The sequence below is a fragment of the Pseudomonas delhiensis genome, assembly GCF_900187975.1.
Taxonomy (GTDB): Bacteria; Pseudomonadota; Gammaproteobacteria; order Pseudomonadales; family Pseudomonadaceae; genus Pseudomonas; species Pseudomonas delhiensis.
On sequence record NZ_FZPC01000030.1, the window covers coordinates 1 to 57,221 of the forward strand.

Annotated in this window: 46 protein-coding genes (1 of these 46 running past the window's edge); 24 read left to right on the forward strand and 22 right to left on the reverse strand. The window is 69.6% G+C overall.

The window, feature by feature from the left end; genetic code table 11:
* Positions 1–188: 188 nt before the first annotated feature.
* The 4 genes from CHC02_RS23935 to CHC02_RS23950 form a co-directional block, all read right to left on the reverse strand.
* Positions 189–1,196 (reverse strand): alpha/beta fold hydrolase, encoded by a 1,008-nt coding sequence (locus tag CHC02_RS23935; RefSeq protein WP_089393903.1) that lies wholly within the window; start codon positions 1,194–1,196, stop codon positions 189–191.
* A 262-nt stretch (positions 1,197–1,458) separates the two neighbouring features.
* Positions 1,459–2,319 carry a helix-turn-helix transcriptional regulator gene (locus CHC02_RS23940; protein ID WP_089393959.1) on the reverse strand — a complete coding sequence of 287 codons (861 nt, stop codon included), beginning with the start codon at positions 2,317–2,319 and terminating at the stop codon, positions 1,459–1,461.
* Positions 2,320–2,372: 53 nt separating this feature from the next.
* On the reverse strand, positions 2,373–3,791 hold the full coding sequence (locus tag CHC02_RS23945; protein WP_089393904.1) for an aminotransferase: 1,419 nt from the start codon (positions 3,789–3,791) through the stop codon (positions 2,373–2,375).
* A gap of 97 nt (positions 3,792–3,888) precedes the next feature.
* The gene (locus CHC02_RS23950) at positions 3,889–4,992 is read right to left on the reverse strand and encodes a polyamine ABC transporter substrate-binding protein (RefSeq protein ID WP_089393905.1); all 1,104 of its coding nucleotides are present in this window, start codon (positions 4,990–4,992) and stop codon (positions 3,889–3,891) included.
* A gap of 157 nt (positions 4,993–5,149) precedes the next feature.
* Between CHC02_RS23950 and CHC02_RS23955 the strand changes: the two genes are divergently transcribed.
* The 19 genes from CHC02_RS23955 to CHC02_RS24045 all read left to right on the forward strand — a co-directional run bounded on the left by CHC02_RS23955 (position 5,150) and on the right by CHC02_RS24045 (position 28,379).
* Positions 5,150–5,797, forward strand: a complete 648-nt coding sequence (locus CHC02_RS23955; RefSeq protein ID WP_089393906.1) for a TetR family transcriptional regulator C-terminal domain-containing protein — start codon at positions 5,150–5,152, stop codon at positions 5,795–5,797.
* 110 nt (positions 5,798–5,907) lie between these two features.
* Positions 5,908–6,648, forward strand: coding sequence for a response regulator transcription factor (locus tag CHC02_RS23960; protein WP_089393907.1), 741 nt, complete (start codon positions 5,908–5,910; stop codon positions 6,646–6,648).
* A gap of 2 nt (positions 6,649–6,650) precedes the next feature.
* Positions 6,651–7,418, forward strand: a complete 768-nt coding sequence (locus CHC02_RS23965; RefSeq protein ID WP_089393908.1) for a substrate-binding periplasmic protein — start codon at positions 6,651–6,653, stop codon at positions 7,416–7,418.
* Positions 7,415–9,616 carry an ATP-binding protein gene (locus CHC02_RS23970; protein WP_089393909.1) on the forward strand — a complete coding sequence of 734 codons (2,202 nt, stop codon included), beginning with the start codon at positions 7,415–7,417 and terminating at the stop codon, positions 9,614–9,616. Before CHC02_RS23965 ends, CHC02_RS23970 begins: the two co-directional genes overlap by 4 nt.
* A gap of 399 nt (positions 9,617–10,015) precedes the next feature.
* Positions 10,016–11,419 (forward strand): amino acid permease, encoded by a 1,404-nt coding sequence (locus CHC02_RS23975; RefSeq protein WP_089393910.1) that lies wholly within the window; start codon positions 10,016–10,018, stop codon positions 11,417–11,419.
* A 303-nt stretch (positions 11,420–11,722) separates the two neighbouring features.
* Positions 11,723–12,511 carry an enoyl-CoA hydratase/isomerase family protein gene (locus CHC02_RS23980; RefSeq protein ID WP_089393911.1) on the forward strand — a complete coding sequence of 263 codons (789 nt, stop codon included), beginning with the start codon at positions 11,723–11,725 and terminating at the stop codon, positions 12,509–12,511.
* 16 nt (positions 12,512–12,527) lie between these two features.
* The gene (locus tag CHC02_RS23985; protein ID WP_089393912.1) at positions 12,528–13,688 is read left to right on the forward strand and encodes an acyl-CoA dehydrogenase family protein; all 1,161 of its coding nucleotides are present in this window, start codon (positions 12,528–12,530) and stop codon (positions 13,686–13,688) included.
* Between the two features lie 11 nt (positions 13,689–13,699).
* A complete protein-coding gene (locus CHC02_RS23990) occupies positions 13,700–15,793 on the forward strand; it encodes an acetate--CoA ligase family protein (RefSeq protein WP_089393913.1) in 2,094 nt (697 codons plus the stop codon).
* A 204-nt stretch (positions 15,794–15,997) separates the two neighbouring features.
* The gene (locus CHC02_RS23995; protein ID WP_089393914.1) at positions 15,998–17,608 is read left to right on the forward strand and encodes a 5-guanidino-2-oxopentanoate decarboxylase; all 1,611 of its coding nucleotides are present in this window, start codon (positions 15,998–16,000) and stop codon (positions 17,606–17,608) included.
* Between the two features lie 57 nt (positions 17,609–17,665).
* Positions 17,666–18,856, forward strand: a complete 1,191-nt coding sequence (locus CHC02_RS24000) for a pyridoxal phosphate-dependent aminotransferase (protein WP_089393915.1) — start codon at positions 17,666–17,668, stop codon at positions 18,854–18,856.
* Positions 18,849–20,267, forward strand: coding sequence for an aldehyde dehydrogenase family protein (locus tag CHC02_RS24005; protein WP_089393916.1), 1,419 nt, complete (start codon positions 18,849–18,851; stop codon positions 20,265–20,267). The genes CHC02_RS24000 and CHC02_RS24005 overlap by 8 nt, the downstream gene beginning before the upstream one ends.
* Positions 20,268–20,480: 213 nt before the next feature.
* The gene (locus CHC02_RS24010; protein ID WP_089393917.1) at positions 20,481–21,185 is read left to right on the forward strand and encodes an NAD(P)H-dependent oxidoreductase; all 705 of its coding nucleotides are present in this window, start codon (positions 20,481–20,483) and stop codon (positions 21,183–21,185) included.
* 404 nt (positions 21,186–21,589) lie between these two features.
* Positions 21,590–22,525 (forward strand): LysR family transcriptional regulator, encoded by a 936-nt coding sequence (locus tag CHC02_RS24015; RefSeq protein WP_208604359.1) that lies wholly within the window; start codon positions 21,590–21,592, stop codon positions 22,523–22,525.
* 121 nt (positions 22,526–22,646) lie between these two features.
* Positions 22,647–22,847: a hypothetical protein gene (locus CHC02_RS24020; protein ID WP_089393919.1), complete on the forward strand. Its 201-nt coding sequence runs from the start codon at positions 22,647–22,649 to the stop codon at positions 22,845–22,847.
* A gap of 536 nt (positions 22,848–23,383) precedes the next feature.
* Positions 23,384–24,241, forward strand: coding sequence for a MurR/RpiR family transcriptional regulator (locus CHC02_RS24025; protein WP_089393920.1), 858 nt, complete (start codon positions 23,384–23,386; stop codon positions 24,239–24,241).
* Positions 24,242–24,243: 2 nt separating this feature from the next.
* Positions 24,244–24,885, forward strand: coding sequence for a cysteine hydrolase family protein (locus CHC02_RS24030; RefSeq protein WP_089393921.1), 642 nt, complete (start codon positions 24,244–24,246; stop codon positions 24,883–24,885).
* 14 nt (positions 24,886–24,899) lie between these two features.
* Positions 24,900–26,231: a glutamine synthetase family protein gene (locus CHC02_RS24035; protein WP_089393922.1), complete on the forward strand. Its 1,332-nt coding sequence runs from the start codon at positions 24,900–24,902 to the stop codon at positions 26,229–26,231.
* Positions 26,215–26,958, forward strand: a complete 744-nt coding sequence (locus CHC02_RS24040) for an N-formylglutamate amidohydrolase (protein ID WP_089393923.1) — start codon at positions 26,215–26,217, stop codon at positions 26,956–26,958. Before CHC02_RS24035 ends, CHC02_RS24040 begins: the two co-directional genes overlap by 17 nt.
* 77 nt (positions 26,959–27,035) lie before the next feature.
* A complete protein-coding gene (locus CHC02_RS24045; RefSeq protein WP_089393924.1) occupies positions 27,036–28,379 on the forward strand; it encodes an APC family permease in 1,344 nt (447 codons plus the stop codon).
* Between the two features lie 271 nt (positions 28,380–28,650).
* Here CHC02_RS24045 and CHC02_RS24050 read toward each other — a convergent pair whose 3' ends face one another.
* Both CHC02_RS24050 and CHC02_RS24055 read right to left on the reverse strand, forming a co-directional pair.
* A complete protein-coding gene (locus CHC02_RS24050) occupies positions 28,651–29,985 on the reverse strand; it encodes a sigma-54-dependent transcriptional regulator (protein WP_089393925.1) in 1,335 nt (444 codons plus the stop codon).
* Positions 29,982–31,739 (reverse strand): sensor histidine kinase, encoded by a 1,758-nt coding sequence (locus tag CHC02_RS24055; RefSeq protein ID WP_089393926.1) that lies wholly within the window; start codon positions 31,737–31,739, stop codon positions 29,982–29,984. The genes CHC02_RS24050 and CHC02_RS24055 overlap by 4 nt, the downstream gene beginning before the upstream one ends.
* A 103-nt stretch (positions 31,740–31,842) precedes the next feature.
* Here CHC02_RS24055 and CHC02_RS24060 point away from each other — a divergent pair, with 103 nt between their 5' ends.
* Positions 31,843–32,721 (forward strand): alpha/beta fold hydrolase, encoded by an 879-nt coding sequence (locus tag CHC02_RS24060; protein WP_089393927.1) that lies wholly within the window; start codon positions 31,843–31,845, stop codon positions 32,719–32,721.
* On the opposite strand, the gene CHC02_RS24065 is transcribed toward CHC02_RS24060, so the two are convergent.
* A complete protein-coding gene (locus tag CHC02_RS24065; RefSeq protein WP_089393928.1) occupies positions 32,722–33,183 on the reverse strand; it encodes a DUF3301 domain-containing protein in 462 nt (153 codons plus the stop codon).
* A gap of 124 nt (positions 33,184–33,307) precedes the next feature.
* Here CHC02_RS24065 and pdxY point away from each other — a divergent pair, with 124 nt between their 5' ends.
* Entirely contained in the window at positions 33,308–34,177 is an 870-nt protein-coding gene (pdxY, locus tag CHC02_RS24070) for a pyridoxal kinase PdxY (RefSeq protein ID WP_089393929.1), read from the forward strand.
* Between the two features lie 59 nt (positions 34,178–34,236).
* On the opposite strand, the gene ybaL is transcribed toward pdxY, so the two are convergent.
* The 5 genes from ybaL to CHC02_RS24095 all read right to left on the reverse strand — a co-directional run bounded on the left by ybaL (position 34,237) and on the right by CHC02_RS24095 (position 40,856).
* Positions 34,237–35,931 carry a YbaL family putative K(+) efflux transporter gene (gene ybaL, locus CHC02_RS24075; protein ID WP_089393930.1) on the reverse strand — a complete coding sequence of 565 codons (1,695 nt, stop codon included), beginning with the start codon at positions 35,929–35,931 and terminating at the stop codon, positions 34,237–34,239.
* A gap of 182 nt (positions 35,932–36,113) precedes the next feature.
* Positions 36,114–36,617, reverse strand: coding sequence for an acyl-CoA thioesterase (locus CHC02_RS24080; RefSeq protein WP_089393931.1), 504 nt, complete (start codon positions 36,615–36,617; stop codon positions 36,114–36,116).
* Positions 36,618–36,758: 141 nt separating this feature from the next.
* Positions 36,759–37,517, reverse strand: a complete 759-nt coding sequence (locus tag CHC02_RS24085) for an SDR family NAD(P)-dependent oxidoreductase (protein WP_089393932.1) — start codon at positions 37,515–37,517, stop codon at positions 36,759–36,761.
* Positions 37,518–37,708: 191 nt separating this feature from the next.
* Positions 37,709–39,091, reverse strand: coding sequence for a glutamine synthetase family protein (locus tag CHC02_RS24090; protein WP_089393933.1), 1,383 nt, complete (start codon positions 39,089–39,091; stop codon positions 37,709–37,711).
* 370 nt (positions 39,092–39,461) lie between these two features.
* Positions 39,462–40,856: an aspartate aminotransferase family protein gene (locus CHC02_RS24095; RefSeq protein ID WP_089393934.1), complete on the reverse strand. Its 1,395-nt coding sequence runs from the start codon at positions 40,854–40,856 to the stop codon at positions 39,462–39,464.
* Positions 40,857–41,079: 223 nt separating this feature from the next.
* Between CHC02_RS24095 and CHC02_RS24100 the strand changes: the two genes are divergently transcribed.
* A complete protein-coding gene (locus CHC02_RS24100; protein ID WP_089393935.1) occupies positions 41,080–41,742 on the forward strand; it encodes a GntR family transcriptional regulator in 663 nt (220 codons plus the stop codon).
* Positions 41,743–41,749: 7 nt separating this feature from the next.
* Here the strand turns inward: CHC02_RS24100 and CHC02_RS24105 are convergent, their stop codons facing one another.
* From CHC02_RS24105 to CHC02_RS24115, 3 genes are all read right to left on the reverse strand, one after another.
* On the reverse strand, positions 41,750–41,962 hold the full coding sequence (locus CHC02_RS24105; protein WP_089393936.1) for a YgdI/YgdR family lipoprotein: 213 nt from the start codon (positions 41,960–41,962) through the stop codon (positions 41,750–41,752).
* Between the two features lie 104 nt (positions 41,963–42,066).
* On the reverse strand, positions 42,067–42,468 hold the full coding sequence (locus tag CHC02_RS24110) for an SMI1/KNR4 family protein (RefSeq protein ID WP_009614862.1): 402 nt from the start codon (positions 42,466–42,468) through the stop codon (positions 42,067–42,069).
* A 508-nt stretch (positions 42,469–42,976) separates the two neighbouring features.
* Entirely contained in the window at positions 42,977–43,840 is an 864-nt protein-coding gene (locus CHC02_RS24115; protein ID WP_089393937.1) for a Tim44 domain-containing protein, read from the reverse strand.
* Positions 43,841–44,088: 248 nt separating this feature from the next.
* Between CHC02_RS24115 and CHC02_RS24120 the strand changes: the two genes are divergently transcribed.
* Positions 44,089–45,846: a cation:proton antiporter gene (locus tag CHC02_RS24120; protein WP_089393938.1), complete on the forward strand. Its 1,758-nt coding sequence runs from the start codon at positions 44,089–44,091 to the stop codon at positions 45,844–45,846.
* Positions 45,847–46,232: 386 nt separating this feature from the next.
* Here CHC02_RS24120 and uvrD read toward each other — a convergent pair whose 3' ends face one another.
* Positions 46,233–48,413 (reverse strand): DNA helicase II, encoded by a 2,181-nt coding sequence (gene uvrD / locus CHC02_RS24125; protein WP_089393939.1) that lies wholly within the window; start codon positions 48,411–48,413, stop codon positions 46,233–46,235.
* Between the two features lie 179 nt (positions 48,414–48,592).
* Here uvrD and CHC02_RS24130 point away from each other — a divergent pair, with 179 nt between their 5' ends.
* Positions 48,593–51,445 carry an EAL domain-containing protein gene (locus CHC02_RS24130; RefSeq protein WP_089393940.1) on the forward strand — a complete coding sequence of 951 codons (2,853 nt, stop codon included), beginning with the start codon at positions 48,593–48,595 and terminating at the stop codon, positions 51,443–51,445.
* On the opposite strand, the gene CHC02_RS24135 is transcribed toward CHC02_RS24130, so the two are convergent.
* The 6 genes from CHC02_RS24135 to nosR all read right to left on the reverse strand — a co-directional run.
* The gene (locus CHC02_RS24135) at positions 51,442–51,966 is read right to left on the reverse strand and encodes a nitrous oxide reductase accessory protein NosL (RefSeq protein WP_089393941.1); all 525 of its coding nucleotides are present in this window, start codon (positions 51,964–51,966) and stop codon (positions 51,442–51,444) included. The two genes, CHC02_RS24130 and CHC02_RS24135, sit on opposite strands and share 4 nt — an antisense overlap.
* A gap of 23 nt (positions 51,967–51,989) precedes the next feature.
* The gene (locus tag CHC02_RS24140) at positions 51,990–52,814 is read right to left on the reverse strand and encodes an ABC transporter permease (protein WP_089393942.1); all 825 of its coding nucleotides are present in this window, start codon (positions 52,812–52,814) and stop codon (positions 51,990–51,992) included.
* On the reverse strand, positions 52,811–53,725 hold the full coding sequence (locus CHC02_RS24145) for an ABC transporter ATP-binding protein (protein WP_089393943.1): 915 nt from the start codon (positions 53,723–53,725) through the stop codon (positions 52,811–52,813). The genes CHC02_RS24140 and CHC02_RS24145 overlap by 4 nt, the downstream gene beginning before the upstream one ends.
* Positions 53,722–54,966, reverse strand: coding sequence for a nitrous oxide reductase family maturation protein NosD (locus tag CHC02_RS24150; RefSeq protein ID WP_244160985.1), 1,245 nt, complete (start codon positions 54,964–54,966; stop codon positions 53,722–53,724). The genes CHC02_RS24145 and CHC02_RS24150 overlap by 4 nt, the downstream gene beginning before the upstream one ends.
* 101 nt (positions 54,967–55,067) lie before the next feature.
* On the reverse strand, positions 55,068–56,981 hold the full coding sequence (nosZ, locus tag CHC02_RS24155) for a TAT-dependent nitrous-oxide reductase (RefSeq protein WP_089393945.1): 1,914 nt from the start codon (positions 56,979–56,981) through the stop codon (positions 55,068–55,070).
* 23 nt (positions 56,982–57,004) lie between these two features.
* Positions 57,005–57,221: the end of a transcriptional regulator NosR gene (gene nosR, locus CHC02_RS24160; protein ID WP_244160986.1), read on the reverse strand. Its footprint extends 1,883 nt past the window's final position; 217 of the gene's 2,100 nt are visible here — the last part of the coding sequence; the start codon falls outside the window, past its right edge — the gene reads right to left on this strand; its stop codon occupies positions 57,005–57,007.

Consider the following 57,221-nt stretch of genomic DNA (forward strand, 5'->3'; position numbering starts at 1 on the left):
CGTGGCTTCCTCGAACAGGCCTAATACATAGATGCAATCGGGTTCCTCTGTTCAAAAGCGGGTTGACGGTGGGGGTGAGTCCATACATAGGAGCGAGCTTGCTCGCGAACGGATTTCCCGGCGGCTGCGGTGCCGTGCGGTTCGCGAGCAAGCTCGCTCCTACGAAGAGCCCATCGGTGCGGCCAGCCTCAATGTTTGAGCTCGGCCAGGCCCTTGAGCAGCGCCGCGTGGAACGCCTGCGGGTCCTGGATCTGCGGCGCGTGGCCGAGCTTGTCGAACTCCACCAGGGTGGCGTGGGGGATGGCCTGGGCGGTGCGCTTGCCCAGCTCGGCGTAGTTGCCCAGCCTGGCGCGCAGCGGCTCGGGGGCGATGTCCTTGCCGATCGCGGTGTTGTCCTGGGTGCCGATCATCAGCAGGGTGGGCGCCTGGATCTGGCCGAATTCGTAGAGCACCGGCTGGGTGAAGATCATGTCGTACTGCAACGCCGAGTTCCACGCCACGCGCTCGTGGCCGGAGCCGTTGTAGAGGCCGGCGAGCATGTTCACCCACTTGTCGTATTCCGGCTTCCACTGGCCGGCGTAGTAGGTGGCCTGCTCGTACTTGCGGATGCCCTCGGCGCTGGTCTTCAGCTCGCGCTCGTACCACTGGTCCGGGGTGCGGTAGGGCACGCCCAGGGCCTTCCAGTCCTCCAGGCCGATGGGGTTGACCAGCACCAGCTGCTCGACCTGCTGCGGGTACATCAGCGCGTAGCGCGCGGCCAGCATGCCGCCGGTGGAGTGGCCGAGCAGCGTCACCTTGTGCAGCCTGAGCTTGTCCAGCAGGGCGTGGGTGTTGCTGGCCAGCTGCTGGAAGCTGTACTGGTAGTGCTCCGGCTTGGTGGACTTGCAGAAGCCGATCTGGTCCGGCGCCACCACCCGGTAGCCGGCGGCGCTCAGGGCGGCGATGCTGGCCTCCCAGGTGCCGGCGCAGAAGTTCTTGCCGTGCAGCAGCACCACCGCGCGGCCGTTGGGCTTGGCCGGCTTCACGTCGATGTAGGCCATGTGCACGTGCTTGCCCTGGGAGGCGAAGCTGAAGTGCCCCACCGGGTAGGCGTAGTTGAAGCGTTCCAGTTCGGGACCGTAGTTCGGCTTGGTTTCGGCGGCCTGCAGCGGCAGGGCGGCGGCCAGCAGCAGGGCGGGGAGCCAGCGTCGGAACATGGGGTTTCCTCGGGAGGGCGTGGGGAATGCTCTAGCATGCCTGGGGAGGGCCAGGGCTGGGAAGGGCGCAGCTGAGGTTGCAGGCCGCGCCGAGGTGCTTTCGTAGGATGGGTTGAGTTTGCGAAACCCATGCGGTCGCGGCGATGGGTATCGCTGCGCTCAACGCCATCCTACTGTAGGAGCGGGCCCTGCCCGCGAATCGCGCGCAGGGCGCGCTCCTACATGGGGTGGCTTCGGTGACTCCGTTCGCGATGGCGGCGTTTCAGGCGGGCCCGTCGCGGGTCAGCCAGTCGATGAACAGCGAGAACAGTTCCGCCTGGGAGTTGATCTCGAGCTTGGTGTAGAGGTGCTTGCGGTGCATGCGCACCGTCTCCGGCGAAATGTCCAGCACCCGCGCGCTGGACTTCACCGAGTGGCCGCGCAGCAGCAGGTGGGCGATTTCCCGTTCGCGCTCGGTCAGGCAGTCGCCGCCGAAGTTCATGAAGGCTTCGCGGATGTGCCAGTTCAGCGCCGCCGCCGGTTGCGCGCCGGCGTCGCCGCCGGCCAGCAGCAGGTCGAGGCCGCCGCGGCTCTCGAACTGCCGGCACAGCTCGCGCACCAGCGGCAGGGCGGCGCGCAGCAGCTCGGTCTGCGCCTCGCTGAAGCGCGCGCCGCTGCGGCCCTGGTACACGCACAGGGAAAGCTTGCGCTGGGCGTCGAGGTCGACGATGTAGTGGCTGTCTTCCACCGAGCCGCACTTGAGGTAGTAGGTCTTGTAGTACTCGCTGGCGAAGAAGTCGTCCGGGGCGATTTCCGCCAGCGGGTAGAAGCCCTCGGCCAGGCCGCCTTCGATGGCCAGGCAGAAGGGGTCGAGCAGGTAGCCGCGGGCGTAGTAGCGCTCGGTCAGCGGCTCGCGGTAGGCCTCGGGGATGCCGTGCTGGAACAGGTGGCGCGGCGGCTGGCCCTTGCGCTCCAGGCCGAACAGCGAGGACTCGATGGGCACCAGCGCGCCCAGGGCCTCCACCAGGCGCGCCGGGAATTCCGCCGTGGCCACCGCGGCCATGGCGCGCGCCAGCCCCGCATGCCAGGCATGCAGGGCCGGGCTGTTGAGTGGGGCATCGAGTGGGGTGGCCGGTGTGCTCATGGTCGGCAGCATACGGCCGCCGCCGACCAGCTGCAAAGCGCCGCGTCCGCGCATCAATGCCCCGCGTAGTCGCCGCTGCGCTTGAGGTCCTCGGCGGTCTCGAGGATGGCCTCGCGCAGGGTGTCGACCACTTCGTCGACCTGCTCGCGGGTGATGGTCAGCGGCGGCGACATCACGTTCAGGTGCACGATGGGCCGCACCAGCAGCCCCCGGGCCTGGGCCCGCAGGTGGATCTTCTCGCCGATGTTCAGCTCCTCCGGGAACAGCGTCTTGCTGCGCTTGTCGGCGACGAACTCGACGCAGGCCATCAGCTTCTGGCAGCGCACGTCGCCCACCAGCGGCAGCCCGGCCAGTTCCTGCAGGCGCTGCTCCAGGTAGGCGCCGACCTCGTTGACGTGCGCCAGCAGGTTCTCGCGCTGGATGATCTCGATGTTCTTCAGCGCCGAGATGCAGCTCACCGGGTGCCCGCTGTAGGTGAAGCCGTGGCTGAAGCAGCGGCCCTGGTTCGGCTCGGCGATCACCTTCCAGATGCGGTCCGAGAAGATGCACGCGCCCAGCGGCAGGTAGCCGGAGGTCAGGCCCTTGGCGGTGGTGATGATGTCCGGCTGCATGCCGAACACGTCCTCGGAGGCGAAGAAGGCGCCCAGGCGGCCGAAGGAGGTCACCACCTCGTCGGCGACGTAGAGCAGGTCGTACTTCCGGCATACCTCCCACATGCGCTTGTGGTAGCCCTTCGGCGGGATGATCACGCCGCCCGAACCCATGATCGGCTCGGCGAAGAAGGCCGCCACGTTGTCGGCGCCCAGTTCCAGGATCTTGTCCTCGAACTCCTTGACCAGGAACTCCAGGAAGTCCGCCTCGGTCATGCCCTCCGGCGCGCGGTAGGGGTTGGGGCAGGAGATGTGGTGGATGAGGTCCTCGAGGAAGTCGAACTCCGCCGGGTGGTCGGCGACCTTGCCGCCCAGGGACATGGTCAGGAAGGTGGAGCCGTGGTAGGCGTTGACGCGGCTGATGATGTGCTTCTTGGCGTGCTTGCCGCGGCAGTTCTGGTAGTACTGGATCAGCCGGTAGGCGGTGTCCACGGCGGTGGAGCCGCCGGTGGTGAGGAACACGTGGTCGAGGTCGCCCGGGGCCAGTTCGGCGAGCTTCTCGCAGAGCTGGATGGCGGTGACGTTGGCCATGTCGCAGAAGGGGTTGGAGTAGGCCAGCTGGCGCACCTGCCCGGCGATGGCCTCGGCCATCTCCTCGCGGCCCAGGCCGATGTTGGTGCACCACATGCCGCCCACGGCGTCCAGGTAGCGGTTGCCCTTGGTGTCGTAGATGTAGGCGCCTTCGCCCGCGGCAATGTTCAGCGCGCCGTTCTCGCGGTGGTCGTCGAACACGTGGTAGCCGTGGACGTAGTGGGCCTTGTCGGCGGCGACCAGCTTCTCGTCGTCGAACCGGGCGAAGAAGGCGGCGGATGGGGTGGTCATGGCAGTACCTCGATAGTGCGGTTTCAACTCGTTAATTCCGTTTCCCTCTCCCTGAAGGGAGAGGGCTGGGGAGAGGGGGCTCTTGCTTGAACAGATGTCAGGTCCCGGTCTTCACCGCATTCCACGTCCGGGTGATCAGCCGCGTGGCCTTGGGCCCCTGGACCTTCTGGGTGAACAGCCGCGAGCGCGTCTCGGCGTCCGGGTAGATCGCCGGGTCGTCGCGCACCTCGGTGGCCAGCAGCGGCTTGGCCGCGATGTTGCTGCTGGCGTAGCGGATGTAGTCGCTGACGTCGGCGGCCACCTTCGGCTGCAGCATGTATTCGATGAACTTGTGGGCGTTGGCCACGTGGGGCGCGTCGGCCGGGATGTAGAAGTCGTCGAACCAGATCAGCGAGCCTTCCCTGGGCACGAAGTAGCCCAGCTTGACCTTGGCCCCGGCCTCGTCGGCGCGGGCCTGGGCGGTGGCGTAGTCGCCGGACCAGGTCATGGCCATGCACTGGTCGCCGTTGGCCAGGCCGTTGAGGTAGCTGGTGGAGTCGAACTTGCGGATGTAGGGTCGGATCGACTGCAGCAGCGCCTGGGCGGCCTTGAGGTCCTCGGGGCTGGCGCTGTTCGGGTCGCGCTTGAGGTAGGCCAGGGCCAGGGGGATGACGTCGGTGGGCGAGTCGATGATGGTCACCCCGCAGTCGGCGAATTTCGACACCACCTTGGGATCGAACAGCATCGCCAGCGAGCCGATGGGCGCGTCGGGCATGCGCTGCTTGATCTTGTCGATGTTGTAGGTGATGCCGTTGCTGCCCCAGGTATAGGGCGCCGAGTACTGCACGCCCGGGTCGTAGTGGTCCAGGTGCTTGAGCACCTCGGGGTCGAGGTTGTTCCAGCTGGGCAGCCGGCTCTTGTCCAGCGGCTGGAACACCCCGGCCTTGAGCAGCGGCGGCACCAGCGCGGCGTTGAGCACCACCAGGTCGTAGCCGGAGCGGCCAGGCAGCAGCTTGCCCTGCACCGTCTCGTAGGAGTCGAAGGTGTCGTAGACCACCTTGATCCCGGTGGCCTTCTCGAAGTCGGCGATGGTGTGCTCGCCGATGTAGTCGGTCCAGTTGTACAGCCTCAGCGTGTTGGCGCCGTCGGTGTCCGCGGCCTGGCCGAGCAAGGGGCTCAGCGCCAGGGCCGTGCCCAGGATCGCTGCGAAGGGTTTGTACATGTCACTCCCACCTGTGGTTGTTTTCGAGGGTCGTGTCGGCTGTGGCCACTGTCCGCCGCCGGCCTTCGCCGGGCCATTCCCCGAATGGGTGGGTGGGGCTGGTATGCTGTTGCACATTCGTTCAGATTGGCGGCCTCGGACACAGGAGCGGCAGGCGATGAACCAGGCAGTGCGCTTTTCCCGGCTGGAACCCGAGCAGCGCAAGGCGCTGCTGATCGAGGCCACCCTGGCGTGCCTGAAGCAGCACGGCTTCCAGGGCGCGTCCATCCGCAAGATCTGCGCCGAGGCCGGGGTTTCGGTGGGGCTGATCAACCACCACTACGCGGGCAAGGACGAGCTGGTCGCCGAGGCCTACCTGACGGTCACCGGGCGCGTCATGCAGCTGCTGCGCGAGGCCATCGACCAGGCCGCGCCGGATGCCCGCGCGCGCCTCTCGGCGTTCTTCCGCGCCTCGTTCAGCGCCGAACTGCTCGACCCGCAGCTGCTCGACGCCTGGCTGGCGTTCTGGGGCGCGGTGAAGACCGCCGAGGCGATCAACCGCGCCCACGACCATTCCTACGGCGAGTACCGCGCCCTGCTGGCCCAGGCGCTGGACCAACTGGCCGAGGAGGAGGGCTGGGCCGACTTCGACGCCGACCTCGCCGCCATCGCCCTGTCGGCCATGCTCGACGGGCTGTGGCTGGAATCCGGGCTGAACCCCAACACCTTCACCCCCGAGCAGGGCGTCCAGGTCTGCGAGGCCTGGGTCGACGGCCTGCAGGCCGGCGGGCGGCAGCGCTTCAGCCGCCGGCCGGCGGACTGTTGATCGGCCGTTCAGCAATCGCTACTCTGCGCCGGCCCCTGGGAAATTTCCCACGGGCGTCCATCCTCTAATAAGAAATCCGCCGCGACCTCGCCGGCGGCCGCAGCAGGGTATTGGCGATGGCTCCCCGTGTACTGATCGTCGACGACGATCCGCTGATCCGCGAACTCCTCCAGTCCTACCTCGTCGGCGAGGGCTACGAGGTAGCCTGCGCCAGCACCGCCGAACAGGCCGAGGCCAGCCTGGCCGACGCCGAGCAGGGCGGCCCGCCGTTCGACCTGGTGCTGCTGGACATCCGCCTGCCCGGCAAGGACGGCCTGACCCTGACCCGCGAACTGCGGGTGCGCTCGGAGGTGGGCATCATCCTCATCACCGGGCGCAACGACGACATCGACCGCATCGTCGGCCTGGAGTGCGGCGCCGACGACTACGTGATCAAGCCGCCGAACCCGCGCGAGCTGGTGTCGCGGGCGAAGAACCTGATCCGCCGCGTGCGCCACGCCCGCGCCCCTGCCCCGGCCGCGCCGGTGCGCCAGCCGCTCAAGCGCTTCGCCCACTGGCGCCTGGACGCCGACCGCCGGCGCCTGGTCGACCGCGACGGCAGCGAAACCCCGCTGACCCACGGCGAGTTCCAGCTGCTCAGCGTGTTCCTGCGCAACAGCGGCCACACCTTGAGCCGCGACCAGCTGATGGACCAGATCCGCAACCGCGAGTGGCTGCCCAACGACCGCTCCATCGACGTGCTGGTCGGCCGCCTGCGCCGCAAGCTGCGCGACGACCCGGCCGAACCCGAACTGATCATCACCATCCACGGCGCCGGCTACCTGTTCACCGCCGCCCCCAGCGACGCCTGAGCATGCGCTGGCTGGCCCTGCTCGCCCTGGCGCTGTGTGGTTTGGCGCCGGCCGCCGAGCGCGTACGTTACTGCGACTACCCGGTGTACCCGCCGGTGTCCTGGAGCGACGGCCACGAGGTGCGCGGGCTGGCGCCGCAGGTGGTGAAGAGCGTGCTCGGCGGGCTCGGCTACGAGGTGCAGGTGGTGGTGCTGGGCAACTGGAAGCGCTGCCTGCTGGACGCCGCCGCCGGGCGCGTCGACGTGGTGCTGGCCTACCGCACCGAGCAGCGCGACCAGGGCCTGGCCTTCGCCGAGGCGCCGGTGCTGCGCGAGGAAGTGGCGCTGTTCTACAACCGCCGCAAGCCGGTGCGCTTCCAGGGCCTGGACGACCTCGCCCGCTACCGCGGCGGGTTGCTCTTCGGCGAGAGCTATGGCGCCGGGTTCGACCGCTTCGTCGCCAGCCACGACAACATCGAGTACGTCTCCGACAGCCGGCAGAACTTCGGCAAGCTGATCCGCCAGCGCATCGACTTCATCCCCTACGAGCGGCGCACCGGGCGGCTGTTCGTCGAGCGCCTGCCGGGCGGCGCGGACATCGTGGACGCGCCGCGGCCGATCACCGTCGACTACCTGCGCCTGGCGGTGTCGCGGCATTCGCCGCTGCAGGCCCGCCTGGGCGAGATCGACGCCGCCCTGCGCCGTCTGCAGGCCGACGGCAGCCTGGCGCGCTGGCTGGACGAAAGCGAGCGCGACTACCGCGCCATGCTCGCCGCCGGTGCGCAGCCGTGAGGGGCCTGCGCGCCCCCGGCCCGCTGGCGCGTCGCCTGCTGCTGCGGGTGCTGGCCTTCAGCCTGTGCTTCACCCTGCTGGCCGGCGCCGTGCAGCTGTACCTGGAATACCGCCGCGAGATGCGCGACATCGAGACCCGCCTGGAGCTGATCCGCAGCGGCTACCTGGCCAGCTTCGAGCGCAGCCTGTGGGACCTCAACCAGGCCCAGCTCAACGTGCAGCTGCACGGCCTGGTGGACTTCCCCGACATCGCCTGGGCCAGCCTGGCCAGCGCCGACTTCAACCTTGTCCAGGGCGACATCCAGGCCCCCGGCCCGCTGCGCGTCGAGCACTTCCCGCTCAGCTACCAGCCGCCGGACGGCGAATCGCGGGCCCTCGGCGAGCTGGCCGTGGCCATCGACCTGGGCGCCATCTACCGCCGCCTGTGGCTCGGCGGGCTGAGCAACCTGCTGTGGATGGGCCTGTTCCTCTGCGGCCTGGCGGTGGCCCTGAGCTGGCTGTTCCACAAGCTGGTGACGCGCCACCTGGAGCGCATGGCCGAGTTCGCCGGGCGCATGGCCGGCGGCGACCTGCAGCAGCCACTGCGGCTGGACAAGCGCATCCGCGCCGAGGACGACGAGCTGGACACCGTGGCCCACGCCCTCGACGACATGCGCCAGGCCCTGCGCGAGGAACGCGACGAACTGCAGCGCCAGGTCGAGCGGCGCACCGCCAGCCTGCGCCGGGCCAAGGACGAGGCCGAGGCGGCCAACCAGGCGAAGACGCGCTTCCTGGCCACCATGAGCCACGAGATCCGCACCCCGCTCAACGGCATCCTCGGCATGGCCGAGCTGCTGCGCGACGCGCCCCTGGGCGAGCTGGAGCGCAAGCGCCTGCACGCCCTGCACAAGGCCGGCGAAGGCCTGCTGGCGGTGCTCAACGAAGTGCTGCACTTCGCCAAGCTGGAAGACGGCGCCAGCCTGCCGGAGCCGGTGGACTTCGACCTCGGCGAACTGCTCGACGAGGTGCTGACGCTGCTGGAGCCGCGCGCGGCAGCCAATGCCACAGTGCTGTCCTTGCGCCTGGACGCGGCCGTGCGCCGCCATTGCCGCGGCGCCGGGCAGTTCCTCCGCCAGGTCCTGAGCAACCTGGTGGCCAACGCGGTGAAGTTCACCGAGGAGGGCGAGGTGCGCCTGGAAGTGACGCTGCTGGCGCAACGGGGCGAGGCCCAGCGCCTGCGCTTCGCCGTGGTCGACGACGGCATCGGCATTCCCGCGGCGGTGCAGGCGCGCATCTTCGAACGCTTCACCCAGGCCAGCGAGGAAGTCACCCGGCGCTACGGCGGCAGCGGCCTGGGCCTGGCCATCAGCAAGCGCCTGGTGGAGGCCATGGGCGGCCGCATTGGCGTGCGCAGCGTGGAAGGCGAGGGCAGCACCTTCTGGTTCGAGGTCGAGCTGCAAGCCGCGCTGGCCCCCATGGCGGAACCGCGGGCGGCGCCGCGCAGCGAGCGTGCCCTGAGCGTGCTGCTGGTGGAAGACGTGCCGCTCAACCGCGAAGTGGCCCAGGGCCTGCTGGAGCGCGACGGCCACCGGGTACGCCTGGCCGAGGACGCCGACCCGGCCCTGGCCGCCTGCCGCGAACAGGCCTTCGACCTGATCCTGCTGGACATGCATCTGCCGGGCCTCGGCGGCATCGAGCTGTGCCAGGCGATCCGCGCCCAGGCCGACGGCCGCAACCGCGAGACGCCGATCCTGGCCTTCACCGCCAGCGTGCAACCGGCCCTGGTGCGCCGCTACTTCGACGCCGGCATGCAAGGCGTGCTGGCCAAGCCGCTGCGCCTGGACGATCTGCGCCGCGCCCTGGCCAACCTGCACGCGCCTGCGCCCGGGCCGGCAACGGACGGGGCGATCGACGCGCAGGTGCTGGCGACCCACCGCGAACTGCTGGGCGAGCACCGGGTGAACGAACTGCTGGGCGTGCTGCGCGACCTGCTGGCGCAACAGCTGCCGCTGCTGCACGAAGCCATCCGCGCCGGCGACGCCAGCGAGGCCGCCGGCCTGGCCCACCGCCTGGCGGGCAGTTGCCATTCCATGGGCCTGCGCGGCCTGGGCGAATGCCTGCACGGCCTGGAAGAGGCGGCACAGGCCGGCGAGCCGCTGCAAGCCTGGAGCGAAAGACTCGACACGCAACTCAGCGCCGCCAGGACGCACCTCCTGTAGGAGCGAGCTTGCTCGCGAACGGATCCCCCGGTGGCCGCGGTGCCATGCGGTTCGCGAGCAAGCTCGCTCCTACGAAAGGCACAAAATGCGCAGACCCAGCAGGGAGGCACGCGCATCCAGCAGGCACGGACAGTCCCCTCTCCCTGAAGGGTGAGGGGGCCGCACGGCATGCCCTGACGTTTCGGTGTCAGCCGGCACGTCAGGAAAGCTCGTTCGGAATACAAATTCCTTACAGCTTTTTACATCTTCGATCCCGCCGTTCAACGCGACCTTACATCCCCTTCGAATAATCCGGCGGTATCCGTGCCCGAGCCACGGCCTCTGACTGATTGGAGATAACAACAATGATCCAACGTAGAGTTCCGCTGCGCCGCGCCCGCCGTCTGCCGGGGGTGCGCCATGTCTGATTCGAAGCTCCAGCTCTCCCGCGCGCTCAAGAGCCGCCACATCTTCATGCTGTCCCTCGGCGGGGTGATCGGCACCGGCCTGTTCATGGGCGCCGGCGTCACCATCAACCAGGGCGGCCCGGCCGGCGCCGTGCTGGCCTACCTGGTGGCCGGCCTGCTGATGTACCTGGTGATGGTCTGCCTGGGCGAGCTGTCGGTGCAGATGCCCGTCTCCGGCTCCTTCCAGGCCCACGCCACGCGCTTCATCGGCCCGGCCACCGGGTTCATGATCGGCTGGGTGTACTGGATGAGCTGGGCCTCCACCGTCGGCCTGGAATTCACCGCCGCCGGCATGCTGATGACGCGCTGGTTCCCCGAGGTGCCGATCTGGATCTGGTCGGGCTTCTTCGTGGTCGTGCTGTTCTCCCTCAACGCCCTGGCCACCCGCGCCTTCGGCGAGGCCGAGTACTGGTTCGCCGGCATCAAGGTGGCGGCCATCCTCGCCTTCATCATCGTCGGCGTGCTGGTGATCTTCGGCGGCATCCACCTGAACGACGGCGCGCCGGCGCCGGGGCTGGACAACCTGGTCGGCGACAGCCTGTTCCCCAACGGCCTGTCGGCGGTGTTCGCGGTGATGATGACGGTGGTCTACGCCTTCCAGGGCTGCGAGATCATGGGCGTGGCCGCCGGCGAGACCGACCAGCCGGAGAAGAGCATCCCCCGCGCCGTGCGCAACGTGGTGTTCCGCGTGCTGATCTTCTACGTCCTGGCGGTCCTCGTGCTGGCCGCCATCATCCCCTGGCAGAAGGCCGGGCTGGTGGAGAGCCCCTTCGTGCAGGTGTTCGACATGGTCGGCATCCCCTACGCGGCGGACCTGATGAACTTCGTCATCCTCACCGCCATCCTCTCGGTGGGCAACTCCGGCCTGTACGCCTCCACGCGCATCCTCTGGGCCATGTCCAGGACCGGCATGGCGCCCAGGGGCCTGTCCAAGCTCAGCGCCCGCGGCGTGCCGCTGTACGCGCTGCTGATCAGCCTGGCCTTCGCCCTGCTCTCGCTGCTGACCAGCGTGGTCGCCGCCGACACCCTGTTCATGGTGCTGATGGCGGTGAGCGGGATGGCCGGCACCGTGACCTGGATCGTCATCGCCTACGCCCAGTACCGCTTCCGCCGCGAGCACATGGCCAAGGGGGGCAGCGTCAAGGACCTGAAGTACGCCGCGCCGCTGTTCCCGCTGATTCCCCTGGCCTGCATAGCGATCTGCTGCTCGCTGTTCGTGTTCCTGGCCATGGATCCGACCCAGCGCCCGTCGCTGTACTGGGGCTTCGGCTTCATCGCCGCGTGCTACCTGGCCTACTACGTGCTCAAGCGCAAGCGCCCGCAGTTGGCCGCCGAGGCGGTGCCCAGCGTCGGTTGAGCCTTCTGCACACAAGAAGCCCCGCCCTGCGGGGCTTTTGATTTTCTGTAGGAGCGGGCCCTGCCCGCGATTCGCGCGCAGGGCGCGCTCCTACAAAAGCCAGCCGTACCGGCATTTGTTCGAAGTTGTAACAGACTCTCCCGCCACACCCCTCCTGAACCCCACAGCCCCGCACCACGCGGCCTTCCCGCCATCCGGCGGGGCGTTACAAGCCACCCATTCGGGTGCATTGCCGTCTTGTTGAACACTTGTTTAGTATGGTGGCCAACACCGCCCTCATGCGACAACAACAACGAGGCCAGCATGACTCACGCATCCCCGCTCAGCCGGGTCCAGGACGGCATCGCCTGGATCACCCTGCACCGTCCCGAACAGCGCAACGCGCTGGACATCCCGACGCTGAAGAACCTGCACGCCCTGCTCGACGCCTTCGAGGCCGACCCGGCCGTGCGCGTCATCGTGCTGACCGGCGGGGGCCGCAGCTTCTGCGCCGGCGCCGACCTCGCCGAATGGGCCGAGGCCGAGGCCCGCGGCGAACTGGAAACCTACGGCTGGACCGAGACCGCCCACGCCCTGATGCGCCGCCTGCACGGCCTGGACAAGCCGACCATCGCCGCCGTCAACGGCACCGCCGTCGGTGCCGGGATGGACCTGACGCTGTGCTGCGACTTCCGCGTCGCCGGCGCCAGTGCGCGCTTCAAGGCCGGCTACACCGGCATGGCCTACTGCCCGGACGCCGGCGCCAGCTGGCACCTGCCGCGGCTGATCGGCGGCGAGGCGGCCAAGCGCCTGCTGTTCCTCGATGAGTTGTGGAACGCCGAACGCGCCCTGGCCGCCGGCCTGGTCGGCGAAGTGGTCGCCGACGAGCGACTGCTGGCCAGCGTCGGCGAGTTCGCCGCGCGCCTGGCCGCCGGCCCGACCTTCGCCTTCGCCCAGACCAAGCGCCTGATCCGCGACGGCGCCAACCGCACCCTGGCCCAGCAACTGGAAGCCGAGCAGGCCGCCGGGCTGCTCTGCGGGCGCAGCGAGGATGCCGCCGAGGCCCTGCGCGCCGTGGCCGAGAAACGTTCCCCCCACTTCCAAGGCCGTTGAGCGGCGAGGTGATTCCATGGATTTCAAGCTGACCCAGGAACAGGAAATGCTCGTCGAGGCGGTCAAGGCCTTCGTCGAGAAGGAACTGCTGCCCCACGAGGAAGAAGTCGACCGCGCCGACGCCGTGTCCCCGGAGCTGGCCGCGCAGATCCGCGGCAAGGCCATCGCCGCCGGCTTCTACGCCTTCAACATGCCCGAGGAAGTCGGCGGCGGCGGCCTCGACTACCTGTCCCAGGCGCTGGTGGAGCGCGAGCTGTCCAAGGTCTCCTGGGCGCTGCACGTGTTCGTCGCGCGGCCCTCGAAGATCCTCATGGCCTGCAAGGGCCAGCAGGTGCAGGACTACCTGCTGCCCTGCGTGAACGGCGAGAAGATCGACTGCTTCGCCCTCACCGAGCCGGGCGCCGGCTCCGACGCCAACTCGATCAAGACCCGCGCCGTGCGCGAGGGCGACGACTTCGTCATCAACGGCGCCAAGCACTTCATCAGCCACGCCGGGCACGCCGACTTCGCCATCGTCTTCGCCGTCACCGACACCTACGAGCACAACGGCAGGAAGCGCAACGCCGTGACCGCCTTCCTGGTCGACAAGGGCACCCCGGGCATGACCGTGCGCCGCGGCCCGCGCTGCGTCAGCAACAAGGGCTACCACACCTACGAGATCTTCTTCGACGACTGCCGCGTGCCGGCCGCCCAGGTCCTCGGCGAAGTGGGCAAGGGCTGGGAAGTGGCCAACGCCTGGCTCACCGCCGGCCGCGTGATGGTCGCCGCCAACTGCGTCGGCCAGGCCCAGCGCGCCATGGACCTGGCCCTGCAATGGTCGGCCGACCGCAAGCAGTTCGGCCAGGCCATCGGCAGCTACCAGGGCATTTCCTTCAAGCTGGCCGACATGGCCACGCAGATCCGCGCCGCCGAGCTGATGACCCTGCACACCGCGTGGAAGATGGACCAGGGCAGCATGACCGACGGCGAGGCCGGCATGGCCAAGCTGTTCGCCAGCGAAGTGCTGGGCAAGGTCGCCGACGAGACCGTGCAGATCTTCGGCGGCATGGGCCTGATGGACGAGGGCCCGGTGGAACGCATCTGGCGCAACGCGCGCATCGAGCGCATCTGGGAAGGCACCTCGGAAATCCAGCGCCACATCATCTCCCGCGAACTGCTGCGGCCGCTGCTGCGCTGATCGGTGATCCCATGAGCCAACGTGACAATCTCAAGCGCCTGCTGGCCCCGCGCCACCTGGCCTTCATCGGCGGCCGCAGCATGGCCCGCGCGCTCAAGCGCTGCGCCGAGGGCGGCTTCGCCGGGCCGATGTGGCTGGTCAACCCGCAATACGACCAGCTCGAAGGCGTGCCCTGCGTGCGCAGCATTGCCGAACTGCCCGAAGGCCCCGACGCGGTCTTCGTCGCCACCAACCGCGACCTGACCCTGCAGGCCGTCGCCGAACTGGCCGCCAAGGGCGCCGGCGGCGCCATCTGCTACGCCTCCGGCTTCGCCGAGACCGGCGCCGAAGGCCAGGCCCTGCAGCAGCGCCTGCTCGCCGCCGCCGGCGACATGGCCCTGCTCGGGCCGAACTGCTACGGCCTGCTCGACTACCTGCACGGCGCGGCCCTGTGGCCGGTGGCCCATGGCGGGCACATCGTCGAGAAGGGCGTGGCGGTGCTGACCCAGAGCGGCAACTTCGCCTACAACCTGTCGATGAGCGACCGCTCGCTGCCCGTCGCCTACATGGCCTCGGTGGGCAACCAGGCGCAGCTGGGCGTGGCCGAGCTGATGGACGTGCTGCTGGACGAGCCGCGCGTGACCGCCATCGGCCTGCACCTGGAGGGCCTGAAGAACGTTCCCGGCTTCGCCCGCGCCGCCTGCAAGGCGCTGCAGAAAGGCATCCCGGTGATCGCCCTGAAGACCGGCGTGTCGCAGATAGGCGCGGAACTGGCGCTCAGCCACACCAGCTCGCTGGCCGGCTCCGACGCGCTGTACGACGCACTCTTCGACCGCCTCGGGGTGATCCGCGTGAGCGGCCCGGTGAGCTTCATCGAAACCCTCAAGGCCGCCGCCTGCGGCAACCTGCCGGCCGGCCCGAGCCTGGCCGCGCTGGCCTGCTCCGGCGGCGACGCCGGGCTGATCGCCGACTACGCCGAGCGCAACGGCCTGCCGTTGCCCAAGCTGGTCGAGGCGCAGCGCGCCGAGCTGGCCCAGGTGCTGCCGGACTACGCCAACATCGCCAACCCGCTGGACTTCACCACCGCCATCTGGGGCGACGGCCCGGCGCTGGAGAAGATGCTCGACAGCGCCCTGCGCACGCCCGCCGACGCCGCGCTGCTGGTGCTCGACTACCCCGGCGAGGAAACCGGCGAGCGCCCGCAGTGCGACCTGCTGCTGGAGCTGTACTGCGCCGCGCTGAAGCGCCACGGCAAGGTCGGCTTCATCGCCTCGGCGCTGCCCGAACTGCTGCCGGCCCATGCCCGCGAACTGCTGCACGGCCACGGCGTGGCGGCGCTGCAGGGCGTGGAGGACGGCCTGGCCGCCTGGGGCCGCATCGCCCACTACCGCCAGCGCCGCGACGCGCTGCTGGCCCGTGGTGAAGCGGCGCTGGTGCCGCTGTGCCCGCAGGCCATCGAAGACGAGGGCCGGCTGCTGGACGAATGGGCTTCCAAGCAGGCGCTCAAGCCCTTCGGCCTGCCGCTGCCGGCGGCCGTGCTCAGCACCCCCGGGCAGGCCCGCGAGGCCGCCGCCGACCTGGGCTACCCGCTGGTGCTCAAGGCGGTCAGCGCCGAGCTGCCGCACAAGACCGAGGCCGGCGGCGTGGCGCTCAACCTGCGCAACGAGGCGGCCCTGGAGGCGGCGCTGTTCGACATGCGCGAGAGCCTGGCCAGGCACGCGCCCCAGGTGAAGTTCGAGCAGGTGCTGCTGGAGCGCATGGCCAGCCCGCCGCTGGCCGAGCTGATCGTCGGCATCAAGCGCGAGGTCGGCTTCGGCCTGGCCCTGGTGCTCGGCGCCGGCGGCATCCTCGTCGAGCTGCTCAAGGACAGCCGCAGCCTGCTGCTGCCGACCACCGACGCGGCCATCCGCGACGCCCTCCTGGGCCTGCGCAGCGCGCCGCTGCTCAGCGGCTTCCGCGGCCGCCCGGCGGTGGACATGGACAAGCTGGTGGACGCCATCCGCGCGGTGGCCGACTACGCCTGCGAGCACGCCGACAGCCTGCTGGAGCTGGACGTGAACCCGCTGCTGGTGAACGCCGAAGGCGCCGTGGCGGTGGATGCGCTGGTGCGGCTGGGCGACGGCTGAGGACCTGAAGGGGAACACGAACGCTCCCCTCTCCCTTCAGGGAGAGGGGCTGGGGGAGAGGGTGGTGGGCCGGTGCTGCGATGGCACCGGCAAGAGCCCCTCTCCCCAGCCCTCTCCCGCAAGCGGGAGAGGGGGCAAAGCATTCCGGCGCCCGCCGCGAGTTCGGCGTCCGTCCCGGAACAACGAGTTGCGAGGAGACACCCCATGCAAGAACAGAAGACCCTCACCGGCGGCCAGGCCCTGGTCCGCCTGCTGGCCAACTACGGCGTCGACACCGTGTTCGGCATCCCCGGCGTGCACACCCTGGAGCTCTACCGCGGCCTGCCCGGCAGCGGCATCCGCCACGTGCTGACCCGCCACGAGCAGGGCGCCGGCTTCATGGCCGACGGCTACGCGCGGGTCAGCGGCAAGCCCGGCGTGGCCTTCATCATCACCGGCCCGGGGGTGACCAACGCCGCCACCGCCATCGGCCAGGCCTACGCCGACTCCATCCCGTTGCTGGTGATCTCCAGCGTCAACCACACCGCCAGCCTGGGCAAGGGCTGGGGCTGCCTGCACGAGACCCAGGACCAGCGCGCCATGACCGCGCCGATCACCGCGTTCTCGGCCGTGGCCCTGACCCCGGAAGACCTGCCCGAGCTGATCGCCCGCGCCTACGCCGTGTTCGACAGCGAGCGCCCGCGCCCGGTGCACATCTCGGTGCCGCTGGACGTGCTGGCTGCGCCCATCGCCCGTGACTGGACCGGCGAGGTGGTGCGCCGCGCCGGCCGCGGCCAGCCCTGCGCCGACGCGTTGCGCCAGGCTGTGGATAAACTCGCGGCCGCCAAGCGGCCGATGATCATCGCCGGCGGCGGCGCGCTGCATGCCGCGCAGGCCCTGGCCGCGCTCAGCGAACGCCTGGCCGCGCCGCTGTTCACCAGCGTCGCCGGCAAGGGCCTGCTGGCCCCGGAAGCCCCGCTGGCGGCCGGCGCCACCCTGTGCACCCAGGCCGGCTGGGACATGATCGCCGAGGCCGACCTGGTGCTGGCCATCGGCACCGAAATGGCCGACACCGACTACTGGCGCGAGCGCCTGCCGCTGAGCGGCGAGGTGATCCGCGTCGACGTCGACTCGCGCAAGTTCAACGACTTCTACCCCAGCGCCGTGGCCCTGCTCGGCGACGCGAAGGCCACCGCCGAGGCGCTGCTGGCCGCGCTGCCGGCTGCCAGGCGTGACGCCGGCAGTGCCACCGAGCGCGTAGCCCGGCTGCGCCAGCAACTGGGAGCCAGCCACGCGCCGCTGCAGCTTATCCACAAGGCGATCCTCGAACGCATCGCCAAGGCGCTGCCGGCCAATGCCTTCATCGCCAGCGACATGACCCAGCTGGCCTACACCGCCAACTACCTGTACCCCAGCCGCGCCCCCCGCGGCTGGCTGCACCCCACCGGCTACGGCACCCTCGGCTATGGCGTGCCGGCCGGCATCGGTGCCAAGTTCGGCGCGCCGGAGCGCCCCGGCCTGGTGCTGGTGGGCGACGGCGGCTTCCTCTACACCGCCCAGGAGCTGGCCACCGCCACCGAGGAGCTGGACAGCCCGCTGGTGGTGCTGCTGTGGAACAACGATGCCCTCGGGCAGATCCGCGACGACATGCTCGGCCTGGACATCGAGCCCATCGGCGTGCTGCCGCGCAACCCGGACTTCGCCCTGCTCGGCCGCGCCTACGGCTGCGAAGTGCGCCAGCCGCAGAGCCTGGACGAACTGGAGCGCGACCTGCGCGCCGGCTTCGCCCACCCCGGCGTGACCCTGGTCGAGCTGAAACACGCCTGCGCCCAGTAGGCTCCGTCGTACCCGCCGGGGCCCACGCGGGCCCCGGCGCCTTGAAGGACATTCCCCATGCGCTACTCCAGCCTCACCCAACGCATCGCCGGCGACGGCGCCGCCGCCTGGGACATCCACTACCGCGCCCTGGCGCGCATGGAACAGGGCGACGACATCCTGCTGCTGTCGGTGGGCGACCCCGACTTCGACACCCCGGCGCCCATCGTGCAGTCGGCCATCGACAGCCTGCTGGCCGGCCACACCCACTATTCCGACGTGCGCGGCAAGCGCAACCTGCGCGAGGCCATCGCCCGCCGCCACAGCCAGCGCAGCGGCCAGGCGGTGGACGCGGACGCCGTGGTGGTGCTGGCCGGCGCGCAGTGCGCGCTCTACGCCGTGGCCCAGTGCCTGCTCGACCCGGGCGACGAGGTGATAGTCGCCGAGCCCATGTACGTGACCTACGAGGCGGTGTTCGGCGCCTGCGGGGCCAAGGTGGTGCCGGTGCCCGTGCGTTCGGAAAACGGCTTCCGCGTGCAGGCCGGGGACGTGGCGGCACTCGTCACCCCGCGCACCCGCGCCATCGCCCTGAACAGCCCGCACAACCCCTCCGGCGCCGGCCTGCCGCGCGCCACCTGGGAAGCCCTGGCGGCGCTGTGCATCGAGCACGACCTGTGGATGATTTCCGACGAGGTCTACAGCGAGCTGGTGTTCGACGGCGAGCACATCAGCCCGGCCAGCCTGCCGGGCATGGCCGGGCGCACCGCGACCCTCAACAGCCTGTCCAAGTCCCACGCCATGACCGGCTGGCGGGTGGGCTGGGTGGTCGGCCCGCGCGAACTCTGCGGCCACCTGGAGAACCTCGCCCTGTGCATGCTCTACGGCTCGCCGGACTTCATCCAGGACGCCGCCTGCACCGCGCTGGAAGCCCGGCTGCCGGAGCTGGAAGCCATGCGCGAGGCCTACCGCCAGCGCCGCGACCTGGTCCTCGACTGCCTGGCCGGTTGCGTCGGCCTGCGCGCCCTGCGCCCGGACGGCGGCATGTTCGTGATGGTCGACATCCGCCCCACCGGCCTGTCCGCCCAGGCCTTCGCCGACCTGCTGCTGGACCGCCACGGCGTCTCGGTGCTGGCCGGCGAGGCCTTCGGCCCCAGCGCCGCCGGGCATATCCGCCTGGGCCTGGTGCTCGGCGCCGAGCCGCTGCGCGAAGCCTGCCGGCGCATCGCCCTGTGCGCCGCCGAACTGCTGAAGGAGAAACGCCATGCATGACCGCCTGCAGCTCTACATCGACGGCGCCTGGGTGGCGCCGCAAGGGCAGGGCCTGGCCGAGGTGCAGAACCCGGCCACCGAAGAAACCATCGGCCGCGTGCCGCTGGGTGCCGAAGCCGACGTGAACCGCGCGGTGGAAGCCGCGCGGCGCGCCTTCCCGGCCTGGTCGCGGACGCCCTCCAGCGTGCGCGCCGGCTACCTGCGCGCCCTGGCCGAACAGCTCAGGGCCCGGGCCGACGAGATGGCCGCGTTGATCACCGCCGAGCTGGGCATGCCGGTGCAGTGGTGTCGCATGGTCCAGGTCGACGGGCCGATCGAGGGCCTGGAAAGCTACATCCCGCTGGCCGCGCACATGGACGAGGTGCGCGAGGTCGGCAACTCGCTGGTGGTCAAGGAAGCGGTGGGCGTCTGCGCCTTCATCAACCCCTGGAACTACCCGCTGCACCAGTTGATCGGCAAGCTCGCCCCGGCCCTGGCCGCCGGTTGCACGGTGGTGGTCAAGCCCAGCCAGGACACCCCGCTGCACGCCTTCCTGCTGGCCGAGATGATCGACGCCATCGGCCTGCCGGCCGGGGTGTTCAACCTGGTCAGCGGCCCCGGCTCCAAGGTCGGCGAGGCGCTGGCGCGGCATCCGCAAGTGGACATGGTCTCCTTCACCGGCTCCACCGGCGCCGGCATCAAGGTTTCCGAGGCGGCGGCGCCGACGGTCAAGCGCGTGTGCCTGGAACTGGGCGGCAAGTCGCCGTTGCTGATCACCGCCGATGCCGACCTGGCCGCCGCCGTGCGCCACGGCGTGCAGGACGTGATGATCAACTCCGGGCAGACCTGCACCGCGCTGACGCGCATGCTGCTGCCGGCCAGCCGCTACGCCGAGGCGCTGGAGATCGCCCGCGCCGAGGCCGAGGCGCTGAAGCTGGGCGACCCGCTGGAGGCGGACAGCTTCCTCGGCCCGATGTGCTCGGCCGGCCAGCGCCGCACGGTGCTGGACTACATCCGCGTCGGCCAGGAGGAGGGCGCGCGCCTGCTCTGCGGTGGCGCGGAGCGGCCGTTCGGCCTGGAGCGCGGCCACTACGTGCAACCGACGCTGTTCGCCGGTGTGAACAATTCGATGCGCATCGCCCGCGAGGAAATCTTCGGCCCGGTGCTGTGCCTGATCCCCTATGCCGACGAGGCCGAAGCCCTGGCCATCGCCAACGACTCGCCCTTCGGCCTGTCCAGCGCGGTCTGGGCGGGCGACCGCGAGGATGGCCTGCGCCTGGCCCGGCACATGCGCGCCGGCCAATGCTTCGTCAACGGCGGTGCGTTCAACTACCGCGCGCCCTTCGGCGGCTACAAGCAGTCCGGCAACGGCCGCGAATGGGGCGAGGAAGGCCTGGCCGAGTTCGTCGAGCACAAGGCCATCCAACTCTGAGCGCCTGAAGAGCACCCTCTCCCCAGCCCTCTCCCGCAAGCGGGAGAGGGGGCAAGAGCGCTTCGGTGCCACCTGGCGATAGCTGGTGCCGAAGGATGAACACGAATGCTCCCCTCTCCCTTCGGAGCGGGGCGCGCAGCCAGGGGCTGGGGGAGAGGGTGCCGAGCCCGCGCACCGATCCGTCAAGTACCGCCTTTACCGCCAGGAATCCACATGAACGTATTGATCGTCCACGCCCACAACGAACCCCAGTCCTTCAGCACCGCGCTGTACAAGCTGGCCGAGGAAACCCTGCAGGGCCAGGGCCACGAAGTGCAGGTCTCGGACCTGTACGCGATGCACTGGAACCCGGTGGCCAGCGCCGCCGACTTCGGCGCCCGCGCCAACCCGGACTACCTGGTCTACGCCCTGGAACAGCGCGAAGGCGCCAAGGCGCATACCCTGGCCGCGGACATCCAGGCCGAGCTGGACAAGCTGCTCTGGGCGGACCTGGTGATCTTCAACTTCCCGATCTACTGGTTCTCCGCCCCGGCCATCCTCAAGGGCTGGTTCGACCGCGTGCTGGTCTCGGGCATCTGCTACGGCGGCAAGCGCTTCTACGACCAGGGCGGCCTGGCCGGCAAGAAGGCCCTGGTGAGCGTGACCCTCGGCGGGCGCGAGCACATGTTCGGCGAAGGCGCCATCCACGGCCCGCTGGAAGACATGCTGCGGCCGATCCTGCGCGGCACCCTGGCCTACACCGGCATGGCCGTGCTGCCGCCGTTCGTGGCCTGGCACGTGCCCTACATCAGCAACGACGCGCGCCAGGACTTCCTGCGCCAGTACCAGGACCGCCTGCAGCACCTGGACCGGGACCCGCCCCTGGAATTCCCGCGCCTGGAGCAGTTCGACGAGCGCCTCTACCCGCTGCCGCGCTGAGCGGCGCGTCGGCACCGTACTGAAACCTCGTCATTCCCGCGAACGCGGGAACCCAGTGGCTGATGTTCGCGCTGGAAGTCGCTGGTTCCCCGCGTTCGCGGGGATGACGGGATAGGGATGCGGCGCTCCAGGGTTCGCGAGCAAGCTCGCTCCTACGGTTCGATGCACTCACCCCGAACGAAAAAAGGCGCACATCAATCAAGACGTGCGCCTCTGGAGGAAAAGGGCAGCCGCTGCAGCCTGGTATGCGCGGGGGAGTGTTGGCGACCGGCTGGTGTGCCGGGTGCCATACGACGGGCCGGTTGGGCCCGTCGCTGCTGCAGCGACCTGGTTGCCACTATACCCGGCAACTGTCCGGGGAAAATGACCCTATACTGCGATTCAGTTTTGCAGACGGGGCAACAGTGGACACTTTACATGCGATGCGGGTCTTCGCCCGCGTGGTCGATGCCGGCAGCTTCACCGCTGCGGCCAACGCCCTGGGCCTGTCGACCGCCCAGGTCTCCCGCGTGGTCTCGGACCTGGAAGCCTACCTGCAGGCGCGCCTGCTGCACCGCACCACCCGGCGCCTGGCGCTGACCGAGACCGGCGAGCGCTACCTGCAGCGCTGCCGGGCGATCCTGGTGGACGTCGACGAGGCCGAGGCCGAGGCCAACGGCGCGCACCTGAGCCCGCGCGGCCGGCTGCGGGTGCACTCGCTGACCGGGCTCGGCCAGCAGCACCTGATCCCGCTGATCTCGCGCTACTGCCAGGCCTACCCCGAGGTCTACATCGAGCTGACCCTGGCCCAGCGCCAGCCGGACATCCTCGAAGAAGGCCAGGACGTGGTCATCACCCGCGACCGCGAGCTGCCCGACTCCGAATACGTCGCCCAGACCCTCGGCACCATCTACAGCGTGCTCTGCGCCAGCCCCGGCTACCTGGCCGAACGCGGCACGCCGCGCGGCATCGACGACCTGCGCGAGCACCGCTGCCTGCGCCTGCAGGACCCGACCTTCCCGGAGGGCTGGGCCTTCGAGGAAGACAACGAGGCGAGCGTGATCCGCCCGCGCGACACCTTCATGGTCAACGTCGCCGAGGCCCTGGCCGGGGCGGCCCGCGCCGGCATGGGCATCTGCCTGCTGCCCAGCTACGTGGCCGCGCCGGCGCTGAGCCAGGGCGAACTGGTGCGCGTGCTGCCCGAGCGCAGCCTGCATGTGCGGCAGATCTTCGCCCTCTACCCGTCGCGGCGTTTCCTCGACGCGAAGATCCGCACCTGGGTGGAATTCCTCAAGGAAGAACTGCCCAAGGCCTTCGATGCCGACGAGCAGGTGCTGAGCGACCCGGCGCACTGGGCCTGAAAACGGATTGTTGCTTTTCAGGCAATGGTCTGTTGGTGAGCCAGCTATTTTTCCGCCTGTCACCGAGTCGTAACCTTTGCATCGCCCCCACTGAGCGGGGCCAATCAAAGGTTCGAAAATCATGTCCCGTAAACTTGTTGTTGCTGCCCTGCTGTCCGTTTGCTCGCTGTCCTTCGTGCAACTGAGCTTCGCCGAAGAGTCCCGACTGATGACCGACAAGATGGTGAAAGCCAACGAGGCCGCCATCGCCGCTGCCCAGCAGGCCTCCGACGCCGAGCGTACCGCCGGCAAGGCCGCTGCCCAGCCCAACGCCGATTCCTGATCGGCGTTCCCTTCCCCCGGGAAGCCCGGAGCGTGAGCCGGTATTCCCAATGCCTTGCGCCGCATACGAGATGCGGCGTTTTTTTATCCCGGCGGGGGCGGTGATTCTTTCATTTCTTGAAAAAGTCTTTCGCCGTCTTCGCGCTTTATCCTCAATAGTTAGGTCAATATACTTGCCTTTATCTGCCGGGTTCTCCCGGCAGGCTCGACACGATCAGCCTGATGTGTCCCCGAGGGTGCGGTGACTGCGAATCTTCCGCCCCTCACGCCAGCCGGTTCCTCCAACGCCGACTGGCCCTGCTTCCCGACGCCGATATCCGATTGCTCCAATCGACGTCTTCTTTCCGGCCGCTGCACTCAGCGGCCGTTTTTTTGCCCGGAACAAATCCCGACTGCCGAAGCGCCCGTGCCGCTGCCCGGTATAGAGCGGGCGGATGCCTGTGCGCGGAAAATGTAGTGAATCGAACATAAATAAAGTATTTGCAATGATTTGAAATATTCACTACAAGACCAGGCATAACCGCCAAGGGAGCTGCCATGTCCAGCCTCAAAGACCGCCTGGCCGCACCGGACGTCGCCCTGACGCCGGCCGAGCGCAAGGTGCTGCGTGCCCTTCTCGACGACTACCCGCGCCTGGGCCTGGGCCCCATGGCGCGCCTGGCGCGGCAGGCCGGGGTCAGCGACCCGACCATCCTGCGCCTGGTGAAGAAGCTCGGCTTCGCCGGCTACGGCGAGTTCCAGGATGCCCTGCTGATCGAGGTGGACGACCGCCTGCGCTCGCCGCGTACCCTGCTCGCCGAACGCCGCGAACGCATGGAGCAGGACGACCCCTGGTCGAGCTACCTGGCCGACGCCTCGGACAAGCTGCAGCACACCCTGAACCTGACCCGCGCCGACGACATCCGCCTGCTCGGCGACTGGCTGCTCGACCCGCGCCTGCGCCTGTACTGCCACGGCGGCCGCTTCAGCCGCTTCCTCGCCGGCTACCTGGTCACCCACCTGCGCCTGCTGCGCGGCGGCTGCCTGTGGCTGGACGACGGCATGGCGCTGCCCGACCTGCTGCACGACATGGACCGCCAGTCGCTGCTGGTGCTGTTCGACTACCGCCGCTACCAGGCCCAGGCCCAGCTCGTCGCCCAGACCGCCAAGGCCCGCGGCGCGCGGGTGGTGCTGTTCACCGACATCTATGCCTCGCCGCTGCGCGAACTGGCCGACCTGATCGTCAGCGCGCCGGTGGAATCCACCTCGCCCTTCGACTCGCTGGTGCCGGCCATGGCCCAGGTCGAGGCGCTCATCGCCAGCCTGGTGGCGCGCAGCGACGCCCAGCTCGACGAGCGCCTGGAGGGCATCGACCAACTGCGCGCCGCCTTCAACGCCCACCTGCTCGAGGAGTGACCATGTTCAGCCTGCCCCACCACTCGCCCCGCGACCTGCCGTACCGCCGCGGCGAGACCGCCATCCTGTTCGTCGACATGCAGAACGCCTGGGTCATCCCCGGCCGCGACGCCCACGTCGACGCCGGCAAGGCCCGCTACTTCTACGAGCGCGTGCAGAACCAGGTGATCCCCAACCAGCAGCGCCTGCTGGCGGCCATGCGCGGCGCCGGGCAGAACGTGCTGCACACCATCATCGAGAGCCTCACCGCCGATGGCCGCGACCGCTCCCTGGACCACAAGCTGTCGGACATGCACCTGCCCAAGGGCCACCCCGACGCCCAGGTGATAGACGCGCTGGCGCCGGCCGAGAACGAAATCGTCCTGCCCAAGACCTCGTCCGGCGTCTTCAACTCCACCGCCATCGACTACGTGCTGCGCAACCTCGGCGTGCGCCACCTGATCGTCTGCGGCGTGGTCACCGACCAGTGCGTGGACATGGCCGTGCGCGACGCCGCCGACCGCGGCTACCTGGTGACCCTGGTGGAAGACGCCTGCGCCACCCACACCGCCGAGCGCCACCAGGCCTGCCTGGAGGCCATCAAGGGCTATTGCTGGATCGCCGACACCGACGCGGTGCTGGCCCGCATCGCCGACCTCGCCTGACCGCGGAGCATGCCATGAGCCATCCCACCGGGCCGCTGCACCTGAGCAGCTTCGTCACCACCGACCTGGCCGGCGTCACCCGCGGCCGTTCGCTGCCGGCCGCCGCGGTCGCCGAGCAACTGGCCGGCGGCTGCGGCTGGGTGCCGGCGAACAGCGCGCTGACGCCGCAGGACATCATCGCCGGCGACAACCCCTGGGGCAGCCACGGCGACCTGCGCCTGCTGCCCGACCCCCAGGCGCACCTGTACCTGGAGCAGGGCCCGGACCCGCTGGCGCCGCCGCTGGACTACTACCACGGCGACCTGGTGGAGACCGACGGCACGCCCTGGCCGGTGTGCCCGCGCACCCTGCTGCGCGAAGAGATCGCCCGCTACCGCGAGCTGGGCCTGCAGGTCACCGCCGCCTTCGAACACGAATTCACCCTGCTGGGCCTGCCCGAGGGCCCGGGCGGCGCCTTCTCGCTGCAGGCCCAGCGCGCCGCCGGCAACTTCCCCGGCTGGCTGATGGCCGCCCTGGAGCAGGCCGGTGCCGAGCCGGAGATGTTCCTGCCCGAATATGGCCGCCGCCAGTACGAGGTGACCTGCCGCCCGACCCAGGGCGTGGCCGCCGCCGACCGCGCGGTGAATGTGCGTGAGGTGGTCCGCGAGATCGCCCGGCAGATGGACCTGGGCACCTGCTTCTCGCCGCTGCGCGCGCCCGGCGAAGTGACCAGCGGCGTGCACCTGCACCTGAGCCTGCAGAGCCTCGACGGCACGCCGCTGTTGTATGACGCCGCGCAGCCGAACAACCTCTCCGAGACCGCGCGCCACTGGGCCGCCGGCGTGCTGCGCCACCTGCCGGCGCTGTGCGCGCTGACTGCGCCGACGGCCGTCTCCTACCTGCGCCTGAAGCCGCACCACTGGAGCGCCGCCTATGCCTGCCTGGGCCTGCGCAACCGCGAGGCGGCGCTGCGCATCTGCCCGGTGGTGAGCCTCGGCGGCAAGCCGCTGGCGCGCCAGTTCAACCTGGAATTCCGGCCGATGGACGCCACCGCCTCGCCGCACCTGGCCATGGCCGCGGTGCTGATCGCCGGCCGCCTCGGCCTGGAGGAGCGCCTGCCGCTGCGCGCGGTGGCCGACGTCGACCCGGACTCCCTCGACGCCGCCGAGCGCCAGGCCCTCGGCATCCAGGCGCTGCCCGGCTCGCTGGAGCAGGCCCTGCAACTGCTGATGGACGACCACGCGCTCTGCGCGCAGTTGCCGCCGGCGCTGCTGCAGACCTACTTCGCCATGAAGCGCCAGGAGCTGGCGCTGACCCGCGACCTCACCGACGACCAGGTGTGCCAACGCTATGCCAGCCTCTACTGAAAGCGGGATCTACCGCGAAGCGCCGTTCCGCCTGCTCAACCCCCAGGGCAGGAGCCCGGTGCTGCTGGTCTGCGAGCACGCCAGCCGCTACATCCCGGCGGAACTGGCGCAGCTCGGCCTGGACGACGCCGCGGCGCAGGAGCACATCGCCTGGGACATAGGCGCGATGGCCCTGGCCGAGGCGCTGGCCGAGCGCCTCGACGCGCCGCTGCTGGCGGCCGGCTATTCGCGCCTGCTGATCGACCTGAACCGTCCGCTGGCGGCGCCGGACAGCATCCCCGGGCACAGCGAGGTCTACCCCATCCCGGGCAACCTCGGGCTGAGCGAGGCGAACCGCCGGGAACGCCAGGCGCGCCTGTTCGAACCCTTCCACCGCGCCCTGGCCGAGCTGATCGACCAGCGCCAGGCGGCCGGCCGGCCGACGCGCCTGGTCGGCGTGCACAGCTTCACCCCGAGCTACCGCGGCGTGTCCCGGCCATGGATCGCCGGCGTGCTGTACGGCCGCGCCGAAGGCTACGCGCGGCGGATCGTCGACGGCCTGCGCGAAGGCGGCGGCGAGATCGGCGCCAACCAGCCCTATGACATCGACCCGGCCGAGGACATGACCGTGCCGGTGCACGGTGACGAGCGCGGCATCGACGCCGTGCTCCTGGAAATCCGCAACGACGGCCTGCGCGAGGCCGCCGCCATCCAGGCCTGGGCCGAGCGCCTGGCGCCCTGGCTGTAAGCCCCGGAACAAGAAACGCCGTCGCGCTCGCGGCGCAGACAACAACGACAAAGCTGCCGAATCGAGAGGACTCCCCCATGGCCATCGAACAGTTTGGCTACCAGCAACAGCTCCGCCGCAGTCTTTCCCTCAGCGACCTGGTCATCTACGGGATGATCTTCATGATCCCCATCGCGCCCTTCGGCGTGTATGGCTGGGTCCACGCCGACTCCCAGGGCATGGTGCCCATGGCCTACCTGGTGGGCATGCTGGCGATGCTGTTCACCGCCCTGAGCTACGGCGCCATGGCCCGCGCCTTCCCCATCGCCGGCTCGGTGTACTCCTACGCCCAGCGCGGCATCCACCCGCACGTCGGCTTCCTCGCCGGCTGGGTGCTGCTGCTGGACTACCTGCTGATCCCGCCGCTGCTCTACGTGTTCAGCGCGCTGGCGCTCAACCACCTGTTCCCGCAGGTGCCCAAGCTGGCCTGGATGCTCGCCTTCCTGGTCTCGGCGACCCTGGTGAACCTGCGCGGCATCACCTTCGCCGCGCGCTTCAACCTGCTGTTCCTGATCGCCGAGATGATCGTCCTGGCTATCTTCCTGGCGGTCGGCTACCACGCCCTGGAGGGCGGCATGGGCAACGGCCGGCTGACCCTGGCGCCGCTGTACCAGCCGGAGCATTTCGACCTCGGCCTGGTGATGAAGGCGGTGTCCATCGCGGTGCTGTCGTTCCTCGGCTTCGACGCCATTTCCACCCTCGCCGAAGAGGTGAAGGGCGACCCGGCCAGGCAGATCGGCCGCGCCTCGCTGATCGCGCTGTTCGTCATGGGCGGCATCTTCGTCCTGCAGACCTGGCTGGCCACCGACCTCGCCGCCGGCATGACCTTCCAGTCCGCCGACACCGCCTTCTACGAGATCGCCGAGGCCGCCGGCGGCAAGTGGCTGTCCACCCTGACCGCGGTGGCCACCGCGCTGGCCTGGGGCGTGACCGTGTCGATCACCTCGCAGGCGGCGGTGTCGCGGCTGCTCTACTCCATGGCCCGCGACGGCAAGCTGCCGCGGGTGCTGGCCAAGGTGCACACGCGCTACCAGACCCCGCACGTCAGCCTGTACCTGGTGGCGGTGCTGTCGCTGGGCATCGGCGTGGCCTTCCTCGACGCCCCGGACGTGCTCACCTCGCTGGTCAACTTCGGCGCGCTCACCGGCTTCTGCCTGCTGCACCTGGCGGTGATCAACCACTACTTCATCCGCCAGAAGAGCGGCAAGCTGGTGCGCCACCTGCTGTGCCCGCTGGTGGGGCTGGCGATCATCGGCTACGTGCTGGTCAGCATGAGCGCCGACGCCCAGTACCTGGGCCTGGCCTGGATCGCCGTGGGCCTGGTGTACCTGGCTGTGCTGCACAAGCGCGGCAAGGCCGGGGAGCTGGCCACGGGGCTGTGACCGGCAACGGCGGCGTGTCTCCAGCCTTGTAGGAGCGGACTCCGTCCGCGATAGCCGGAGGTTCCGGCGTGCCTCGCGGATGAGATCCGCCACCACACCGTATCCATGTAGGAGCGGGCCCTGCGCGCGATTTCGCGGGCAGGGCCCGCTCCTACAGGTTGCCGTGGGGCACGGTGTTTATCCTGTAGGACCTTGTCCGCGATAGCCGGAGGTATAGGCGCGATTCGCGGATGAGATCCGCTCCTACGGTTCCGGGGCGGCGCGGTGGTCGTCAGCCTTCGCCGAGGAATTCCCCGCGGCTCAGCCCGTGCCGCTGCATCTTCTCGTTGAGGGTGCGGCGTGGCAGGCCGAGCAGTTCCATCACCGCCTTGATGTCGCCCTTGCACTGGCTCAGGGCCTGGCGGATGCACTCGGCCTCGTAGGCCTCCATGCGTTCGAACAGGCCGCTGCCGGCGGGGGCGGCCAGTTGCGCCTCGCGGTCCAGGCCGAGCACGTGGCGCTCGGCGGCGTTGGCCAGCTCGCGCACGTTGCCCGGCCAGTCGTGGGCCAGCAGCCGCGCCAGCTCGGCGGTGGACAGCGGCGGCGCCTCGCGGCCGAGCTTTTCGCTGGCCAGCCGGGCGAAATGCTCGAACAGCAGGGGGATGTCCTCGCGCCTTTCGCGCAGCGGCGGCAGGCGCAGCTCGGCGACGTTCAGGCGGTACACCAGGTCCTCGCGGAAGCGCCCGGCGCGGGCTTCCTCCAGCAGGTCGGGCTTGGTCGCGGCGATCACCCGCAGGTCGACGCGGATGCTCTGGTTCGAGCCCAGGCGCTCCAGCTGCTGCTCCTGCAGCACGCGCAGCAGCTTCACCTGCTGGGCCAGCGGCATGCTCTCGATCTCGTCGAGGAACAGGCTGCCGCCGTTGGCGTGCTCCAGCTTGCCGATGCGCTTGCCCTGGGCGCCGGTGAAGGCGCCGCTTTCATGGCCGAACAGCTCGCTTTCGAACAGCTGCTCGGGGATGGCCGCGCAGTTCAGCGCGACGAAGGGCTTGCCGGCGCGCGGGCCGAAGTCGTGCAGGCAGCGGGCGACCAGTTCCTTGCCGCTGCCGGTGTCGCCGCGGATCAGCACGTTCACCGGGGTGTCGGCCAGGGCCATGACCTGGCGGCGCAGGGCTTCCATGGGCTTGGATACGCCGAGCAGGCGCGAGGCCACCTGGTCCTTGAGCGTCGCCTGCTCGCGCAGCTGGCGGTTCTCCAGCACCAGGCGGCGCTTCTCCAGGGCGCGGCGCAGGCTGTCCAGCAGGCGCTCGGGGGTGAAGGGCTTCTCGATGAAGTCGTAGGCGCCGTCGCGCATGGCCTGCACCGCCATGGGCACGTCGCCGTGGCCGGTGACCATGATCACCGGCAGGTCGCGGTCCAGCTGCTGCAGGCGTTCGAGCAGGGCCAGGCCGTCCGTGCCGGGCATGCGCACGTCGCTGATCACCACGCCGGCGAAGCCGCGCTCCAGGTTCTTCAGGCACTCCTCGGCGCTCTTGCACAGGCGCACCTCGAAGCCGGAGAGCTGCAGCCACTGCTGCACGGCCTCGCGGATGGCGGCTTCGTCATCGACGAAAATCACGTGTTCGGTCATGTCTCTTCGCTCGCGGCGGGCAGCACCAGGCGGAACAGCGCGCCGCCCTCGGGACGGTTGGCGGCCTCCAGGCGGCCGCCGAGTTCGTGGACGATGCCGTAGGATACCGCCAGTCCCAGGCCGAGTCCCTCGCCCACCGGCTTGGTGGTGAAGAAGGGGTCGAAGACGTTGCCCAGGTGTTCGCCGGCGATCCCCGGGCCGTTGTCGGCGATTTCCAGGCTCCACTGCTCGCCCTCGTGGCGCAGCGTCACCTCGATGCGCGGGCGCTCGGCGCCGGCCACCGCGTCCAGGGCGTTGCGCAGCAGGTTGACCAGCACCTGCTCCAGGCGGATGGCATCGCCCAGCACCCAGGCCGGCACGCTGAGCACCTGGCTGATCTCCACCTGCTCGGCGCGGATGCGCGGCGTCAGCAATTGCAGGGCCTGTTCCAGCACGTGGCCCAGCTCGATGCGTTCGCGCAGGCCGCCGGGGGTCTTGCGGGCGAAGGTCTTCAGGTGGCCGGTCAGCGCGGCCATGCGTTCCAGCAGCTCGTCCAGGCGCGCCAGCGCGGCGCGGGCCTCGTCGTTGCGCCCGGCGTCCAGCAGCAGGCGCACGCTGGCCAGGTGCATGCGCTGGGCGGTCAGCGGCTGGTTGATCTCGTGGGCCAGGGCCGCCGACATCTGCCCCAGGGCCGCCAGCTTGGCGGCCTGCACCAGGCCGTCCTGGGCGGTGCGCAGGTCGGCGGTGCGCTGCTCCACCAGGCGCTCCAGTTCCTCGCGGCTGCGCTGGCGCAGGCGGGCGATGCGCCAGCGCTGCTGCAGCAGCATGGCCAGGAACACCAGGGCCAGCCAGGCCCCGGCGGCGGCCAGGCGCGCGGTGGCGACGTCGCTCTGCACGCCGCGGGCGTCGCGCAGCAGGTGCAGGGTCCAGTCGTCGTCGGGCAGGCTCAGGGACTGCCAGAGGTAGTCGGTCTCGTCGCCCCTGGCGCCGACGCGCACCAGGCGGCTGTCCTCGCCCAGCGGCTGCAGGGTGCGGTGTTGCAGCGGGGTCAGCGGCTGGCGGTCGTACTGGCGGGTCTGCGCCAGCTCCAGGCGGGCGAAGGTGTCCAGCGGCTGCAGCTCGCGGTAGCGCCAGCCGGGATGGTTGGCGAGGAAGACGATGCCCTTGGTGTCGCTGACCAGCACCAGGTCGGGGGTCTGGCTCCACTGCTGCTCCAGGTCGGGGAACTCCAGCTTGACCACGATGGCGCCGAGGAAGCGCCCGGCCTCGTCGCGCACCGCGTTGGCCAGGAAGTAGCCGGGGATGCCGGTGGTCACGCCCACCGCGTAGAAGCGCCCGGTGCCCTGGGCGATGGTCTGGCGGAAGTAGGGGCGGAAGGCGTAGTTGTGGCCGACGTAGCTGGTCGGCAGGCGCCAGTTGCTGGCGGCCACGGCCAGGCCGTCGCGGTCGAGCAGCTCCAGGGTGGAGGAGCGCGCGGCGGCGTTGATGCGCTCCAGCTTGAGGTTCAGCGCCCGCTGCGCATCGCCCTGCACCGGGCCGGCCAGGGCCTGGCGCAGCTCGGGGTCCAGGGCCAGCACCGCCGGCAGGCTGCGGTAGCGCTCCAGCAGGGTGCGCAGGGAACTGACGTACAGCCCCAGCTGCTCGTGGGCCGCCTCGGCCTCGGCGAGCAGCGAGCGGTGCCGCGCCTTCTCGCCCGCCCAGTACACCGACAGCAGCAGGCCGGCCAGCACCAGCAGGCTGGCGAGGATTAGGCGCAGGGGGCGGTTGAAGGTCATGGTGCTCGGTGCGGGTGGGCGGAGCGCGACCATAGCACGTCCGGGCACTGGTCCGGCGCGGCCGCGGGTCGCTACACTGCGCGACCCTCGAGGAGAACGTCCGATGCAGCTGATCGCCTGGTCCCATCCCTGTTCCGCCGGCTTCACCCTGCGCGGCTGGCGCAGCGAACCCAGCGGCAAGCCACTGCTGCACTTCCTGCACGGCAACGGCTTCTGCGCTCGCGCCTACGAGCCGATGCTCAGGCACCTGGCGCGGGACTTCGACCTCTGGCTGTGCGACGTCCAGGGCCACGGCGACAGCGACCACGGCGGGCGCTTCCACGGCTGGAACCGCAACGCCGAGATGGCCGTGGAGGCCTTCGAGGCCGGCCGCGCGGTCTACGGCGAAGTGCCGCGCCATGCCTGCGGGCACAGCTTCGGCGGGGTGCTCAGCAGCCTGATCCTCGCCCGCCATCCGCAACTGTTCGAACGCGCGGTGCTGCTCGACCCGGTGCTCTTCACCCCGGCGATGATCGGCGTGATGGCGCTGTCCGAGGTGCTCGGCCTGCACGAGCGCAGGGCCATGGTGCAGAAGGCCAGGGCGCGGCGCAGCCAGTGGCCGGACCGCGCCGCCGCCTACGCCGGCCTGCACGGCCGCGGCATCTTCCGGGGCTGGACCGACGAGGCGCTATGGGCCTACGTGGAGAACGCCATCAAGGCGGTGGACGGCGGCGTCGAGCTGAAGTGCCGGCCGAGCCGCGAGGCGGAGATCTTCAGCTCCTTCCCCAAGCGCCTGTGGCCGTCGCTGGCGAAGGTGGGCACGCCGACCCTGGTGCTGTTCGGCGAGCGGACCTACCCCTTCGTGCCCAAGGCGGTGGCCCGCTGGTGCGCGCAGAACACCCACGTCGGCGGACAGAACGTCGCCGGCGGGCACTGCTTCATGCAGGAGTATCCCCAGGACAGCGCCGAGCGGGTGGCGCGCTTCCTGCTCGGGCACGAGTAGCTAGTCGCCGACTTTCTTGTCGGCGTGGTTGCGCCGCCACTCGTCCAGTCGCACCACCTCGGCCTTGTGCCGCGGCGCCTGTGGCTCGGCCGTGGGCGCCGGCAGGGCCTGGGCGATTTCCACCACCGCGCGCACCTCGTGGGGCTCGGGGTGGAAGCGGAAGGGCTCCAGCTCGATCGGGCCGGGGCGCTGGCCGAGCATGGTGATGCTGCCGTTGTAGCGGTCCTGGCCGCTGGCGGTGAACTCGAAGCCGTATTCCCGGGCCAGGCAGAGCATGCCGTTGGCGCCGCGGCGCAGGCGCAGGCGACGCAGGGCGACGTTCTCGTCGAGCAGCTCCACCCCCTGCCGCGCGCAGTGCTGGCGCGCCAGCTGCAGGGCGCGCTCGCGGATGCCGTGGGCGCGCCACCACCAGGCGGCGGCCGTGGCCAGCAGGAGGAATACGAAAAGGTTGCCCAAGGTCACTTCAAGGCTCCGCTCGGGAAGAGGCGCTTCAGCTTACCGAGTCTGTAGGAAAGCGGCGAGAGCCGCTGGTTCCCAGGTGGTGAATTGCGCCCCATACTGACACATCCAGTTGCAGGAATTCGCCATGTCGTCGCGTACCCCCCACGTCCTCGCCATCCAGTCCCACGTCGTCTTCGGCCATGCCGGCAACAGCGCCGCCGTGTTCCCGATGCGCCGCGTCGGGGTGAACGTCTGGCCGCTGAACACCGTGCAGTTCTCCAACCATACCCAGTATGGCCACTGGACCGGCCAGGTGCTGCCGCCGGAGCAGATTCCGGCGCTGGTGGAGGGCATCGCCGCCATCGGCGAGCTGGGCAACTGCGACGCCGTGCTGTCCGGCTACCTGGGCAGCGCCGCCCAGGGCCGCGCCATCCTCGAGGCGCTGGCGCGCATCCGCGAGGCCAACCCGCGGGCCATCTACCTGTGCGACCCGGTGATGGGCCTCCCGGACAAGGGCTGCATCGTGGCGCCGGAGGTCGGCGAGTTCCTGCTCCAGGAGGCCGCCGCGGTGGCCGACTACCTGTGCCCCAACCAGCTGGAGCTGGACAGTTTCTGCCAGCGCAGCCCGCGCTCCCTGGAGGACTGCGTGGACATGGCCCGCAGCCTGCTGGCGCGCGGCCCGAAGGCGGTGCTGGTGAAGCACCTGAACTACCCGGGCAAGCCGTCGGACGCCTTCGAGATGCTGCTGGTCAGCGCCGAGGGCAACTGGCACCTGCGCCGCCCGCTGCTGGCCTTCCCGCGCCAGCCGGTGGGCGTCGGCGACCTGACCTCCGGCCTGTTCCTGGCCCGCCTGCTGCTGGGCGAAGCGCCCTGCACGGCCTTCGAGTTCACCGCCGCGGCGGTGCACGAGGTGCTGCTGGAAACCCAGCACTGCGGCAGCTACGAGCTGGAACTGGTGCGCGCCCAGGACCGCATCGCGCACCCGCGGGTGCGGTTCGAGGCGAAGGCGATCTGAGGGTGCGTCAGCCGCTATCCTCCAGGCGGGGCCAGTAGCGACCGGCGCCCGCCGCGGCCTCAAGCCGACTGCGGCAGCCCATCCGGCTGCGGCGCCGGGGTGTCGTGCTGTTCGACGCGCTGGTACATGCCCTGGGCGATCTCGCGTTCGCCCATGATCACCAGGTTGGCGCCGTTCTGCTCCAGGTACTCCACCTCGGCGTCGAAGTGCGCGCGGGCGATGATGTCCAGCTCGGGGTTGGCCGCCCGTGCGCGGCTGGCGATCTGCCCGGCCTCGAAGCCGTTGGGGATGGCGATCAGCAGCCAGCGCGCCGTGGCGATGTTGGCCAGGGCCAGCACTTCCGGGTTGGCGGCGTTGCCGACCACCACGCTCAGGCCGCGCTCGCGCAGTTCGGCGGCTTTCTCGCGCTTGTCCTCGATCACCACCAGGGGCACGCCGTCCTTCTGCAGGCGCGCGCTGACCAGTTCGCCGACGCGGCCGTGGCCGATGAGGATGGCGTGCTCGTGCTCGCGCACCGGCGGCGGCAGGTCTTCGTCCTGCGCCTGGGCTTCGCTGGGCTGGGCGGCTTCCTTGCGCGCCTGCAGGCGCTCGATGGCGATGAACAGCAGCGGGTTGACCAGGATCGACAGGATGGCGCCGGCCAGCACCAGGTCGCGGCCCTGCTCGGGCAGCAGCTCGAGGGTCACGCCCAGGCCGACCAGGATGAAGGAGAACTCGCCGATCTGCGCCAGGCTCGCGGCGATGGTCAGGGCGGTGCTGTTGGGGTGGCCGAACAGGCGCACGATGACGTAGGCGGCCACCGACTTGCCGAACACGATGACCAGGAAGGTGGCCAGCACCGGCAGCGGCTCGTGGATCAGGATCGCCGGGTTGAACAGCATGCCCACCGAGACGAAGAACAGCACGGCGAAGGCGTCGCGCAGGGGCAGCGAGTTTTCCGCCGCCTCGTGGCTGAGTTCGGATTCGTTGAGGATCATCCCGGCGAAGAAGGCGCCGAGGGCGAAGGACACGCCGAACACCACCGCCGAGCCGGTGGCGATGCCCAGGGCGATGGCCAGCACGGCGAGGGTGAACAGCTCGCGCGAGCCGGTCGCGGCGATCTTCTCCAGGGCCCAGGGCACCACGCGGCGGCCGCCGAGGATCATCACCGCGACGAAGGCCACCACCTTGCCCAGGGTCAGCAGGATCGGCAGCAGGATGCCGCCGCTGGCGCCGTCCTCGGCCTTGCCGCCGAGGGTGCCGGCCAGCGCCGGCAGCAGCACCAGGGTGAGGACCATGGCCAGGTCCTCGACGATCAGCCAGCCGATGGCGATGCGCCCGCGCTTGGTGTCGATCAGCTGGCGCTGCTCCAGGGCGCGCAGCAGCACCACGGTACTGGCCACCGACAGCGCCAGGCCGAACACCAGGCCGCCGCCCAGCGGCCAGCCCATCATCCAGGCCAGGCCCATGCCGAGCAGGGTGGCCACGCCGATCTGCACCACCGCGCCGGGGATGGCGATGGCCTTCACCGAGAGCAGGTCCTTCAGCGAGAAGTGCAGGCCGACGCCGAACATCAGCAGGATCACCCCCAGTTCGGCGATTTCCGTCGACAGCGCCTGGTCGGCGACGTAGCCGGGGGTGAAGGGCCCGGCCAGCACGCCGGCCAGCAGGTAGCCGACCAGCGGCGAGATGCGCAGGCGGTTGGCCAGGGCGCCGAGGATGAAGGCCAGCACGAAGCCGACGGCGAGGGTGGTCAGTAGCGGTGTGTGGTGCATGGTCTGGGCTCCGGGCACGCAGGGAGCCAGCGCCCCGGGCGGGCGGCGGCTCGAAGGTGGATCACGGGGGCAAACCCGCGGATTGGACAAGTCTAGGCGCTGGCAAGGCTTTCGGCCTTGCCGACGCTCAAGGTTAACTCGTTGACGCGCCGGACTTTTTCAGCGGCACTTGAGAAATCTTGTCAAGAAATGTCGGCATCCTTGTCCCATTCTTCACGAATTGCCTGGTAACGCTGCTCCAGCTCCTGGCGCAGCTGACGGCGCTGCTGGGCCTGGGCGAAGCGCCGGCGTTCCTCCCGGGTGGCCGGCTGCAGCGGCGGCACGGAGGTGGGTTTGCGCTCGTCGTCCAGCGCCACCATGGTGAAGAAGCAGCTGTTGGTGTGGCGCACGGATTTCTCGCGGATGTTCTCGGTGACCACCTTCACGCCGATCTCCATGGAGGTGCGGCCGGTGTAGTTGACCGAGGCGAGGAAGGTCACCAGCTCGCCGACGTGGATCGGCTCGCGGAAGATCACCTGGTCGACCGACAGTGTCACCACGTAGTGGCCGGCGTAGCGGCTGGCGCAGGCGTAGGCGACCTCGTCGAGGTACTTGAGCAGGGTGCCGCCGTGGACGTTGCCGGAGAAGTTGGCCATGTCCGGGGTCATCAGGACGGTCATGCTGAGTTGGTGGTTGCCGGGTTCCATATCGCTCTCGCAGGGCGGGTGGGGGGACCAAGACTGGACGCACTGCGCCTGGCCTTGCGACACACTCTTTTCTATACCCCCCATTGGCCCCGGCGAACAGGGGCGCGCGCCAATCGCCGGGCGATTGGCGCGCGGTGCGGCTCAGCGGCCGGCGGAGAGGCCGAAGTCGATGGCCAGGTCGGCGCCGGTGATGGCCTCGGATTGCGGGCCGCAGAGGTACCAGACCAGGTCGGCGACTTCTTCCGGGCGGATGAAGCGCGCTTCCTTGCCCTGTGGATAATCCCGCAGCAGGGCGATCTTGTAGGCGGCCGGGTTGCCCTGGCCGTAGCGCTCGGCCTGGTAGTCGAGCATGGGCGTGGCGATGTCGGCCGGGGAGATGGCGTTGACGCGAACGCCGTCGCTGGCCAGCTCCAGGGCCAGGGTGCGGGTGAGCATGGTCAGCGCCGCCTTGCTCGCGCAGTAGGCCCCCGAGCCGCGGTAGGCCTGGCGCCCGGAGTCGCTGGAGATGTTCACGATGCAGCCGCGGTTCTCCTTGAGGTAGGGCGTGGCGGCCTGGCACATGTAGAACGCGGCCTTGAGGTTGACCCCCAGGACCAGGTCGAAGTCGTCCTCGTTGAAGCTTTCCACCGGGCCTTCGCGCCAGACGCCGGCGGCGTTGATCAGCGCGTCCAGGCGCCCGGTGCGGGCGAGGATGTCCGCCACCAGGCTCTGGCAATTGTCCGCCCGGCGCAGGTCGGCCACGGCGCTGGCATCCAGCGGCACCTGGGCGTTGAGCGCATGCAGCCCGCTCTTGTCGACGTCGGTGGCGGCGATGCGCCAGTGGCTCTGGGCGAAGCGCTTGGCGATGGCCTTGCCGAGGCCGCCAGCGGCCCCGGTGATCAGAACAACGGGTGTGCTCATTGACTGAGTGATCTCCCTGCCTGATAGGGAAAGGGCGCGCCGTCAGGCAGTGGCGGCACGCCGCAAGGAAGAGGGCCGCACGGGCGGCCCTCTGTCTCTACTGACCAAGAAAAGACCAGAATCTTCGCTTTGCCAGGGTAATTTTTTCGTAAATCCCGCTGGAGCTTTCGCAGGCGACTGATGGTCGCGGTTCAGGCGTGGTGCAGGTACCAGCGCCAGTCCTGTTCGCCGACTTCGCCCATGAACTGGCGGTACTCCTCCCACTTGATGGCCAGGAACACCTTGAGGAATTCCTCGCCCAGCGCCTCGCGGGCCCAGCCGGAGGCTTCCAGGGCGCGCAGCGCGGTGAGCCAGTCGGTGGGCAGGAACTCGCGGGCCTGCTCGTAGCCGTTGCCCTGGATGGCTGGGCCCGGGTCGAGCCGTTCGCGGATGCCCTTGTGGATGCCGGCGAGGATGGCCGCGGCGGCCAGGTAGGGGTTGGCGTCGGCGCCGCAGATGCGGTGCTCGATGTGGCGGCTCTGCGCCGGCCCGCCGGGCACGCGGAAGGACACGGTACGGTTGTTCACCCCCCAGCTCTTGGCCAGCGGCGCGTAGCTGTTGGCCTGGAAGCGGCGGAAGGAGTTGGCGTTGGGGCAGAAGATGGCCAGCGAGTCGAGCAGGGTGGCCATCATGCCGCCGATGGACTGGCGCAGCAGCGGCGTGCCCTGCGGGCCTTCAAGGTCGGAAAGCTCGCTGGCGTAGAGGTTGTTGCCCTCGGCATCGGCCAGGCTGACGTGCAGGTGCATGCCGGAGCCCGCGCGATCGCCGAACGGTTTGGCCATGAAGCAGGCCTGCAGCCCGTGCCTGTTGGCCACGCCCTTGACCAGGCGCTTGTAGCGCACGCCTTCGTCGATGGCCTGGAGCACGTCGAAGCGGTGTTCCAGGGTCAGCTCCAGCTGGCCCGGCGCGTATTCCGAGATGGCCGTGCGCACCGGCAGGCCCTGGGCCTCGCAGGCGGCGTAGAGGTCGTCGAGGAACGGCTGTACCTGCTCCAGCTCGTACACGCCATAGACCTGCGGCGCCTGCGGGCGCACGCCGTTCATCTGCACGGCCGGCTGCGGGCGGCCCTGGGCGTCGCGCTGCTTGTCCAGCAGGTAGAACTCCAGCTCCACCGCCATCACCGGGTGGAAGCCATCGGCCTTGAGCCGCTCGACCACCCGCACCAGCGCCTGGCGCGGGTCGGCCGGGGTGGCCGGCAGGCCCTGGGTCGGGTGCATGCTGACCTGCAGCTGGCCGGTGGGCGAGCTGCGCCAGGGTTGCAGGGTCAGGCTGCCGGGCAGCGGGTAGGTCCAGCAGTCGGCATCGGCCACTTCCCAGACCAGCCCGGTGCCCTCGACGTCCTCGCCCTGCACGGTGAGGGCGAGGATCGAGCTGGGCAGCGGCCGGCCGTTGTCGTAGATGGCCAGCAGCTCGTCGCGGTGCAGCAGCTTGCCGCGGGGGATGCCGTTGGCGTCGATGATGAACAGCTCGATGCTGCGCACCTCGGGGTGGGCGGCGAGGAAGGCTTCGGCTTCCTTTCGATCGGCGAATTGCATGGTGGTCCTCGGTTGGCGCGGCGCGCCGGGTGTTGTTCTCGTAGGAGCAGCTGTCTTGCAGGCTGCGCCGAAGTGTTCTTCGTAGGATGGGTTGAGCGAAGCGATACCCATCCTACGACGGCGTTTCTCCTGTTCCTTGTAGGAGCGGATTTATCCGCGATCCGCCGGCAGGCGGCGGAAGGCATCGCGGACGGAGTCCGCTCCTGCGTTCCAGGCGAGCGTGGCTTCTCGTAGGAGCGAGCTTGCTCGCGAACAAACGCAGTGCCATGCGGTTCGCGAGCAAGCTCGCTCCTACGAAGAGCAACTAGGCGCAGGCCGCGAGACAGTTGCTCCTACGATGGTGTTTCGAGCGGGCCCAGGGGGCGTTGCATCAAGCCTCGCGAGCCCCGGGAATCGCCAGCAGCTCCGTGATGCCCGCATCCAGGGTATCGATCAGGCGGTCGACGTCGGCTTCGCTGGTGTCCGGGCAGCAAAGGGTCATGTTGTGGAACGGCGTGATCAGGATGCCGCGGTTGATCAGGTACAGGTGCAGGGCCATCTGCAGTTCGTCGTGGAAGGCGGCCTCGGCCTCGGCGCCGGTGCGCGGCGAGACCGGGCAGAACTGGAATTCGCTGCGCGCGCCCAGTTCGGTCACCGACCACTTCAGGCCGTGCCTGGCGATCAGCCGGCGGAAGCCGTCGGCCAGGCGCCTGGCCAGCGGCAGCATGTGGTCGTAGGCGGCCTGGGTCATCACCTGTTCCAGGTTGGCGCGCATGCAGTGCATGGCCAGGGCGTTGGCCGAGAGGGTGGTGCCCATGCCGCTGTGGCCGTGGCCATGGCTGTCTTGCTGGGCCTTCTGTCGCGAGGCGAGCATCTTCTCGGCCATCTCCGCGCTGCAGCCGAAGATGCCGCAGGGCACGCCGCCGGCGATCGGCTTGCCGACCACGAAGAAGTCCGGGTCGAGGTTCCACAGCTTGGTGCAGCCGCCGATGCCGGTGGAGATGGTGTGGGTTTCGTCGATGACCAGCAGCGCGCCGTACTTGCGCGTCAGCTCGCGGCACTTCTGCAGGAAGCCCGCATCGGGCAGGACCATGCCGATGTTGGTCATCGCCGGCTCGCACAGCAGGGCGCAGACGTCGCCCCGGGCCAGCGCGGCTTCCAGCGCCTCGACGTCGTTGAAGGGGATGGAGCGGCTGTACTGGGTCAGGTCGTAGGCCTGGCCGACCAGCCCGGAGCGCGGCACGGTCTGGCCGTCGCGGTAGCGCACCATGACGTCGTCGACGGTGCCGTGGTAGCAGCCGTCGAACACCAGCAGGGTCTTGCGCCCGGTGATGGCGCGGGCCCAGCGCAGCACATAGCGGTTGGAGTCGGTGGCGGTGGCGGTGACCTGCCAGAAGGGCAGGCCGAAGCGCGCGGCCAGCAGTTCGCCGCAGACCACGGCGTCCTCGCCCGGGAGCATGGTGGTCAGGCCGTTGTTGGCCTGCTCGGCCAGCGCCCTGGCGACCGGATCGGGGGAATGGCCGAACATGGTGCCGGTGTCGCCCAGGCAGAAGTCCAGGTACTCGTGGCCGTCAACGTCGTAGAAGCGGGCGCCCTTGGCGCGCTCGACGAACAGCGGGCAGGGGGTGGACCAGTCGGCCATCCAGTGCATCGGCACGCCGGCGTACAGCGAGTTGCGCGCGCGCTCGGCCAGGGCCACGGATTTCGGGTTCTGCTCCAGGAAGCGTTGGCGTTCGCGGGCGGTGAATGCATCCACGGCCTGTTGGGCGATTCCGCTGGCGGTCATCTTGCACACCTCGTTTGTTTTTTTGCACATCTTCCGTTTGTGATCACAAAAAAGTCAATACATGCTGAGTGACGCCTGTTAATCTTCGGTACAACAGGATTTGTGATCACAAAAATGTGCGGCCCTGGCAAGGGGGCCCGACGAGGACGATTCGAAATGACGCACGAATGCAGCCTGACCTTCGCCCAACTGCCGGCGCCCCCGGCCCGCGCGGAGTGACGCCATGGCCGAGAACCTCCAGCAACAGCTGTACCAGAACCTGCGCCAGGCCCTGCTCAGCGGGCGCTTCCAGCCCGGCGAGCGGTTGAAGATCCGCGACCTGGCCGACGAATGGGGCACCAGCCCGATGCCGGTGCGCGCCGCGCTGCAGCGGCTGGTCGCCGAGGGCGCCCTGGAGGGCGAGCCGCAGCGCTCGCTGCGGGTGCCGGTGATGACCCGCGAGCGCTTCCTGCAGATACTGCAGATTCGCCAGTCACTGGAGGGGCTCGCCGTCGAGGATGGGGTGCCGCGCCTGCGGGGGGCGGACATCGAGGTGCTGGAGGACTGCATCCGGGCCATGGAGGAGGCCGTGCAGCGGCGCGACGTCCAGGCCTACCTGGAGCACAACAGCCGCTTCCACCTGACGCTCTACCGCGCCTGCGGCAACCACACGCTGCTACGCATGATCGAGGCGCTGTGGCTGCAGGTCGGGCCCTTCTTCAACCGGCTGTTCACCGGCGCCGACCTGTCGCTGCGCCTGAACGACTTCCACGAACACGCCCTGGACGCGGTCCGGCGGGGCGATGCCCGCGCCGCGCGGGCGGCCATCGAACAGGACCTGGCCTACTTCGGCCAGTACCTGCTGAATCTGCTGGCGCTGGAGTCGGGGGCGAGCGTGACGCGCTGAGGGCGCGTCACTCGGTCTTGATGTAGCGGACGTTTTCCTTGCGGATGAGGATGGTCTGCCCGTCCAGTTGTTCGAACTCGTAGTAGTCGTTGTACTTGTCGAAATCGGCGTGGTCCTTGACCAGGACCTCGCTGCCGTCGTTCAGCATCACCACGGCCTTGTCGGCACAGCCGGCCAGGCCGAGCAGCAGTGCGCTGAGGAATAGGTATTTCAGCTTCATAGAGTCTCCAAGGGACATCGTGGACCGGCCTTGGCAGAAGGTTTGGGTACACGCTCGGTAGCCACTGTGACAACCGCTCCGCTTGGAAATTCAGTGGTCCGGGCTCAGGTGTCCAACCATACGTCGCGTGCCCAGGTCCACACCGAGTCCCAGGTTTCCTCGGTCAGTTCGCCGTCCGCCCAGAGCACCACCTCGCCGTCCTGGGCCACCGCATAGTAGTCGTCACCATCGGCGCAGAGCGGTATCAGCTCGCGCGGCAGGCCCATCGCCCAGGCCACCGCGGCCACCTCCGGCAGGTAGGTGTGGGAGTGCGGGTCGGTCACAGTGACCGGCTCCAGGCGGCCGTAGACGACGTCGCTGACCTTGAGGAGGAACTCGCGGAATTCCGACGGAAGGCCGATCAGCAGCTCTTCCTCGATCTCCACCAGCAGTTCCTCGTCCGGCAGCTCCAGGGGGACAGGGACGGGCTCGTTGAGTTCACGCAATTGGTCGATGACATCTTCCACGGCAGGGGCCTCTCGATTGACTGGCGCGCTTTATACAGTAGTAGCCGGCCCTGGGCGCAAGTTCACGCTGGCGACGTCTGGCGGACGAGTGGAAGGGGTTGGGTTGGGAGGAGGCCGGTGGCCATGGGGGCGGGGGTGGTTCCGTACCCTCACCGCAGCCCTCTCCCAGGGGAGAGGGGCGTTCCGCTGCGCTCGGAGGTTTCGCTGGAAACCCGTAGGGCGCATAACGCCTACGGCGTTATCCGCCAAATCGCGGACAGAGTCCTACGGCTCCAGGATGCACGGTCGTAGGAGCGGGCCCTGCCCGCGAATCGCGCGCAGGGCGCGCTCAGGTGGGACAGCGGTGGAGGCGCAGGGGCGGACTCACCGGCCGCGCCGGGCACCCTGGTGTCACGGATGGCTGTCTCGCTTCCACAGGGCCAGTGCATAGGAACGAAAACGCCGTTTCCCGGTGGAGGGAAACGGCGTTCTTTCTTGGCTTAAGCGAACAGCGCTACGGCAGAAGCCATCAGCCGTTCTGGCGGATGCCAGCCAGCAGCCAGGGCTGGTCCTGGCCCTGGGCGCGCTCCATGCGCCAGCTTTCGCTGAAGGTTTCGCCCTGGTCGAAGCGCGAGGTCTTGGACAGGCCGCTGAAGGTCAGGGTGGCGATGGTCTTGTCGGCCTGGTCGTCGACGCCTTCCAGCTGCACCTGCAGGTTGTCGATGTAGGTGGACTGGTAGCCGTCGCCCAGCTCGGCGCGTTCCTGCTTCAGCCACTGCAGCATCTGCGGGGTGACGAACTCGGCGATCTTGTCCATCTCGTTGGCGTCCCAGTGCTGCTGCAGGGACAGGAAGTGCTCGCGGGCGGCGCCGACGAAGCGCTGCTCGTCGAACCAGCTCGGCGCGTTGATCACCGGGGCGGCGGCGGCCGCACGGGCGGTGGCGCCGAACGGCGACGGCTGGGCGGCCGGCATCTCGCGCTGCAGCGGGGCGTGCCCGGCCATGGCCGGCTGCGCCTGCTGGCGGCGACGGGCGGCGATGAAGCGGAAGACGACGAAGGCGATCAGGGCGATGATCAGGATGTCGAGGAACTGCATGCCCTGGAAGCCGTCGCCCATGAACATGGAGGCCAGCAGGCCGCCGGCGGCGATGCCGGCCAGCGGGCCGAGCCAGCGCGACGCACCGCCGGCCGCGGCGGCGCCTGCGGCCGCACCGGCTGCGGGGGCGGCGGCGTTGGGGGTGTTCGGGGCGGTGTTCGGCTGCGCCTGGCGGGTCTGGTGGCTGGGCGCCGAGCCCATGCTCTTGCCGCCGCCGAACCGTTTGGCGGCATTGACGTCGAGGCTGAGCGTCACGGCGACACAGAAGGCCATGGCAAGGCTGAGAAAGCGCTTCATCGGGGTCATTCTCTTGGTTGGAATACGACGCGCGCCATGTTGCCGAGCCTGGCCGCCAGCGGCCAGCCGGATTTTGTTTCCGGCTATTGCCCCTGCGTCATCCGGGCGCAGCGGGCGGCACCGGCGGGAACGTCTGTTACCGGGTTTTTCAGCGGCCTCGAAGGCGCTGGCCGTTTGATAGTCTGGCGGCCTAGCGGGGCCGCTGGCCGCGCGATCCCCCACTGTCTCATCGCGCGAGGACCGCCGCCATGCACGCCATCGACTTCATCCAGGACCTCGCGGTGATCATGCTGATCGCCGGCTTCGTCACCATCCTCTGCCACCGCTTCAAGCAGCCGGTGGTGCTCGGCTACATCGTCGCCGGGGTGATCATCGGCCCGCACACGCCGCCCTTCGGCCTGGTCCACGACGAGCAGACCATCAAGACCCTCGCCGAGCTGGGGGTGATCTTTCTGATGTTCTGCCTGGGCCTGGAGTTCAGCCTGCGCAAGCTGTTCCAGGTCGGCGCCACGGCCTTCATCGCCGCCTTCCTGGAGATCACCCTGATGATCTGGGCCGGCTTCGAGATCGGCCGGCTGTTCGACTGGAACACCATGGACTCGCTGTTCCTCGGCGCCATCCTGGCGATGTCCTCGACCACCATCATCATCAAGGTGCTGGGCGACCTGAAGCTGAAGAACGAGCGCTTCGCCCAGCTGATCTTCGGCGTGCTGATCATCGAGGACATCCTCGGCATCGGCATCATCGCGCTGTTCTCCGGCATCGCCGTGAGCGGCACGGTGGAGGCCGACCAGGTGGCCTCCACGGTGGGCAAGCTGAGCCTGTTCATGGTGGTGGCGCTGGTCGTCGGCATCCTGCTGGTGCCGCGCCTGCTGGCCTACGTGGCGAAGTTCGAGAGCAACGAGATGCTGCTGGTGACGGTGCTCGGCCTGTGCTTCGGCTTCTGCCTGCTGGTGGTGAAGCTGGAGTACAGCATGATCCTCGGCGCCTTCCTGATCGGCGCGATCATGGCCGAATCGCGCCAACTGGTGCAGATCGAGCGGCTGATGGAGCCGGTGCGCGACATGTTCAGCGCCATCTTCTTCGTCGCCATCGGTCTGACCATCGACCCGCGGGTGCTGGTGGACTACGCCGCGCCCATCCTGGTCATCACCCTGGTGGTGGTGCTGGGCAAGCTGGTGTCCTGCGGCACCGGCGCCTACATCGCCGGCAACGACGGGCGCACCTCGATGCGCGTGGGCATGGGCCTGTCGCAGATCGGCGAGTTCTCCTTCATCATCGCCGCCCTGGGCATGAGCCTGGGGGTGACCAGCGACTTCCTCTACCCGGTGGTGGTCGGGGTGTCGGCCATCACCACGCTGCTGACGCCCTACCTGATCCGCTCCGCCGACCCCCTGGCGCTGTACCTGGGGCGCACCCTGCCTTCGCCCATGGTGCGGGTGTTCGGCCTGTACGGCGAATGGCTGCGCAGCATCCGCCCGCGCGGCGACAAGGCGGTGCTGGCCGGGATGATCCGGCGCATCCTGCTGCAGGTGGGGGTGAACCTGGTGCTGGTGATCGCCATCTTCTTCGGCCTGGCGTTCTTCGCCGGGCGGATCGCCGAGTGGCTGGCCAACTGGATCGAGCACGAGGCGCTGCACAAGGCGCTGATCTGGGGCGCCGCGCTGCTGCTGTCGCTGCCCTTCCTGATCGCCGCCTACCGCAAGCTCAAGGCCCTGGCCATGCTGCTGGCGGAGATGGGCGTGAAGGCCGAGAGCGCCGGGCGCCACACCGCCCGGGTGCGCCGGGTGATCGCCGAGATGATCCCGCTGCTGTCCCTGGGCGGCATGATGCTGCTGCTGGCGGCGCTCAGCTCGAGCATCCTGCCGCCGGGCGAACTGCTGGTGGTGGTGGGCCTGGTGGCCGCGCTGGCGCTGGCGGTGGGCTGGCGCTGGTTCATCCGCCTGCACTCGCGGATGCAGATCGCCCTGCTGGAAACCCTGGAGCAGGGCAAGGGCGGGCATTGAGCTGCCCGCGCCGGGGGCGCCTCAACGGATGGGGTGAGTTTGCGAAACCCATTCGGCGGTGATGGGCTTGCCGGATGGTGTAGGAGCAACTGTCTTGCGTCCCGCGCCGAAATGCTCTTCGTAGGAGCGAGCTTGCTCGCGAATAAACCCCGCTGCGGAGTCCGTTCGCGAGCAAGCTCGCTCCTACAGGTTGCCGGAAGGCGTGGCATTTTCCTGTAGGAGCGGACTCTGTCCGCGATAGCCGGATGTTCCGGCGCGATTCGCGGGTGAGATCCGCTCCTACGCTGCGCCACCCGCGCCACTCCCCCGTAGGAGCGCGCCCTGCGCGCGAAATCGCGGACGGAGTCCGCTCCTGCAGGTGATGCCTGACGTTGGCGGCGGCGGCTCTACACCGCCTCCAGCTTGGCGTAGCCGAGCATCAGCCACTTGCTGCCTTCGCCGTCGAAGTTCACCTGCACCCGGGCCTGGGCGCCGGAGCCTTCGAAGTTGAGGATCACGCCGTCGCCGAACAGCGGGTGGCGTACCGACTGGCCGAGGGCGAAGGGGGTTTCCGGCACGCCGGCGCCGCTGAACAGGCTGCCGCTGCGCTGGTTGCCGGACAGCGGCCGGCTCACCGAGTTGGACAGGCGCACTTCCTGGATCAGGCCCGGCGGGATTTCGCGGACGAAGCGCGAGACCTTGTTGTAGGTCTCGCTGCCGTACAGGCGGCGGGTCTCGGCGTAGGTCAGCACCAGGCGCTGCATGGCGCGGGTGATGCCGACGTAGGCCAGGCGGCGTTCCTCTTCCAGGCGGCCGGGCTCCTCCAGGCTCATCTTGTGGGGGAACAGGCCTTCCTCCATGCCGGCCAGGAACACCAGGGGGAACTCCAGGCCCTTGGCGCTGTGCAGGGTCATCAGCTGCACGCTGTCCTCGAAGGCGTCGGCCTGGGTGTCGCCGGCCTCCAGCGCGGTGTGGTCGAGGAAGGCCACCAGCGGCGGGATGTCCTCGTCCCCGGGGGTCTCGAAGGCGCGGGCGGCGCTGACCAGTTCCTCCAGGTTCTCCACCCGGGCCTGGCCTTTCTCGCCCTTCTCTTCCTTGTGGTAGCTGATCAGCCCGGACTGCTCGATGACCGTCTGGGTCATCTGGTGCAGCGGCATGCCCTCGACCCGCTGGGCCAGCAGGTCGACGGTCTCGAGGAAGCCGTTGAGCGCGCTGGCGGCGCGGCCGGTCACGGCCTTGGCGGCGATCACGTCGTTGATCGCGCGCCACATGGAGGTGCCGTTCAGGCGCGCGGCGTTGCGGATGGCCTCGACGGTCTTCTCGCCGATGCCGCGCGGCGGGATGTTGACCACCCGTTCCAGCGCGGCGTCGTCGTCGCGCAGGCGGATCAGCCGCAGGTAGGCCAGGGCGTTCTTGATCTCGGCGCGCTCGAAGAAGCGCTGGCCGCCGTAGATGCGGTAGGGGATCTTCTCCCGCAGCAGGGCCTCTTCCAGCACCCGCGACTGCGCGTTGGAGCGGTAGAGGATGGCGATCTCGCTGCGCTTGAGGCCGTCCTTGCGCAGGGCGTCCGAGAGGGTCTCGACTATGTAGCGGGCCTCGTCGTGCTCGTTGAAGCCGGCGTAGAGGGTGATGGGCTCGCCATCCACCCCGTCGGTCCACAGTTCCTTGCCCAGGCGCCCGTGGTTGTTGGCGATCAGGGCGTTGGCGGCCTTGAGGATGGTGGCGGTGGAGCGGTAGTTCTGCTCCAGGCGGATGTCCTCGGTGCCGGCGAAGTCGTCGGCGAACTGCTGGATGTTCTCGATCTTGGCGCCGCGCCAGCCGTAGATCGACTGGTCGTCGTCGCCCACCACCATCAGGCTCTCGCCGCCGCGGGCGAGCAGGCGCAGCCAGGCGTACTGCACGGCGTTGGTGTCCTGGAACTCGTCCACCAGGATGTGCCGGAAGCGCCGCTGGTAGTGCGCCAGCAGGCCGGGGTCGTTGCGCCACAGGTCCAGCGAGCGCAGCAGCAGCTCGGCGAAGTCGACCACGCCGGCGCGGGCGCAGGCTTCTTCGTAGGCCTGGTAGACGCTGACCATGGTGGCCAGGTAGAGGTCGCCGCTGGCCTGGATGTTCTGCGGGCGGTGGCCCTCGTCCTTCTGCGCGTTGATGAACCACTGCGCCTGGCGCGGCGGCCAGCGCTGCTCGTCCAGGCCCAGCTCGCGCACCACGCGCTTGACCAGGCGCAGCTGGTCGTCGCTGTCGAGGATCTGGAAGCCCTCGGGCAGCCCGGCCTCGCGCCAGTGGGCGCGCAGCAGGCGGTGGGCCAGGCCGTGGAAGGTGCCGACCCACATGCCCGCCGGGTTGATGCCCAGCAACTGCTCGATGCGCGCGCGCATCTCCGCCGCCGCCTTGTTGGTGAAGGTCACCGCCAGGATGCTGTGGGGCGAGGCGTGCTCCACCTGGATCAGCCAGGCGATGCGGTGCACCAGCACGCGGGTCTTGCCCGAGCCGGCACCGGCGAGCACGCGCTGGTGCCCCAGCGGCGCGGCCACGGCCTGGCGCTGCGGGTCGTTGAGGGAGTTGAGCAGGAGGGAGAGGTCGTCGTTCATGGGGCGGCATTCTACCGATGGCGGGGAAAGCCCGGCAAACCGAAGCGCCGTCCGGCACCTGCCCGACGAAAGTTCAGTGATTTGCTGGCATATTGCCGCTTTGCCGAGCTTGGGCGGCCCTGCCGCCTCGGTTATGCTCGGGCCACGCCAAGGCCGACCACTACAAGAAAAAGCCGCCTATGACCGCATACCTGGATACCTCGGCCGTGCCGTTCAGCCAGGCCGAGATCCGCCAGCAGTACGCCCACGAACTCGCCATCGAGCGCACCCGCCTGCTCTACCAGGGCTCGCGGGTGCCGACCCTGCTCATGCTGCTCAACGGCCTGGCCTGCGCCGGCCTGCTCTGGCGCAGCCAGGACGGCCTGCTGCTGGCCGGCTGGCTGGTGTGGCTGGTGCTGCTGGCGGTGATGCGGCTGATCCAGGTCGCCGCCTTCCACAACGCCGAGCCGCAGCGCCAGGCCGAGGCCCACTGGCAGCGGGCGTTCCTCTTCGGCGCCGGCGCCTCGGGGCTGACCCTGGCCTTCGCCGCCATCGCCCTGGTGCCGCCGGATGCCTTCCTGCAGCAGGCCCTGGTGTTCGGCCTGATCGCCGCGGCCATCCTCTCCGCCAGCGTCGCCTACGCCGTGAGCCTGCCGGCCTTCCTGACCTTCGCCTTGCCCTGCCTGCTGCCGTCCATCGGCTACCTGCTGCTCAGGGGCAGCGACCTGCAGCAGGGCTGGGGGCTGCTCGGCTCGATCCTGCTGTCGGCCCTGCTGGTGGTGGCCTGGCAGGTCAACCGGCTGGTCCAGGGCAGCCTGCTGCGGCGCTTCCAGACCCTCGCCCTGGTGGCCCACCTGGAGCAGGCCAAGGGCCGCACGGAAGCTCTCAACCAGGACCTGGCCCGCGAGGTCGAGCAGCGCCGCAGCGCCGAACGCGCCCTGCGCGAGGCCCGCGACCAGCTGCAGGCGCGGGTCGAGGCCGGCAGCCTGGAGCTGAGCGACAGCCAGGCGCGCCTGGCCCTGGCCCTGGAGGCCAGCGAGCTGGGGCTGTGGGACTGGAACCTGCGCACCGACGAGGTGCACCACTCGCGCCTGCGGGAAATCTTCGGCCTCGACCAGGACGCGGTGCGCAGCATGCGCGCCGACCTGCGCCCGCTGCTGCACCCGGACGACGTGCCGCTGCTGCGCCGGGCCCTGGCCGACCACCTGCGCGGGCGCACCGACGGCTACCGCGTCGAATACCGCGTGCGCCATGCCGACGGCCACTGGGTGTGGGTGGAGGACCGCGGCCGGGTGATGGCCCGCGACGCCCGCGGCAAGGTCACGCGGATGCTCGGCACCCGCTGCGACGTCAGCGCGCGCAAGCGCCGCGAGGAAGAGCAGCGCCTGGCCGCCACCGTGTTCGAGGCGGCCAGCGAGGGCATCGTCATCCTCGACGCCGACTACCGCCTGCTGGCGGTCAACCAGGCCTTCAGCCGCGTCACCGGGCACCGCCCGGAAGAGGTGATCGGCGAGGTCGCCGCGAACCTCTCCGGCAACCCCGAGACCCGCCGCCAGTACCTGCTGATCCGCGAGGAGCTGGAGCGCGTCGGCAGCTGGCAGGGCGAGCTGCTGGAGACGCGCAGGAACGGCGAGCCGTACCCGCAGTGGCTGCAGCTGAACATGGTGCGCGACAACCGCGGCCAGCCGTCCCACGTGGTGGGCTTCTTCGCCGACCTCACGGCGCGCCGCGACGCCGAGGAGCGCCTGCGCTACCTGTCGCACTACGACGAACTCACCGGCCTGGCCAACCGCGGCCTGTTCAAGCAGCGCCTGCATGACGCCGGCCAGCGCGCGCGGCACAGCGGGCGCAGCCTGGCCCTGCTGCTGATCGACCTGGACCGCTTCAAGCTGCTCAACGACAGCCTCGGCCACGAGGTCGGCGACCAGTTGCTGCGGCAGATCGCCCGGCGCCTGACCCAGGCGGTGCCGGAGGCGGACACCATCGCCCGGCTGTCGGCCGACGAGTTCGCCGTGCTGGTGGACTCCTATTCCAGCCTCTCGGCCCTGGCGCGCCTGTCCAGCCGCCTGCTGACGCGGCTGCGCATGCCGATGAGCGTCGCCGGCCAGGAGCTGATGCTCAGCGCCTCCCTGGGCATCAGCCTGCTGCCGGAGAACGCCCGGGAGATTTCCGCGCTGATGAGCCAGGCGAACATGGCCATGCAGCACGCCAAGCACCTGGGCGGCAACACCTTCCAGTTCTTCACCGACAACCTCCAGGCCTGCACCCTGGAGCGCCTGCAGCTGGAAGTGCAGCTGCGCAAGGCCATCGAGGACGGCCAGCTGGAGGTGCACTACCAGCCCAAGCTGAACCTGGCCAACGGCCGCCTGGACAGCGCCGAGGCCCTGGTGCGCTGGCGCCATCCGCAGCTGGGCATGGTGCCGCCGGGCGAGTTCATCCCCCTGGCCGAGGAAACCGGGCTGATCGGCGCCATCGGCGAGTTCGTGCTGCGCCGCGCCTGCCGCCAGGCGCGTGCCTGGCAGGCCCGGGGGCTGGCCGACCTGCGGGTGTCGGTGAACCTCTCGGTGCACCAGCTGCGCCAGGGCAACCTGGCCAGCCTGGTGCGCACCGTGCTCGATGAGACGGGCCTGGCGCCGCGGCTGCTGGAGCTGGAGATCACCGAGAGCCAGCTGCTGGAGAACGTCGAGAGCGTCATCGCCACCTTCCGCCAGCTGCGCGAGATGGGCGTGAAGCTGGCCATCGACGACTTCGGCACCGGCTATTCCTCGCTCAGCTACCTCAAGCGCTTCCCGGTGGACTACGTGAAGATCGACCAGACCTTCATCCGCGACCTGTCCGCCCAGGGCGAGGACGCCGCCATCACCCGCGCCATCATCGCCATGGTCCACAGCCTGGAGCTGAAGGTGGTGGCCGAGGGCGTGGAGCGCCAGGAGCAGTTGGATTTCCTGCGCCAGCACCGCTGCGACGAGATCCAGGGCTACCTGATCAGCCCGCCGCTGGCGCCGGCGGCCTTCGCCGCCCTCCTGGAGGCCTACGGCCAGCCGGCGGGCTAGTGCGCCTGGTGCGCGTGGTCGCCGCCCACGCCCTGCAGCACCGCCTGGTCGATCTCGGCGAAGCGCAGCACGCGGCCGCCTTCAGCCTTGGCCAGACGCTCGGCGTCGGCCTGGTTGCCGAAGGAGGCGAGGGTGGCGCCCATCGCCCCGGGGCGCTGGATGCCCACCACGTAGTAGGCGCCGGTGGCGTCGATCAGGTGGCGGTCGTCCGGGTGGTTCCAGTCGCTGCGGGCCATGTCGTGCACGTACAGGCGCTGGCCGTCGTGGCGGTTCTCCGGCTGCAGCCACCAGCCGAGCAGCTCGGCGGTGGAGCAGAACTTGCGCACCTTGCCGGCGCCCACGGCCTCGCCCTTGGGGCCGGGGAAGCCGTCGATGAGCATGCCGCAGACGTGGCATTCGTCGCCGCTGTGGAAGGGCACCGGGGCGAGGTCGGCGGCGTCCTGGCGGCCGTCGCCGCAGCCGGCGAGCAGCAGGCCGAGCAGGGCGGCGAGGTAGAGGCGGGGCGGGCGGGGCAGCGGCATCGGGGGCTCCTTGGGGTGAGACGTCAGGCCGGGCGACGCTGGAACAGCCGGTAGGCCAGGGCCAGCGCCGCCGGCGTCCAGGCGGCCAGGGCCAGCCAGAGCAGGGCGCCGGGCACCGGCAGGTCGCGGCCCAGGACCAGCACGCCGTCGATCTCCGGGCCGAGCCCGGAGAGGTTGATCAGGCGGTAGATGTCGGTGGGATTGAGCAGCAGCAGCCAGGGCAGCAGCTCCGGGCTGAGGCGGCCCTTGCCCAGCACCAGCAGGGCCAGCAGGGCGAGGTCGAACAGCAGCACGAAGAAGAACCACAGGCCCAGCGCCAGGCCGGCGGCGGTGGACTTCTCGCCGACGCGGCTGCTCAGGGCGTAGGCCATGGCCAGGAAGGCCCAGCCGAGCAGGGTGGACGACAGGATGAAGCGGGCGAAGGCCCACAGCAGCTGGGGCAGCTGGATGTCCTCCACCAGCAGGGCGATGGACAGGGCGGCGGCGGCGAAGCCGAGCAGGGTGGCCAGGGCGAGGATCAGGCCGTGGCCGAGGAACTTGCCCAGCAGCAGCTGGCCACGGCTCAGCGGGTAGGCCAGCAGGAGCAGCAGGGTGCCGCCTTCCTCCTCGCCGACGATGGCGTCGTAGGCCAGCAGCAGGGCGATCAGCGGCATGAGGATGGTGGCCAGGCTCGCGAGGCTGGCCATGGTCGCCGGGATCGAGGTGAAGCCCACCTGCCCGGCGGTGGCGGCGCCGAACCAGGCGATGCCCACGGCGAGCAGGGCGAACAGCAGGCTGATCGCCAGCAGCCAGCGGTTGCGCAGGCCGTCGGCCAGTTCCTTGCGGGCGATGTGCCAGACCGGCTTCATGGCGTTTCTCCGCAGGCGCGCCCGGCGCCCTGCATGTGGTGGAGGTAGAGGTCCTCCAGCGAGGGCGGCAGCACCTCCAGGCCCTGGGGCTGTTCCTCCAGCAGCGCCTGCAGCAGCCGGCGCTGCCGATCCTCGCTGGCCAGCAGTTCGATGCGCCCGCCATCCAGCGCGCGGACGGCGTAGCCGCTGGCGCGCCAATGGGCCAGCCAGCGCTCTTTGCGCGGGCCGGCGATGCGGATGCGCGTCGGCAGCCCGGCCTCGCGGCGCAGCTCGGCCAGGCTGCCGCAGGTCAGCAGGCGGCCGTTGGCCAGGATGGCGGCGCGGTCGATGTGGGATTCGACGCCGGGCAGCACGTGGGAGCAGAGGATGACCCCGGTGCCCTGGTTGCGCAGGCGGTCGAGCAGGCGGTAGAGCTCGACGGTGGCCACCGGGTCGAGGCCCACGCTGGGCTCGTCGAGCAGCAGCAGGCGCGGCCGGCCGAGGATCGCCTGGGCCAGGCCGAGGCGCTGGCGCATGCCCTTGGAGTAGGTCTTCAGGCGCCGGTCGGCGGCCTGGGCCAGGCCCACCTGTTCCAGCAGCGCGTCCACCTCGGCGGGCGCGGCGCCCTTGAGGCGGGCGAAGTGGCGCAGGGTCTCGCGGCCGGTCAGCTGTGGGTAGAAGGTGACGTTCTCCGGGAGGAAGCCGAGCTGGCGGCGCACCGCGGGGGCGTCGGCGGCGTGGCCGAACACCCGCACGCTGCCTTCGTTGGGACGCAGCAGGCCGAGCATCAGCTTGATGCTGGTGGTCTTGCCGGCGCCGTTGTGACCGAGCAGGCCGAGCACTTCGCCGGCGGCCAGGTCCAGGTCGAGCCCGTGCAGGGCGGTGAAGGCGCCGTAGCGCAGGCTGGCGCGTTGGATTTCCAGCAGCTTCATGGGCGCGCCTCCGCTTGTGGTTCGCGCATCAGCGGATGGCTGTCGCGCACCCCCGGCGAGCGCGTCACCGGGAAGGCGCGCTGCACCCAGCGCAGCAGTTCGATGGAGGGGCTGGCGAGCAGCAGGCGTACCTGCGGGTACAGCCACAGCAGGCGGTCGACGTTGTCGTTGGGCTCGTAGAAGACATCGCCCAGGCCGTCGTCGTCGCGGTCCCAGCCCAGGTAGTCGCTCCAGTAGTTGCCGCGGCCATCGACCGACCATTCCTGGGTGCGGTTGGCCACGTAGAGCACCTGCTGGCGGTTGCCGACGAAGGCGTTGCCGGCGATGCGGTTTTCCTCCGAGCCCGCGGTCAGGTGGATGCCCAGGGCGCTGCCGGCCAGGCGGTTGCCCTCGATGCGGTTGTACAGCGAGTTGTAGATGAACAGGGCCTTGCCCTCGGCGCCGGCGATCATGCCTTCGCCGGTCACGCCGCTGCCGCTGCGCACGCCCTCGACGCGGTTGCCTTCGAGGGTCGAGTAGGTGATGTAGTTCATCAGGATGCCGTAGTTCTCGTCGTCCACCGAGCGGTTGCCGATCACGCTGAGCTTGCGGCTCTGCATCAGCGCGTAGCCGGTGCGGGTGCGGCGGGTCAGGTTGCCGATCACCCGGCTGTCGTTGGTGAACATGTAGTGCACGCCGTAGCGCAGGTCCTCCAGGCGGTTGTGCTCGATGGCGCTGCCGTTGGCGGTGTCGATGTAGATGCCGTCGCGGGTGTGGCGCACCCGGTTGCCGCGGACCAGGGCGTTGCGCACCGCGTAGAGGTGGATGCCGTTGCCGCGGTCCTGGGAGCGCAGCTGCACATCGCCCTCGATGCGGTTGTCCAGCACCCGGGCGTCTTCGCTGGCGTCGAGCCAGATGCCGAAACCCGGGCCCTGCAGCCGGTTGCCGCGCAGGACCGCGCCGCGGGCGCGTTTCTCGACGAAGATCGCCGAGTCCATGTCGGTCAGGTTGCGGCCCCAGTTGCGCACCCGGCAGCCTTCGAGGGTGACCTCGGCGCTGCGCACGGTGAGGGTGCTGCCCTGGCCCTGGCCGTCGAAGATGGCGCCGTCCTCGCAGCGCAGGTGCATTGGCCGGTCGATGAGGAAGTGGCCGGCGTAGGTGCCGGCCGCCAGCGTCCACAGCCCTTCGCCGGCCGCGCGCAAGGGCAGCTCGTCGATCGGCTGGAGCGCGGCCAGCGCGGGGCTGGCCAGCGTCAGCAGCAGGGCGAGGCAGGCGCGGGAAGTGGGCACGCGGAAGCATCCTCCGGGGGTGTTCGCAGGTGGCGCTGCCGGGCCCCCGGGCCCGGCAGCGCCCGCGGCCCGTATCAGGCCTTTTCCACCAGCATGCGGCCGACCATTTCCATGTGCAGGGCATGGCAGAACCAGCTGCAGTAGTACCAGTGCACCCCGGGCCGGTCGGCGACGAAGGTGATGGACGAGGTCTGCTGCGGGCTGATCTCCATGCTCACGCCGTGGTTGACCATGACGAAGCCGTGGCTCACGTCCTCGATCTCGTCGAGGTTGGTGATGGTCACCGTGACCTCGTCGCCCTGCTTCACGGTGAACTCGGTGATGCCGTAGGTGGGCGCCATGGAGGTCATGTACACGCGCACCTGCTTGCCGTCGCGGATGACCTTGTTGTCCTTGAGCAGGTCGATGCCGTCCTTCTTCGCCCGGGCCACGGTCGGGGCGAAGAAGGGGTCGTCGCGCGACCAGATCTTGCGCGGCTTGATCTGGTCGCGGCGGGCCATGATGCAGTCGTGGGGCTCGGCGAAGGTGGGGCCGTCGTGGACCAGTTTCATCTCGTCGCCGGAGATGTCGATCAACTGGTCGTTCTCCGGGTGCAGCGGGCCGGTGAGCAGGAAGCGGTCCTTGGAGAACTTGCTCAGCACCACCACCCACTTGCCGTCGGCCTCGCGGGTCTCGCAGAGGGAGGCGTGGTTGTGCCCCGGCTGGTAGTGCACGTCGAGCTTCTGGCGGATGTAGTCGACCTTCTCGCCCTTGTAGGCGCGCACTGCGTCCTCCAGGTTCCACTTCACCAGCTGGCTGTCGATGAACAGCGTGGTGTAGGCGTTGCCGCGGCCGTCGAAGGTGGTGTGCAGCGGGCCCAGGCCCAGTTCCGGTTCGGCGACTACGGCCTCGCGCGGGTCCTTGAGCTTGCCGGCGAAGAGGTCCGGCAGCTTGTCGATGGCGATCATGCTGCAGGTCGGCGACAGCTTGCCGTTGGCGATGAAGTACTTGCCGTCCGGCGAGGTGTTCAGGCCGTGGGGGTTCTTCGGCACCGGGATGTAGCGGGTCACCGCGCTGTCCTTGCCGTCCTTGCGGCGGCCGTCGACCACCGGGACCTTGGAGTCGCCCAGGGTGACGAAGCGCTTGGCCTTGATCTCGGCCTCGATGCGCGGGATATCGAACACCACCACCCAGTCGCGCTCGTTGCGCATCATGCCGGCCAGGTCCACCGCCTTCTCCGAGTTGTAGCAGGTGGAGGCGGCGAAGCGGCCGGTGTAGTCCATGTCGGTGTTGTCCAGGTTGCCGTCGACGATCACCTGCCAGGCCACCTCCATGGTCTCGGCGTCGATGGCGTTGTACATGGTGAAGGCGTTGTCCGCGCCGGGGTCGAAGCTGGAGCCGTCGTTGGGGTGGGGAATGATGAATTCGGCGTTGCAGAACACGTACTTGGTGTGCGGCACCTTCTGCAGGCGCAGGCCGTGGATGGCCTGGACGTTGGGGACGGTGACGATCTTGTCGCACTTCATGATGTCCAGGCGGATGCGCGCGACGCGGCTGTTGGCCTTGTCGTTGATGAACAGGTACTTGCCGTCGTACTTGCCGTCGGTCATCGAGATGTGCGGGTGGTGGCAGTCGCCGTTGTGGAAGCGCGCGCTGTCGCCGAGGATGTGCTTGCTCTCGTTGGTCAGGCCCCAGCCGGTGGCCGAGTCGACGTTGAACACCGGGATGCGCATCAGCTCGCGCATCGAGGGGATGCCCAGCACCCGCACCTCGCCGGAGTGGCCGCCGCTCCAGAAGCCGTAGTACTCGTCCAGCTCGCCGGGGCCGACGTGGGCCTTGGCCTGCGCCGCCTTGACCGTCTCGGCCCAGGCCTCGCGCGGGATCACCGCGCCGCCCAGGGCGCTGGCGCCGACCAGCGCCGCGGCGCCGGTGACCGCCGAGGCGCCGAGGAAGTCACGGCGGCTGAAGCCGCTGGCGTCTTCGGGTTGCGGGTGTTTCTTCTCGTTCATGTCCGATCCTCCCAAGTTGGTATTCAGAGTTGGCGCACGGCGATCCGCTCGCCGTCGTCCGCCGGTGCCTGCCTGTTACGTTTCTTGCGCTTGTTCACCAGCGGCGGGCACTTGTTTTCGTCGTGGTAGGTGAGCTGGCAGTCGAGGCAGTAGTGGCACTCGTTGGCGTTGATCCGGCCGTCCGGGTGGATGGCCTGGATCTCGCATTCGCGGGCGCACAGCTGGCAGGGCTGGCCGCAT

Bases quoted from the DNA above. Each gene is read 5' to 3' on its own strand.
- CHC02_RS24050 (WP_089393925.1), bottom strand. From the start codon at position 29,985: ATGACCGAACACGTGATTTTCGTCGATGACGAAGCCGCCATCCGCGAG.
- CHC02_RS24135 (WP_089393941.1), bottom strand. From the start codon at position 51,966: ATGCCGCTGCCCCGCCCGCCCCGCCTCTACCTCGCCGCCCTGCTCGGC.
- CHC02_RS24085 (WP_089393932.1), bottom strand. From the start codon at position 37,517: ATGAGCACACCCGTTGTTCTGATCACCGGGGCCGCTGGCGGCCTCGGC.
- CHC02_RS24045 (WP_089393924.1), top strand. From the start codon at position 27,036: ATGGCCATCGAACAGTTTGGCTACCAGCAACAGCTCCGCCGCAGTCTT.
- CHC02_RS24080 (WP_089393931.1), bottom strand. From the start codon at position 36,617: ATGGAACCCGGCAACCACCAACTCAGCATGACCGTCCTGATGACCCCG.
- CHC02_RS23980 (WP_089393911.1), top strand. From the start codon at position 11,723: ATGACTCACGCATCCCCGCTCAGCCGGGTCCAGGACGGCATCGCCTGG.
- CHC02_RS24090 (WP_089393933.1), bottom strand. From the start codon at position 39,091: ATGCAATTCGCCGATCGAAAGGAAGCCGAAGCCTTCCTCGCCGCCCAC.
- CHC02_RS24095 (WP_089393934.1), bottom strand. From the start codon at position 40,856: ATGACCGCCAGCGGAATCGCCCAACAGGCCGTGGATGCATTCACCGCC.
- CHC02_RS24060 (WP_089393927.1), top strand. From the start codon at position 31,843: ATGCAGCTGATCGCCTGGTCCCATCCCTGTTCCGCCGGCTTCACCCTG.
- CHC02_RS23965 (WP_089393908.1), top strand. From the start codon at position 6,651: ATGCGCTGGCTGGCCCTGCTCGCCCTGGCGCTGTGTGGTTTGGCGCCG.
- CHC02_RS24120 (WP_089393938.1), top strand. From the start codon at position 44,089: ATGCACGCCATCGACTTCATCCAGGACCTCGCGGTGATCATGCTGATC.
- CHC02_RS24030 (WP_089393921.1), top strand. From the start codon at position 24,244: ATGTTCAGCCTGCCCCACCACTCGCCCCGCGACCTGCCGTACCGCCGC.
- CHC02_RS24040 (WP_089393923.1), top strand. From the start codon at position 26,215: ATGCCAGCCTCTACTGAAAGCGGGATCTACCGCGAAGCGCCGTTCCGC.
- CHC02_RS24130 (WP_089393940.1), top strand. From the start codon at position 48,593: ATGACCGCATACCTGGATACCTCGGCCGTGCCGTTCAGCCAGGCCGAG.
- CHC02_RS23990 (WP_089393913.1), top strand. From the start codon at position 13,700: ATGAGCCAACGTGACAATCTCAAGCGCCTGCTGGCCCCGCGCCACCTG.
- CHC02_RS23975 (WP_089393910.1), top strand. From the start codon at position 10,016: ATGTCTGATTCGAAGCTCCAGCTCTCCCGCGCGCTCAAGAGCCGCCAC.
- CHC02_RS23935 (WP_089393903.1), bottom strand. From the start codon at position 1,196: ATGTTCCGACGCTGGCTCCCCGCCCTGCTGCTGGCCGCCGCCCTGCCG.
- pdxY (WP_089393929.1), top strand. From the start codon at position 33,308: ATGTCGTCGCGTACCCCCCACGTCCTCGCCATCCAGTCCCACGTCGTC.
- CHC02_RS23940 (WP_089393959.1), bottom strand. From the start codon at position 2,319: ATGAGCACACCGGCCACCCCACTCGATGCCCCACTCAACAGCCCGGCC.
- uvrD (WP_089393939.1), bottom strand. From the start codon at position 48,413: ATGAACGACGACCTCTCCCTCCTGCTCAACTCCCTCAACGACCCGCAG.
- CHC02_RS24000 (WP_089393915.1), top strand. From the start codon at position 17,666: ATGCGCTACTCCAGCCTCACCCAACGCATCGCCGGCGACGGCGCCGCC.
- CHC02_RS24025 (WP_089393920.1), top strand. From the start codon at position 23,384: ATGTCCAGCCTCAAAGACCGCCTGGCCGCACCGGACGTCGCCCTGACG.
- CHC02_RS23995 (WP_089393914.1), top strand. From the start codon at position 15,998: ATGCAAGAACAGAAGACCCTCACCGGCGGCCAGGCCCTGGTCCGCCTG.
- CHC02_RS24055 (WP_089393926.1), bottom strand. From the start codon at position 31,739: ATGACCTTCAACCGCCCCCTGCGCCTAATCCTCGCCAGCCTGCTGGTG.
- CHC02_RS23985 (WP_089393912.1), top strand. From the start codon at position 12,528: ATGGATTTCAAGCTGACCCAGGAACAGGAAATGCTCGTCGAGGCGGTC.
- CHC02_RS24035 (WP_089393922.1), top strand. From the start codon at position 24,900: ATGAGCCATCCCACCGGGCCGCTGCACCTGAGCAGCTTCGTCACCACC.
- ybaL (WP_089393930.1), bottom strand. From the start codon at position 35,931: ATGCACCACACACCGCTACTGACCACCCTCGCCGTCGGCTTCGTGCTG.
- CHC02_RS24005 (WP_089393916.1), top strand. From the start codon at position 18,849: ATGCATGACCGCCTGCAGCTCTACATCGACGGCGCCTGGGTGGCGCCG.
- CHC02_RS23955 (WP_089393906.1), top strand. From the start codon at position 5,150: ATGAACCAGGCAGTGCGCTTTTCCCGGCTGGAACCCGAGCAGCGCAAG.
- CHC02_RS24020 (WP_089393919.1), top strand. From the start codon at position 22,647: ATGTCCCGTAAACTTGTTGTTGCTGCCCTGCTGTCCGTTTGCTCGCTG.
- CHC02_RS24010 (WP_089393917.1), top strand. From the start codon at position 20,481: ATGAACGTATTGATCGTCCACGCCCACAACGAACCCCAGTCCTTCAGC.
- CHC02_RS24145 (WP_089393943.1), bottom strand. From the start codon at position 53,725: ATGAAGCTGCTGGAAATCCAACGCGCCAGCCTGCGCTACGGCGCCTTC.
- CHC02_RS23945 (WP_089393904.1), bottom strand. From the start codon at position 3,791: ATGACCACCCCATCCGCCGCCTTCTTCGCCCGGTTCGACGACGAGAAG.
- CHC02_RS24140 (WP_089393942.1), bottom strand. From the start codon at position 52,814: ATGAAGCCGGTCTGGCACATCGCCCGCAAGGAACTGGCCGACGGCCTG.
- CHC02_RS24105 (WP_089393936.1), bottom strand. From the start codon at position 41,962: ATGAAGCTGAAATACCTATTCCTCAGCGCACTGCTGCTCGGCCTGGCC.
- CHC02_RS24115 (WP_089393937.1), bottom strand. From the start codon at position 43,840: ATGAAGCGCTTTCTCAGCCTTGCCATGGCCTTCTGTGTCGCCGTGACG.
- nosZ (WP_089393945.1), bottom strand. From the start codon at position 56,981: ATGAACGAGAAGAAACACCCGCAACCCGAAGACGCCAGCGGCTTCAGC.
- CHC02_RS24100 (WP_089393935.1), top strand. From the start codon at position 41,080: ATGGCCGAGAACCTCCAGCAACAGCTGTACCAGAACCTGCGCCAGGCC.
- CHC02_RS23950 (WP_089393905.1), bottom strand. From the start codon at position 4,992: ATGTACAAACCCTTCGCAGCGATCCTGGGCACGGCCCTGGCGCTGAGC.